Annotated in this window: 55 protein-coding genes (2 of these 55 running past the window's edge); 22 read left to right on the top strand and 33 right to left on the bottom strand. The window is 68.2% G+C overall.

Features of this window, described 5'->3' with window-relative positions:
• Both pncB and C0481_RS07230 read left to right on the top strand, forming a co-directional pair.
• Positions 1 to 958, top strand: the 3' portion of a protein-coding gene (gene pncB, locus C0481_RS07235; protein WP_293402129.1) for a nicotinate phosphoribosyltransferase. Its footprint begins 347 nt before the window's first position; the window shows 958 of its 1,305 coding nt (coding positions 348-1,305); the start codon falls outside the window, past its left edge; its stop codon occupies positions 956 to 958.
• Positions 959 to 1,275: 317 nt separating this feature from the next.
• Positions 1,276 to 1,611, top strand: a complete 336-nt coding sequence (locus C0481_RS07230; protein WP_293402127.1) for a hypothetical protein — start codon at positions 1,276 to 1,278, stop codon at positions 1,609 to 1,611.
• 124 nt (positions 1,612 to 1,735) lie between these two features.
• Here the strand turns inward: C0481_RS07230 and C0481_RS07225 are convergent, their stop codons facing one another.
• The gene (locus C0481_RS07225; RefSeq protein ID WP_293402125.1) at positions 1,736 to 2,011 is read right to left on the bottom strand and encodes a hypothetical protein; all 276 of its coding nucleotides are present in this window, start codon (positions 2,009 to 2,011) and stop codon (positions 1,736 to 1,738) included.
• A gap of 363 nt (positions 2,012 to 2,374) precedes the next feature.
• On the opposite strand from C0481_RS07225, the gene C0481_RS07220 reads away from it, so the two are divergent.
• On the top strand, positions 2,375 to 2,599 hold the full coding sequence (locus C0481_RS07220) for an excalibur calcium-binding domain-containing protein (protein ID WP_293402123.1): 225 nt from the start codon (positions 2,375 to 2,377) through the stop codon (positions 2,597 to 2,599).
• 3 nt (positions 2,600 to 2,602) lie between these two features.
• On the opposite strand, the gene gmk is transcribed toward C0481_RS07220, so the two are convergent.
• A complete protein-coding gene (gene gmk / locus C0481_RS07215) occupies positions 2,603 to 3,259 on the bottom strand; it encodes a guanylate kinase (protein ID WP_293402121.1) in 657 nt (218 codons plus the stop codon).
• Positions 3,260 to 3,371: 112 nt separating this feature from the next.
• Complete coding sequence (locus tag C0481_RS07210) at positions 3,372 to 4,253, bottom strand: YicC/YloC family endoribonuclease (protein WP_293402119.1); 882 nt, start codon at positions 4,251 to 4,253, stop codon at positions 3,372 to 3,374.
• A gap of 158 nt (positions 4,254 to 4,411) precedes the next feature.
• On the opposite strand from C0481_RS07210, the gene C0481_RS07205 reads away from it, so the two are divergent.
• The gene (locus tag C0481_RS07205; RefSeq protein WP_293402117.1) at positions 4,412 to 4,825 is read left to right on the top strand and encodes a hypothetical protein; all 414 of its coding nucleotides are present in this window, start codon (positions 4,412 to 4,414) and stop codon (positions 4,823 to 4,825) included.
• Between the two features lie 23 nt (positions 4,826 to 4,848).
• Here the strand turns inward: C0481_RS07205 and C0481_RS07200 are convergent, their stop codons facing one another.
• The 6 genes from C0481_RS07200 to fabD form a co-directional block, all read right to left on the bottom strand.
• Positions 4,849 to 5,895: a DUF2853 family protein gene (locus C0481_RS07200; RefSeq protein WP_293402115.1), complete on the bottom strand. Its 1,047-nt coding sequence runs from the start codon at positions 5,893 to 5,895 to the stop codon at positions 4,849 to 4,851.
• A 211-nt stretch (positions 5,896 to 6,106) separates the two neighbouring features.
• Complete coding sequence (gene mltG / locus C0481_RS07195) at positions 6,107 to 7,162, bottom strand: endolytic transglycosylase MltG (RefSeq protein WP_293402313.1); 1,056 nt, start codon at positions 7,160 to 7,162, stop codon at positions 6,107 to 6,109.
• 53 nt (positions 7,163 to 7,215) lie between these two features.
• Entirely contained in the window at positions 7,216 to 8,499 is a 1,284-nt protein-coding gene (gene fabF, locus C0481_RS07190; protein ID WP_293402113.1) for a beta-ketoacyl-ACP synthase II, read from the bottom strand.
• A gap of 83 nt (positions 8,500 to 8,582) precedes the next feature.
• Positions 8,583 to 8,822 (bottom strand): acyl carrier protein, encoded by a 240-nt coding sequence (locus tag C0481_RS07185; protein WP_056019455.1) that lies wholly within the window; start codon positions 8,820 to 8,822, stop codon positions 8,583 to 8,585.
• 141 nt (positions 8,823 to 8,963) lie between these two features.
• The gene (gene fabG, locus C0481_RS07180; RefSeq protein WP_293402104.1) at positions 8,964 to 9,704 is read right to left on the bottom strand and encodes a 3-oxoacyl-[acyl-carrier-protein] reductase; all 741 of its coding nucleotides are present in this window, start codon (positions 9,702 to 9,704) and stop codon (positions 8,964 to 8,966) included.
• A 1-nt stretch (position 9,705) separates the two neighbouring features.
• Complete coding sequence (gene fabD / locus C0481_RS07175) at positions 9,706 to 10,650, bottom strand: ACP S-malonyltransferase (protein WP_293402102.1); 945 nt, start codon at positions 10,648 to 10,650, stop codon at positions 9,706 to 9,708.
• 93 nt (positions 10,651 to 10,743) lie between these two features.
• Between fabD and C0481_RS07170 the strand changes: the two genes are divergently transcribed.
• Positions 10,744 to 11,820, top strand: a complete 1,077-nt coding sequence (locus C0481_RS07170; protein WP_293402100.1) for a zinc-binding dehydrogenase — start codon at positions 10,744 to 10,746, stop codon at positions 11,818 to 11,820.
• Here C0481_RS07170 and C0481_RS07165 read toward each other — a convergent pair.
• Genes C0481_RS07165 through C0481_RS07150 form a run of 4 tightly spaced genes read right to left on the bottom strand, consistent with a single transcriptional unit; the run spans position 11,817 to position 16,945 of the window.
• Positions 11,817 to 12,890 (bottom strand): carotenoid 1,2-hydratase, encoded by a 1,074-nt coding sequence (locus tag C0481_RS07165; RefSeq protein ID WP_293402098.1) that lies wholly within the window; start codon positions 12,888 to 12,890, stop codon positions 11,817 to 11,819. The two genes, C0481_RS07170 and C0481_RS07165, sit on opposite strands and share 4 nt — an antisense overlap.
• On the bottom strand, positions 12,890 to 15,457 hold the full coding sequence (locus C0481_RS07160) for an ABC transporter permease (RefSeq protein WP_293402096.1): 2,568 nt from the start codon (positions 15,455 to 15,457) through the stop codon (positions 12,890 to 12,892). The genes C0481_RS07165 and C0481_RS07160 overlap by 1 nt, the downstream gene beginning before the upstream one ends.
• Positions 15,435 to 16,115: an ABC transporter ATP-binding protein gene (locus C0481_RS07155; RefSeq protein ID WP_293402094.1), complete on the bottom strand. Its 681-nt coding sequence runs from the start codon at positions 16,113 to 16,115 to the stop codon at positions 15,435 to 15,437. The genes C0481_RS07160 and C0481_RS07155 overlap by 23 nt, the downstream gene beginning before the upstream one ends.
• A 35-nt stretch (positions 16,116 to 16,150) precedes the next feature.
• Positions 16,151 to 16,945 carry an acyl-CoA thioesterase domain-containing protein gene (locus C0481_RS07150; protein ID WP_293402092.1) on the bottom strand — a complete coding sequence of 265 codons (795 nt, stop codon included), beginning with the start codon at positions 16,943 to 16,945 and terminating at the stop codon, positions 16,151 to 16,153.
• Between the two features lie 228 nt (positions 16,946 to 17,173).
• Between C0481_RS07150 and C0481_RS07145 the strand changes: the two genes are divergently transcribed.
• Positions 17,174 to 19,234 (top strand): prolyl oligopeptidase family serine peptidase, encoded by a 2,061-nt coding sequence (locus C0481_RS07145; RefSeq protein WP_293402311.1) that lies wholly within the window; start codon positions 17,174 to 17,176, stop codon positions 19,232 to 19,234.
• On the opposite strand, the gene C0481_RS07140 is transcribed toward C0481_RS07145, so the two are convergent.
• On the bottom strand, positions 19,212 to 19,679 hold the full coding sequence (locus tag C0481_RS07140) for a helix-turn-helix domain-containing protein (RefSeq protein ID WP_293402090.1): 468 nt from the start codon (positions 19,677 to 19,679) through the stop codon (positions 19,212 to 19,214). The two genes, C0481_RS07145 and C0481_RS07140, sit on opposite strands and share 23 nt — an antisense overlap.
• 80 nt (positions 19,680 to 19,759) lie before the next feature.
• Here C0481_RS07140 and C0481_RS07135 point away from each other — a divergent pair, with 80 nt between their 5' ends.
• Genes C0481_RS07135 through C0481_RS07125 form a run of 3 tightly spaced genes read left to right on the top strand, consistent with a single transcriptional unit; the run spans position 19,760 to position 22,288 of the window.
• Positions 19,760 to 20,485 carry an SDR family NAD(P)-dependent oxidoreductase gene (locus C0481_RS07135; RefSeq protein ID WP_293402088.1) on the top strand — a complete coding sequence of 242 codons (726 nt, stop codon included), beginning with the start codon at positions 19,760 to 19,762 and terminating at the stop codon, positions 20,483 to 20,485.
• A 9-nt stretch (positions 20,486 to 20,494) separates the two neighbouring features.
• Positions 20,495 to 21,097 (top strand): 2-hydroxychromene-2-carboxylate isomerase, encoded by a 603-nt coding sequence (locus C0481_RS07130; protein WP_293402086.1) that lies wholly within the window; start codon positions 20,495 to 20,497, stop codon positions 21,095 to 21,097.
• A gap of 54 nt (positions 21,098 to 21,151) precedes the next feature.
• The gene (locus C0481_RS07125; RefSeq protein WP_293402084.1) at positions 21,152 to 22,288 is read left to right on the top strand and encodes a DUF3667 domain-containing protein; all 1,137 of its coding nucleotides are present in this window, start codon (positions 21,152 to 21,154) and stop codon (positions 22,286 to 22,288) included.
• A gap of 3 nt (positions 22,289 to 22,291) precedes the next feature.
• Here the strand turns inward: C0481_RS07125 and C0481_RS07120 are convergent, their stop codons facing one another.
• Genes C0481_RS07120 through cpaB form a run of 7 tightly spaced genes read right to left on the bottom strand, consistent with a single transcriptional unit; the run spans position 22,292 to position 30,022 of the window.
• The gene (locus tag C0481_RS07120) at positions 22,292 to 23,263 is read right to left on the bottom strand and encodes a phosphoribosylaminoimidazolesuccinocarboxamide synthase (RefSeq protein WP_293402082.1); all 972 of its coding nucleotides are present in this window, start codon (positions 23,261 to 23,263) and stop codon (positions 22,292 to 22,294) included.
• A gap of 58 nt (positions 23,264 to 23,321) precedes the next feature.
• The gene (locus C0481_RS07115; protein WP_293402080.1) at positions 23,322 to 24,278 is read right to left on the bottom strand and encodes a type II secretion system F family protein; all 957 of its coding nucleotides are present in this window, start codon (positions 24,276 to 24,278) and stop codon (positions 23,322 to 23,324) included.
• 2 nt (positions 24,279 to 24,280) lie between these two features.
• Positions 24,281 to 25,243 (bottom strand): type II secretion system F family protein, encoded by a 963-nt coding sequence (locus C0481_RS07110; RefSeq protein ID WP_293402078.1) that lies wholly within the window; start codon positions 25,241 to 25,243, stop codon positions 24,281 to 24,283.
• Complete coding sequence (locus tag C0481_RS07105) at positions 25,243 to 26,607, bottom strand: CpaF family protein (RefSeq protein ID WP_293402076.1); 1,365 nt, start codon at positions 26,605 to 26,607, stop codon at positions 25,243 to 25,245. Before C0481_RS07105 ends, C0481_RS07110 begins: the two co-directional genes overlap by 1 nt.
• Positions 26,607 to 27,794, bottom strand: a complete 1,188-nt coding sequence (locus tag C0481_RS07100) for a hypothetical protein (protein ID WP_293402074.1) — start codon at positions 27,792 to 27,794, stop codon at positions 26,607 to 26,609. The genes C0481_RS07105 and C0481_RS07100 overlap by 1 nt, the downstream gene beginning before the upstream one ends.
• A 23-nt stretch (positions 27,795 to 27,817) precedes the next feature.
• On the bottom strand, positions 27,818 to 29,131 hold the full coding sequence (locus C0481_RS07095) for a type II and III secretion system protein family protein (protein ID WP_293402072.1): 1,314 nt from the start codon (positions 29,129 to 29,131) through the stop codon (positions 27,818 to 27,820).
• A gap of 24 nt (positions 29,132 to 29,155) precedes the next feature.
• The gene (gene cpaB / locus C0481_RS07090) at positions 29,156 to 30,022 is read right to left on the bottom strand and encodes a Flp pilus assembly protein CpaB (protein ID WP_293402070.1); all 867 of its coding nucleotides are present in this window, start codon (positions 30,020 to 30,022) and stop codon (positions 29,156 to 29,158) included.
• Between the two features lie 199 nt (positions 30,023 to 30,221).
• Here cpaB and C0481_RS07085 point away from each other — a divergent pair, with 199 nt between their 5' ends.
• Positions 30,222 to 30,767 carry a peroxiredoxin gene (locus tag C0481_RS07085; RefSeq protein WP_293402068.1) on the top strand — a complete coding sequence of 182 codons (546 nt, stop codon included), beginning with the start codon at positions 30,222 to 30,224 and terminating at the stop codon, positions 30,765 to 30,767.
• Positions 30,768 to 30,770: 3 nt separating this feature from the next.
• On the opposite strand, the gene C0481_RS07080 is transcribed toward C0481_RS07085, so the two are convergent.
• Positions 30,771 to 31,280 carry a DUF2059 domain-containing protein gene (locus C0481_RS07080; RefSeq protein WP_293402066.1) on the bottom strand — a complete coding sequence of 170 codons (510 nt, stop codon included), beginning with the start codon at positions 31,278 to 31,280 and terminating at the stop codon, positions 30,771 to 30,773.
• Between the two features lie 238 nt (positions 31,281 to 31,518).
• Here C0481_RS07080 and rpsF point away from each other — a divergent pair, with 238 nt between their 5' ends.
• From rpsF to C0481_RS07060, 4 genes are all read left to right on the top strand, one after another.
• On the top strand, positions 31,519 to 31,881 hold the full coding sequence (gene rpsF, locus C0481_RS07075) for a 30S ribosomal protein S6 (protein WP_183769815.1): 363 nt from the start codon (positions 31,519 to 31,521) through the stop codon (positions 31,879 to 31,881).
• 17 nt (positions 31,882 to 31,898) lie between these two features.
• The gene (rpsR, locus tag C0481_RS07070) at positions 31,899 to 32,171 is read left to right on the top strand and encodes a 30S ribosomal protein S18 (protein WP_293402063.1); all 273 of its coding nucleotides are present in this window, start codon (positions 31,899 to 31,901) and stop codon (positions 32,169 to 32,171) included.
• Positions 32,172 to 32,184: 13 nt separating this feature from the next.
• The gene (gene rplI / locus C0481_RS07065) at positions 32,185 to 32,769 is read left to right on the top strand and encodes a 50S ribosomal protein L9 (protein WP_293402061.1); all 585 of its coding nucleotides are present in this window, start codon (positions 32,185 to 32,187) and stop codon (positions 32,767 to 32,769) included.
• Between the two features lie 143 nt (positions 32,770 to 32,912).
• Positions 32,913 to 33,698, top strand: coding sequence for a hypothetical protein (locus C0481_RS07060; protein ID WP_293402059.1), 786 nt, complete (start codon positions 32,913 to 32,915; stop codon positions 33,696 to 33,698).
• Between the two features lie 4 nt (positions 33,699 to 33,702).
• Here the strand turns inward: C0481_RS07060 and C0481_RS07055 are convergent, their stop codons facing one another.
• From C0481_RS07055 to C0481_RS07030, 6 genes are all read right to left on the bottom strand, one after another.
• Entirely contained in the window at positions 33,703 to 34,563 is an 861-nt protein-coding gene (locus C0481_RS07055) for an RDD family protein (protein WP_293402056.1), read from the bottom strand.
• Positions 34,560 to 35,555 (bottom strand): stage II sporulation protein M, encoded by a 996-nt coding sequence (locus tag C0481_RS07050; RefSeq protein ID WP_293402054.1) that lies wholly within the window; start codon positions 35,553 to 35,555, stop codon positions 34,560 to 34,562. Before C0481_RS07050 ends, C0481_RS07055 begins: the two co-directional genes overlap by 4 nt.
• On the bottom strand, positions 35,552 to 36,790 hold the full coding sequence (locus C0481_RS07045) for a DUF58 domain-containing protein (protein WP_293402052.1): 1,239 nt from the start codon (positions 36,788 to 36,790) through the stop codon (positions 35,552 to 35,554). Before C0481_RS07045 ends, C0481_RS07050 begins: the two co-directional genes overlap by 4 nt.
• A gap of 68 nt (positions 36,791 to 36,858) precedes the next feature.
• On the bottom strand, positions 36,859 to 37,815 hold the full coding sequence (locus C0481_RS07040; protein WP_293402050.1) for a MoxR family ATPase: 957 nt from the start codon (positions 37,813 to 37,815) through the stop codon (positions 36,859 to 36,861).
• On the bottom strand, positions 37,802 to 39,019 hold the full coding sequence (locus C0481_RS07035) for a hypothetical protein (protein WP_293402048.1): 1,218 nt from the start codon (positions 39,017 to 39,019) through the stop codon (positions 37,802 to 37,804). The genes C0481_RS07040 and C0481_RS07035 overlap by 14 nt, the downstream gene beginning before the upstream one ends.
• Complete coding sequence (locus C0481_RS07030) at positions 39,016 to 39,645, bottom strand: DUF4129 domain-containing protein (protein WP_293402046.1); 630 nt, start codon at positions 39,643 to 39,645, stop codon at positions 39,016 to 39,018. Before C0481_RS07030 ends, C0481_RS07035 begins: the two co-directional genes overlap by 4 nt.
• A 274-nt stretch (positions 39,646 to 39,919) precedes the next feature.
• Here C0481_RS07030 and C0481_RS07025 point away from each other — a divergent pair, with 274 nt between their 5' ends.
• The 3 genes from C0481_RS07025 to alr all read left to right on the top strand — a co-directional run bounded on the left by C0481_RS07025 (position 39,920) and on the right by alr (position 45,102).
• Positions 39,920 to 42,286: a TonB-dependent receptor gene (locus tag C0481_RS07025; RefSeq protein ID WP_363223266.1), complete on the top strand. Its 2,367-nt coding sequence runs from the start codon at positions 39,920 to 39,922 to the stop codon at positions 42,284 to 42,286.
• 154 nt (positions 42,287 to 42,440) lie between these two features.
• A complete protein-coding gene (locus tag C0481_RS07020) occupies positions 42,441 to 43,931 on the top strand; it encodes a replicative DNA helicase (RefSeq protein WP_293402042.1) in 1,491 nt (496 codons plus the stop codon).
• 79 nt (positions 43,932 to 44,010) lie between these two features.
• Positions 44,011 to 45,102: an alanine racemase gene (gene alr / locus C0481_RS07015; RefSeq protein ID WP_293402040.1), complete on the top strand. Its 1,092-nt coding sequence runs from the start codon at positions 44,011 to 44,013 to the stop codon at positions 45,100 to 45,102.
• On the opposite strand, the gene C0481_RS07010 is transcribed toward alr, so the two are convergent.
• Entirely contained in the window at positions 45,099 to 46,271 is a 1,173-nt protein-coding gene (locus C0481_RS07010; RefSeq protein WP_293402038.1) for a Yip1 family protein, read from the bottom strand. The genes alr and C0481_RS07010 overlap by 4 nt on opposite strands.
• A gap of 146 nt (positions 46,272 to 46,417) precedes the next feature.
• Here C0481_RS07010 and radA point away from each other — a divergent pair, with 146 nt between their 5' ends.
• From radA to C0481_RS06985, 5 genes are read left to right on the top strand one after another with little or no spacing between them, the layout of a single operon-like run.
• A complete protein-coding gene (gene radA / locus C0481_RS07005) occupies positions 46,418 to 47,785 on the top strand; it encodes a DNA repair protein RadA (protein WP_293402036.1) in 1,368 nt (455 codons plus the stop codon).
• 5 nt (positions 47,786 to 47,790) lie between these two features.
• Entirely contained in the window at positions 47,791 to 48,414 is a 624-nt protein-coding gene (locus C0481_RS07000; protein ID WP_293402034.1) for a CvpA family protein, read from the top strand.
• Positions 48,411 to 49,904, top strand: a complete 1,494-nt coding sequence (purF, locus tag C0481_RS06995) for an amidophosphoribosyltransferase (RefSeq protein WP_293402032.1) — start codon at positions 48,411 to 48,413, stop codon at positions 49,902 to 49,904. The genes C0481_RS07000 and purF overlap by 4 nt, the downstream gene beginning before the upstream one ends.
• Complete coding sequence (locus tag C0481_RS06990) at positions 49,901 to 50,899, top strand: bile acid:sodium symporter family protein (protein ID WP_293402030.1); 999 nt, start codon at positions 49,901 to 49,903, stop codon at positions 50,897 to 50,899. Before purF ends, C0481_RS06990 begins: the two co-directional genes overlap by 4 nt.
• Positions 50,892 to 51,641, top strand: coding sequence for an SDR family NAD(P)-dependent oxidoreductase (locus C0481_RS06985; protein WP_293402028.1), 750 nt, complete (start codon positions 50,892 to 50,894; stop codon positions 51,639 to 51,641). Before C0481_RS06990 ends, C0481_RS06985 begins: the two co-directional genes overlap by 8 nt.
• On the opposite strand, the gene der is transcribed toward C0481_RS06985, so the two are convergent.
• The 4 genes from der to C0481_RS06965 form a co-directional block, all read right to left on the bottom strand.
• A complete protein-coding gene (gene der / locus C0481_RS06980; RefSeq protein ID WP_293402026.1) occupies positions 51,589 to 53,226 on the bottom strand; it encodes a ribosome biogenesis GTPase Der in 1,638 nt (545 codons plus the stop codon). The genes C0481_RS06985 and der overlap by 53 nt on opposite strands.
• Before the next feature lie 15 nt (positions 53,227 to 53,241).
• Positions 53,242 to 54,633, bottom strand: a complete 1,392-nt coding sequence (locus C0481_RS06975; protein ID WP_293402024.1) for a PQQ-like beta-propeller repeat protein — start codon at positions 54,631 to 54,633, stop codon at positions 53,242 to 53,244.
• Positions 54,630 to 55,406, bottom strand: coding sequence for a tetratricopeptide repeat protein (locus C0481_RS06970; RefSeq protein ID WP_293402022.1), 777 nt, complete (start codon positions 55,404 to 55,406; stop codon positions 54,630 to 54,632). The genes C0481_RS06975 and C0481_RS06970 overlap by 4 nt, the downstream gene beginning before the upstream one ends.
• Before the next feature lie 99 nt (positions 55,407 to 55,505).
• Positions 55,506 to 55,677, bottom strand: partial view of a TetR/AcrR family transcriptional regulator gene (locus C0481_RS06965; protein WP_293402020.1) — the end only. Its footprint extends 518 nt past the window's final position; only the last 172 of its 690 coding nucleotides appear in the window; the start codon falls outside the window, past its right edge; it ends in the stop codon at positions 55,506 to 55,508.

The raw sequence follows: 55,677 nt of genomic DNA, 5'->3' as shown, positions 1-55,677 counted from the left end.
CTACGAATTGACCAAGCGCGACGGCCAGTATGAGCTCAGCTTTCACGGCCCCTGGACCCACACCAGCATGTGGGAGATCCCGGCCCTGGCCATCATCAACGAACTGCGCACCCGCACCGTGCTGCGCGGCCAGGGGCGCTTCGCGCTCGACATCACCTACGCCCGCGCCAAGGCCAAGTTATGGGAGAAGGTCGAGCGCCTCCGAAAGCTGGACGGCCTGCTGATCTCCGACTTCGGCACCCGCCGGCGCCACTCATTTCTCTGGCAGCGCTGGTGCGTCGAGGCGCTCAAGGAGGGCCTAGGCGAGGCCGTGCTCGGCACCTCAAACGTCCTCTTGGCGATGGACGGCGACCTTGAGGCGATCGGGACCAACGCCCATGAACTGCCGATGGTCGCCGCAGCCCTGGCCGACACTGATGAAGCGCTGCGCGCCGCACCCTATCGCGTGCTTGACGAATGGCGGCGCACCTATGGCGGCAACCTCCTGGTCGCCCTGCCCGACGCCTTCGGCACCCGCGCCTTCCTGGCCGACGCGCCCGACTGGGTCGCTGACTGGACCGGCTTTCGCCCCGACAGCGCGCCGCCGATCGAGGGCGGCGAGGAGATTATCGCCTGGTGGAAGGCCAAGGGCCGCGACCCGCGCGACAAGCTGCTGGTGTTCTCCGACGGCATGGACATCGACTCGATCGAGGAAGCCCACCGCCACTTCACCGGCCGCGTGCGCATGAGCTTTGGTTGGGGCACTAATCTGACCAACGACTTCAAGGGCTGCTTGCCCGGCGGCGGCGACGCCCTCGACCCGATCTCGCTGGTCTGCAAGGTCACGCAGGCTAACGGCCGCCCGGCCGTGAAGCTCTCCGACAATCCCGAAAAGGCCACCGGCGACCCGGCCGAAATCGTCCGCTATCTGCGTGTCTTCGGCGAGGCTGGACGCCACGCCCATCCGGTCAGCGTCTAAGCCCTGCACCAAAACTCTCACCTGCCTCTGCAACCAAAACGGGCCGGATGCGCTTCCTTGCACTGCCTCCGGGGTTGCGCATCGACTGCGGGTGGAGGCTGCAAGTTCAAGCGAAGCGTCGATCCGGCCGCCTCCTCGTGGAGCGCGGGCCATGAGGCGTACCCAGTGATATAATTTTTGGAACAACCCCTTATATTTGCGTGATCAGCGGCATACCATTGTCACGATTATGCCTTATCACGGTCTTTTGGTCGCCGAATTGCCCGGTCAGCTTGGGGATGCCTCGGGGGAGGCCTCACAGATGTACGGGAGACCTCATGCGTTCCATCTTCACCTACGGGGCTGCGGCCCTCGCCCTCGCCATCGCCGCTCCGGCCTTCGCTCAAGACGCTTCTGAGCCGACCGCCCCGCCGGCGAAGGACGCCAGCGCCACCGCCGCCACCCTGGCCGTCGGGGCCACCGTGAAGGATAAGACCGGCGCCAGTATCGGCACGGTCACCGAAGTGAAGCCCGACGCCGCCGGCCAGCAGGTCGCGACGATCAAGATGGGCTCGGACACCTTCGCGGTCGAAACCAACAAGCTGGCGATCGCCGACGGCTCGGCGACGATCAACGCCACAGCCGCCGAACTGAAGACGATGCTGAAGAAGTAGGTCACTTCAGAAGAAGTAATCGCTTCGGGCGCGCTCCGGTCCAGCCGGGCGCGCCTTTCTGCGCCGGAACCTGTCCGGTCACGGCAGGTCTCGTCCGACCCAGCCGCCGCGCACCCGTCGCGGTTTAACGGAAAACGTAGACCTCGCCGCCAGCGCGCTCCGGCAACGGCCCAGCCGCCACCGACAGTTCCGCCCGCCGCCCGCCGCACACGCAGCGCATACGGTCGGTGAACGCCCGCAATGGCAAGCCGCCCAAGCCCTGCGCCACCCAATGGCTCGGGTCGCACGGGGCCGCCCGCTCGCAACCTGGCGAGGCGCAGCGCGCCACCAGATGCCTGTCGATTCCAACGCACGCCAGCAGCGGCTCACGTTGCATGTCACCCCAGCTCTTCTCGTTCATGTCCGCCTCCAGGGTCGGAACAAAAGCAGAACGCAAAGACATGCGCGACTCCGTCTGGGTTGTGCGTCGAAATCATCCCCAACTTCTGAGGACGCCGACCAAGCAGCACCATCCGAAGAGTCGCGGCCACGCCAAACAGCCGGCGGGCGCGCTGCCTACGAATTCCTGTGAGCGCCTTGGCTTCAAGCTGAGATAAAATTCGCTAGCGCCCCCGCCGGCCTCCGATGCAAGCTTGGCTGAACACGAGGCTGACGCATGCGAACGCTCGAGGGGCCTGGCAGCGAACAACGTCTTCACCGCCTACAGGCAAGGTTTCGGCGCGCTTCGCCCGGCCGCCGGAACCGCATTCTCACGTGGGACCGCTTGTGGTTCCTGGTCGGCTGCGGCCTGTTGTTCGCCGCGAGCTACACCTTCACCTCGACCAGCCTCGATTTCGGTTCGCCGCTCGTCGCCGTCCGGCACTTCGTCGCGATCGGCAACTGCCAAACCGCATCGTATGTCGGCTTGGCGCCTGCTCGCCGAAGCGAACCTGGCTATTGGGCGACCAACGATCGAGACAAGGACGGCGTCGCCTGCGAATGGGGCTGACGACTATTCCTCCAGCAGCCCCTCGACGAACGCCGGCAGCCACGGATTACGGCCGGGCTTCATCCGCTCCGATCGGTAGATGTGGCCGAGATCGGCATAGGCCCGATCGAAATTCTTGTTGACGATGACGTAGTCATAGAGCCGCCAGTGCTCGATCTCGTCCTTGCCCTTCACCAGCCGCTTCTGGATCACCTCTTCGCTGTCCTGGGCGCGCGCATGCAGCCGCCGCGACAGGTCCTCCCAGGACGGCGGCAGGATGAACACCCGCACGCTGTCCTCGGGCGCGGCGTCGGCCACCTGCTTGGCGCCTTGCCAGTCGATGTCGAACAGTACGTCCTTGCCGGCCTCCAGGGCCGCCATCACCGGCGCCTTGGGCGTGCCATAACGATTGTCGTGGACGTCGGCCCATTCGAGGAACTCCCCGCGGGCGATCATCGCGTCGAAGGTCGGGCGATCGACGAAGTAGTACTCCCGGCCCTCCTCCTCGCCCGGGCGGGGCGGGCGCGTGGTGCACGAGATCGAGAGCATCAGGTCGCTGTGGTCGGCCACCAGCCGCCGCGACAGCGAGGTCTTGCCCGCGCCCGACGGCGAGGACACCAGCAGCATCATCCCGCGGCGGGTGGTTTCCCAGGGCCTGGGATGGTCGTGTCCGTCAGTCATTCGTCACTCTCGCACGTTCGGAGCGCCGCTTAACAGATACCGGCCTTGCGGCGGAAGTGACTCGATGCACCACTTCGAGGCCGCAGCGCCCTCTGCGACGAACAGTCCTGACCTACTCGACGTTCTGAACTTGCTCGCGGAACTGCTCGATCGTCGCCTTGAGCTCCAGCCCGACCGTGGTCAGCGCGCCCAGCGCCGACTTCGAACACAGGGTGTTGGCCTCGCGCATGAATTCCTGGGTCAGGAAGTCCAGCCGCCGCCCCTGCGGCCCCTCGGCGGCGATGTGGGTCCGGGCCGCCTCTACGTGCGCCCCCAGCCGGTCCAGCTCCTCGCGCACATCGGCCTTCACGGCCATGGCCGCGGCCTCGGTGACGATCTTGTCCTCGCCGGCCGCCTCGCCGACCAGTTCGGCCATCCGTCGAGCGAAGCGCTCCTTGATCGCTGCAGGTTGCCCCTCGGCCAGGCCCTGGGCGTCGCCCACCAGGGCCTCGATCTTGTCGACCAAGCCGATCAGCACGGCGGTGAGCGCCAAGCCCTCCTCACGGCGCGAGGCGGCCAGCGCGTCGAGCGCCGCGCCGACCGACAGCGCGATCGCCGCCTGCAGCGTGGCCTGGGCCTCCGGATCGTCGTCGCCCTCGGCGGCCTCGATGACCCCACGCAGCGCAAAAAGCCCATCCACGCTCGGCGGTCCGGCCTTGCCGGCCGCGATCAGCCCCTCGCCCATCGTCAGATAGCGGGCCAGAACCTCTTCGTTGATCCGCACTTCGACGCTGCTGTCGGCGCACTTGGCCTGGACACCGACGTTGACCTGCCCGCGCGCAAAGCGCGCCTGAGCCCCGTCGCGGGCGGCCCGGTCCAGTTGATCGAAGCCTGGAGGGCCGCGGAAGCGAACCTCCAGATTGCGCCCGTTGACCGAGCGCGCCTCGACCGCCCAGCTCCAATCCCCCGCCGCGCCCTCGGCACGGCCGAACCCCGTCATCCCAGATAGCGGCATGGATAAGCCGGTCCCTCGAAGCTGCACAATCGTCATCAGTCTACACGGCGCGCCGACCGCGAAGCCAACTCAAACCCGCAAACCCACCATCGATATCCATGGTCGACTCCTCATCAGCTTCAGCGTCAAGTTGCAGTTGGAACAGGACGGAGATCGCCATGGCCGTGGTCAGAAGTATCGCCGGCGCCGCCGCGATCTATTTCTGCGCATTGTTCACGGCGCTCGGCGTGTCGCGGCTGGTTCGGGATCTAGTGGATCTCGTCGGCGTCGAGCCGGTGTTCGGCCACATCGCCGGGGCGCTGATTGTCGCCTTCGCCCTGTTGCCCTGGGCGGGGTTTGCGGTGCGGACCTTCGCCATCCCGCCGTCCATTCCCCAGCGGCTCGCAGTCGGCGTGGGCGCGGTGGTCATGCTGTTCGTGTTGGCCGCGCTCGAACTGACCTTCTTCCGCCGCTTCCTCGAGGCCGAACTGAACCAGCCCGGCGACCGCACGTCGGCGTGGATCACTCTGGCTCTATTGCTGTACGCGGCGATCCTGCCGGCGTTTCGCGCACGCCGCGACCCGCGCGATTAGCGCGGGTCGCAAGCCGCTCGTCCTTAGCGGCGGACGATCTCCACGCGCCGCGCCTCGACGTCGGGCGTTGCGGCTGGCCCGTTCTCGACCGCGGTCGGCGCCACCATCTCGATGTTGGCGGCGGGAACCCCAGCCGTAACCAGCCGGTCGCGAACCGCTTCGGCCCGTTGCATCGCCAGGCGTTCGTTGAGCGGCAAGTTGCCGGTGCGATCGGTGTAGCCGGTGATGCCGACCCGCAGGTTGTCCTGCTTGATCGCCGCGGCCGCTTCCTCGATCAACCGCGCGTCGTCCGCGCCGATCGCCGCCGAGCCCAAAGCGAAGTGGACGGCGGCTGGCAAGCCGACGATCGCTGCAGGCGCTGGCGCAGGGGTGACTGGAACCGGAGCGACGACTTCGGCCCGCGGGGCGACCACGGCGGGAGCCGCAGGCCTCACCTCGGCGACGGGAGCGGTAGGCGCTGTCGATTGACGCCCGAGAAAGAACCAGGCCAGCAACGCCAGAGCCGCCAGGCCCAGCAGCCAGGGCAACCAAGCGCCCATACCCGAGCGACGCGCCGGCGCCGCCGCGGGCCCGCGGGCATAGACCGGCGCCGCAGGCGGCGGTCGATCTTCGACCCTGTGAACCCGGTCGCCGAAGTCGGCGACAGTCGCCGATGCGTCGGTCGCCGCGCTGGCCACTGACGCCGCTGCGCCGGCTCCGAGGGCGCCGGCCGCCAGCCCAGCCTTGCCGATGCCGCCGGCGATGTCCGTGCCGCCGAAGACCGACAGCTTCCGAAAATGCTCGGCTAGCAGATAGTAGACGGTCACTCGGTTCTTGGTGCGATCGGCGTGCATCCGGTCGCCGACGCCCATAATCGCGTCGTCCAGTTCGGCGTCGCTGTGCGCGAGGCCGAGCTTCTTCTTGAGGAAATTCTCGCGAACCCGCCGAAGTTCCTCGGGTTCGGTGAAGGAAACGAGCGACGAGTCACGGTTGTGCAGGGCGATCCCGCAATACCGCACGATCGCATCGATCACCTTGGAATCGGCGTTGGGAACATACTTCCTGACGTCGATGGCCCAGTCTTCCGCCATGGCCTGTCCTCCGATCCGTTTGACGGGCGTCGAACGGGGCGCGAGGGATCGCGTCCGGGATCGACCTCTCACCGATAGGACCATGGCGCGACGCGGGCGCTAGGGCCGTTTGCGGAGTGGGTCGAGGGATTTACCTTAGGAAATTGCGGCGCCGCTTACCGTTGCTTCACGGCGACGCTGATGCGTCCGCCCCGGGAATTGTCCGGCGTGGCTAGCGGCCGGACTGCTCTGCAGCCTTCTCCTGCAAGGCGCCGGCCTTTTCCTGAAGCGCGGCCGCAGCGCGCTGCTTCTCGACGACCCGCCATTTGGCGACATTCTTGAGATGCTCGTCGTAGGTGGTCGCGAAGACATGCCCTCCGGAGCCATCAGCCACGAAGAACAGATCATCGCTGGCCGGGGGATCAAGCACCGCAGCCAGCGCGGCGCGGCCTGGATTGGCGATCGGCGTCGGCGGCAGGCCGTCGATCTGATAGGTGTTGTAAGGGTTCGGCTGGGCCATTTCCGAGGCCCGCAGTCCGCGGCCCAGCGGCTTGCCGCCGTTCAGGCCGTAGATGATCGTCGGGTCGCTCTCCAGCCGCATCCCCTTGCGCAGGCGGTTGATGAACACCGCGGCGACCTGCGGACGCTCGCTGGCGATGCCGGTCTCCTTCTCGACGATCGAGGCCAAGGTCACCGCCTCGTCCGGCGTCTTGACCGGCAGGCCTGGCTGACGCTTCTCCCAAAGCAGCACCAGCAATTCGTCGCGCGCGTCCATCATCCGCTTCAGTACGGCCGAGCGATCCTCGCCGCGCTCGTACTGGTACGTCTCAGGCAGGATGGAGCCTTCCGGCGGCGCGGCGACCACACCGCTTAAATCCGGCCGCGCCATGAGGGCGGCGACCGCGGCCTCGGAGGTCATGCCCTCGGGGATGGTCACCTGATGGATGATGATCTTGCCGTCGCGGATGTCGCGCAGGATCGACGCTAGCGAAGCGCGGCTCTTGAACTCGTACTCGCCGGCCTTCAGCGACTTCGCCGCGCCGGTGAACTGGGCGGCGGCGGCGAACAGCGACTTCGATCGGATGGCCCCGGCCCCCTCAAGGGTGGAAGCGATTTCCGTCAGGCCGGCGCCCTTGCGCAGCATGACCACGCGGGTCTCGCCCCCATCGGTGGCCGGCCCTGGTCCCTGGTAGGACCACAGCGCCCAGACCAGGACCAGCGCCGCGACAACGCCCAGAGTCGCGGCTGCGCTGCCCAGGATAATCCTGAACCTGCGCGCAGGCGGCAGGGCGCCCGACGGCTTGCGCCGTCCGCGGGCGGCAGACTTACGCGGCTTGCGGCTCACGTGACCTTCTTGAACACCACGGACGCGTTGGTGCCGCCGAAGCCGAAGCTGTTGGACAGCGCCACGTCGATCTTCATCGGCTTGGCCTTGTGCGGAACCAGGTCGATCTGCGTCTCCACCGACGGATTGTCGAGGTTGATGGTCGGCGGCGCGATCTGATCGCGGATCGCCAGCACCGTGAACGCCGACTCGATGGCGCCGGCCGCGCCGAGCAGGTGTCCGGTCGCCGACTTGGTCGACGACATGGTCAGGTTTTTCGCCGCATTGCCCAGCAACCTGGTGACGGCGCCCAGTTCGATCTCGTCGCCGAGCGGCGTCGAAGTGCCGTGGGCGTTCACATAGTCGATTTCGGAGACGTCGATGCCGGCGTCCTTGATCGCCGCGCGCATGGCGCGGAAGCCGCCGTCGCCGTCCTCGGCCGGGGCGGTGATGTGATAGGCGTCGCCGGCCAGGCCGTAACCGGCCACTTCGGCGTAGATCTTCGCGCCGCGGGCCTTAGCATGTTCGTACTCTTCCAGCACCAGCACGCCGGCGCCCTCACCCATCACGAAGCCGTCGCGGCCCTTGTCATAGGGGCGGCTGGCCTTCTGCGGCTCATCGTTGAAGCCGGTCGACATGGCGCGGCAGGCAATGAAGCCCGCGACGCCGACCGGGCAGATGGCCGCTTCGGCCCCGCCGGCGATCATCACGTCGGCGTCGCCGTACTTGATCAGACGGGCGGCGTCGCCGATTGCGTGCGCGCCGGTGGCGCAGGCGGTGACGACCGAGTGGTTCGGGCCCTTGAAACCGTGACGGATCGAGACCTGGCCCGACGCCAGGTTGATCAGGGCCGAGGGGATGAAGAACGGGCTGACGCGGCGCGGGCCCTTCTCGAACAGCTCGACGCTGGTCTTCTCGATGGTGGCGAGGCCGCCGATCCCAGAGCCAATGATGACCCCGGTGCGTTCCTTGTCCTCCTCGCTTTCCGGGACCCAGCCCGAATCCTTCACGGCTTCGTCGGCCGCGGCGATCGCATAGAGGATGAAGTCGTCGACCCGACGCTGATCTTTCGGCGCCAGGGTGTCGTCCGGGTTGAACGAGCCAGGCACGCCTTCGCCGCCGCCGCCGCGTCCGTCGACCCGCGGCACTTCGCAGGCGACCTGACAGGCATAGTCGGTGGGATCGAAGGTGGTGATGCGCCCCGCCCCGGACTTGCCTTCAAGAATGGCTTTCCAGGTGAGCTCGGCGCCTTGGCCGAGGGGGGTCAGCAAACCAATGCCGGTGACGACGACACGACGCATGCGCGGGCCTCCAAACGCAGACCGCCGCGAACTCCGAAGAGCTTCGCGGCGGCCGAATATTCAATGAATTCCGTGGATTCGCCTTAGGCGCCCAGGCGCTCACCGATGAACTTCACCGCATCGCCGACGGTCTGGATGTGCTCGGCGGCGTCATCCGGGATCTCGATGTCGAACTCTTCTTCGAAGGCCATGACCAGCTCGACGTTGTCGAGGCTGTCAGCGCCCAGGTCGTCGATGAAGCTCGCCTTTTCGGTGACCTTCTCGGGGTCGGCGTCCAGATGTTCGATGACGATCTTACGCACGCGCTCGAGGATGTCGGACATTCGCTTAAGTCCCTTGTGTTTGTCTAAATCCATCTGCGACGGTCGACGGGATGTCAACCGTTGCAAACATACAGGTTGAGACCTTCGCCTCGCCGGTTCGGGCGGCGACGTAGCATGTTCGCCACGGCCACGCCAGCGGGCTCAGATCATGGCCATGCCGCCGTTCACATGCAGGGTTTGGCCCGTCATGTAAGCGGCCTCATCGCTGGCCAGATAGACGCAGGCGGCGGCCACTTCACTGCCCGTTCCCAGCCGTCCGGCGGGGATCGTACCCATGATCTGGGCCTTCTGCTGCTCGTTCAGGGCGTCGGTCATCGGGCTTTCGATGAACCCCGGCGCCACGCAATTCACCGTGATCCCGCGGGTCGCGACCTCTTGGGCCAGCGCCTTCGAGAAGCCGATCATACCGGCCTTGGAGGCAGCGTAGTTGGCTTGGCCCGGATTCCCCATCACGCCCACGACGGAAGTGATGCCGATGATTCGCCCATGGCGCCGCTTCATCATGCCGCGCATCGCCGCCCGGCTGAGCCGGAAGTAGCTCTCGAGATTGACCTTCAGGACCGCGTCCCAGTCCTCGTCCTTCATCCGCATCAGCAGGCCGTCGCGGGTGATTCCCGCGTTGGCGACCAGGACGTCGATCCCGCTCCCCGTCACCTCTTCGGCGCGGCTGATCAGCGTGTCGACCGATGCTGGGTCAGACAGGTTGGCGGGCACGGCCGAGGTGCGCTCGCCCAGTTGCTGGGCCAAATCCTGCAACACGGCTTCGCGGGTGCCTGACAGCACCACATGCGCACCGGCGGCGTGCAGCGCCTTGGCGATCTCACCGCCGATGCCGCCGGTCGCCCCGGTGACCAGGGCGGTCTTTCCTGTCAGGTCGAACATCTCAGAGTCCCTTCGCGAAGGCTTCAAGGTCGGCAGGCGCGTTGAGCGGCGTCGCCTCGGCGTCCGGGGCGATGCGCTTGGCCATGCCCGACAGCACCTTGCCGGCGCCGGCCTCGGCGAAGCGGGTGACGCCGCCCTCGCCGGCCAGCCAGATCATGCTCTCGCGCCAGCGCACGCGGCCGGTGACTTGTTCCACCAGCAGGCGGCGAATCTCTTCCGGGTCGAGCGTCGGGCGCGCCGTGACGTTGGCCACGACCGGCGCGCGCGGCGCCAGGATCGTGGCGCTCGCCAGGGCCTGCGCCATCTCGTCGGCGGCGGGCTGCATCAGCGGACAGTGGAAGGGCGCCGAGACGTTCAGCGGAATCGCTCGCGCACCTAGCTCCTTGGCCTTCTCGATGGCCACGTCGACCGCGGCCTTATCGCCCGAGATCACCACGTTGCCGTTATTGTTGTCGTTGGCGACGACGCAGACACCAACCTTCGAACCGGCTTCGGCGGCGGCCTCGGCCAGCGCGACATCGGTCTTCGGTCCGATCAGCGACGCCATGGCGCCGGCGCCAACCGGCACCGCACGCTGCATGGCCTGGCCGCGCAACTTCAGCAGCCTCGCCGTGTCGGCGAGGCTGATCGCGCCAGCGGCCGCCAGGGCCGAGTATTCGCCCAGCGAGTGACCGGCGACGAAGGCGGCCTTCTCGATGCCGACGCCGAACTCCTTCTCCAGGGTCCGGGTCACGGCCAGCGACACGGCCATCAGCGCCGGTTGGGCGTTCTCGGTCAGGGTCAGGTCGCCTTCCGGGCCCTCGCGCATCAGCGCGAACAGCTTCTGGCCCAGGGCGTCGTCGACTTCCTGGAAGACCTCACGAGCAGAGGCGAAGGCCTCGGCGAGGTCCGCGCCCATCCCGACAGCTTGGCTGCCCTGGCCAGGAAAAATGAAGGCGAGGCTCATTGCGCGTCTCCCACGCACTTACGATTCCGAGCCGGGAGGGTTAGTGGAGAAGCCAAGCCCCGGCAAGGCGGCGATCGAGAACGGGAGGACGTCATGCGCGCGGTGATCCGGCGAAACAAGCAATTGGTCTGCGACGAGATCGCCGAGTTGAAGCCCGATCAGGGGCAGGTGCTGGTCCGCACGCTCGCCTGCGGAATCTGCGGCTCGGACCTGCACGCGTTGCACCACATGGAACACATGATCGACCTCACCCGCCGCGCCGGCGGCATGGGCGACGGCTTCGATCCGACCGCCGACACTGTCTTCGGCCACGAGTTCTGCGCTGAGATCCTCGAGCACGGGCCCGGCACGACCGGCGCGCTCAAGGCCGGCACGCGAGTCGTTTCGATTCCGGCCACGCTGACCCCGGTCGGCGGCGTCGAGATGCTGGGCTTCTCGAACAACCTGCCCGGCGGTTTTTCCGAACGCATGATCCTCTCCGAGGCGCTGCTTCTGCCGGTGCCCAACGGTCTGCCCACTGACAAGGCCGCCCTCACCGAGCCGTTCGCCGTCGGCGCCCACGCCGTGGCCAAGGCGCGGCTCGATCCCAACAGCGTCGCCCTGGTGGTGGGCTGCGGCCCCGTCGGCCTGGCGGTGATCGCCGGCCTCAAGGCCCGCGGTCACGGCCCGGTCATCGCCGCCGACTTCTCGCCCCGCCGCCGCGCCGCGGCCGAGATGCTGGGCGCGGACGTAGTGATCGACCCGGCCGTCGAGAGCCCGCACGCCCGCTGGGAAGGCTTTGGCGTGCCCACGGCCCGGGCGGCCCAGAACATGGTCCGGATGATGGGCGGCAGCTTCGGCCGTCCCGTGGTGTTCGAATGCGTCGGCTCGCCCGGGGTCGTGCAAAGCCTGATCGAGGCCTCCCCTGCCGGATCTCAGATCGTCGTCGCCGGCGTCTGCATGGAGACCGATCGCATCGAGCCGGCGATCGCCATCACCAAGGAGATCGAGCTGACGTTCGTGTTCGGCTACACGCCCGAAGAGTTCGCCGCGACCCTGCACGATATCGCCGAGGGCAAGATCGACGTCAGCAACGTGGTCACCGGCACCGTCGGACTCGACGGCGTCGCCCAGGCCTTCAAGGATCTTGGCGATCCTGAGGCGCACGTGAAGATCCTCGTCCAGCCCTAGAGCTTCATGGGGCTGGCGTAACCCGTCAGCTCCAGATAGCCGCGCCCGCCCTCGCTGCGCACCGCCCCTTCCCAATAGACGGGGCCGCCGGAGGCGCGGCTGTCGAGCTCTTGGTCGTCGAACAGCGGCTTCAGGCTCCAGCGCCGGGCGCCGCCAGGCGCCTGCACGGTCACCGTCCGCTCGACCGGATAGACCGCGCCCGTCCGCCGCGAGCGCCAGTTCCGTTGCGACGTGAAGCGCACCTGAGAGGGGCCGAACCGGACGGCGCGGCCATCCGGGCCCCGGAGCGATCCGCCGGCCCACAACGCCTTGCCGCTCGCGTCTCGCACCTGGAATGCCATCAGCGCTCCGCCGTCGTCGAGATTGAGACCAACCCAGTCCCAGCCGACCGCCGCCGGATCCAGCAGGGTCGAGGACCACTCGCGATCCAGCCACGCCGTACCCGCCACCTTGACCGCTTTCCCGCCGCGTTGAACCGTTCCGGCGACCTTCAGCTGCGGCAGGCTGTAGTAGTAGCTGGCCTGCGTCGCCAGTGGGCCCTTACGGCTGAACCCGCTCTCCCCCTGCAGCAGCACCGGCTGGGTCGGGGTGAAGGCCAAATCGAGGTCAAAGCCCTCGCCGGCGACCTTGGTGGTGAAACGTCCGTCTGCGCCGCGCCGCAGTCGCCAGTCGTCGATCACCAGATCGGCGTCGCCGACCGCCGCCTGCGCCAGCCCGAACCCCGCCCGCGCAATCCGCTGCCCGTGCATCAGCTTACCGACCATCGGATCGGAAATCGCAGCGTGGGCGAACAGGACCTGACGCGGCGCGAAGGCGCTGGGATTGTCGCTCGCGGCCGGAGGTCGCGAACGGAAGAACGTCACCTGGAATCCAAGATCCTTGGCGTCCTCGGTGCGCAGCCAGCCGGTCACGTACCACCACTCGGTCCTGAAATCGGGGTGCGCACCATGATCGGCGGGGAACCGTAGCGCCACGCCGGGCAGCACGAGGGGATAGCGCGGCGCCTGGGCCTGCGCGGGCACGGTCCAGCCGACGAGCAGCGCCAGAAACGCCAGCATCCAGCGCCGCATCACCAATCCTCCCGCACGGAGCGTACGGCGTCCGCCGACACCGCGCGCCGTCCGGCCAACAGCGCCGTACCGGCGGCGGACAGGACGAGCGCGAGGCCCACGCAGGCCAGCAACCCCCAGGGCAGCCGCGTCTCCATCGTCCAGTGAAACGATTGTGGGTTCACCACATGGATCAGCACCTGGCTCATGATCAGCCCCAACCCGATCCCGGCCAGGCCGCCCACCGCGCCCAGCAAGGCGCCCTCGGTCGCCAGCATCGCGACGATCTGGCGGCGAGTGACGCCCAGGTGCCGCAGCATCCCGAACTCCTTGGTCCGCGCCAGGGTCTGGGCCGAGATCGTCGCCGCCACCCCCGCCAGCCCGACCACGATGGCGATGGCCTCCAGGCCGTAGGTCACCGCAAAGCTCCGGTCGAACAGGCGGAGCGCCATGTCGCGGATCACTCTCGGCTCGGCGACGGTCACCCGTCCGGCCAGTCGCGATGGGACGTTGGCTTCGATCGCTTCAGCCACCGCGCGATGGTCCGCTCCAGGCGCAAGGGTGATGGACGCCTCGCTGCGGGACCGGTCACCGGTCAGCGCCGTGTAGTCGTGGCTCTCCAGCGTCACCGCTCCATGTTGCCGGGCATAGTCGCGCCAGATTCCGGTCACGAAGAACCCCTGCGGCTGCGCCCCGCCGATCGGCAGGTCGATCCGCTGTCCGACCTTCCAGCCGTAAAGCCATGCGGCGGGCTCAGACACATAGATCGGGATCGTCCCGGCCGGCGCTTCCGCGGTCCGGCCGATCATCGGCGGCGCACCGGCGTCCAGTCCGCCTTCGGGGCGCGCGATCAGCGCCAAAGGCGGCGCGTCCGCGCTCATCCGCAGCGTCGTGGTGCGCATGAAGGCCATACGCGCGACGCCCGGCGTCGCCGCCAGCCTCGCCTGCTCGTCAGGATCAAATCCGCCGCCCGTCCCCGCCGCTTCGATCCGCAGGTAGAGATCAGCCGGCAGCACCTGCGCCAGCCAGTCCTCGACCGAGCCTCGGAAGCTGGAGACCATCACGGCCATCGCCACCATCAGGCTGGTGCTGGCCACCACGCCGCAGAGCGCCACCGCCGCCTGGGTCGGCGCGCCCCAAAGCCGCTTGATCGCCAGGTCCGGAGCGATGCTCGCGAACCAGCGGTCTTTCAGTCCTGATAGCAGTACTCGCGCCAGCCGCGGCATCGCCGCCACCCCGCCCGCCAGCAGCAAGGCCATCGCGGCATAGCCGAGCAACGGCACGCCACCGATCGCCGGCCCGAAGGCCGCCGCGGTCCCCGCGGCCAGCAACAGGACCGAAGGCCAAATCGCCGGCGTCGCGCGCGGGTCGACGGCGTCGCCGGCGTTCTTCAGCGCCACGGCCGGCTGGGCGCGGGCGGCCTCGCGCGCCGGAGCCAGACTACCGACGACCGCAGTCGCCAAACCGAGCGCCAGGAACAGCAGGGCCGGGCCCGGGGCGAGGACCAGTTGCGGTTTGGAAGCGCCGAAATACCCGCCGCCAAGGTCACCGCCGAGCAGTGTCAGGGCGCCGTCGGCGAGCGCGAAGCCGAGACCGATCCCGACGATGCCGCCGGCCAGCCCGACGCCGACTCCCTCGGCCATCACCTGGGCGAGCAGCACTCGACGGCGCACGCCCAACACTCTCAAAAGCGCGAATTGCGGACGCCGCCGGGCGACGGAAAGCGACTGCGCCGAATAGACGAGGAAGCCGCCGGTCAGCAGCGCCATCAACGCCAGCATGTCGAGATTGACCCGATAGGCGCGGCTGAGGCTGTCGCTACGCCTCGCCTCGCTCTCCTGACTGACCAGTTGGGCGTCGTTCGGCAGCGCCGCCCGCAGCTGATCGGCCACCTGCGCGACATCCGTTCCTTTGACGAGCTTGAGGTCCAGCCGTTGCAGCCGGCCAAGCGTGCCGAGCCGCCACTGCGCCGCGGCGATGTCGAGCACCGCCAGCCGCCGCTCGTCACCGACCCCTGGCAGTACGCCCGCAATCCGGAAGGCGGCGCGCCGACCGCCGGCGCTCAGTTCGATCTCCTGGCCGATCGCGCGCCCTTGCAGCGCCGCCGGCGAGAGGAAGACGGCGCGCTCATCGAAGGCCGCCTCCATCGTCGGGCCTCTCGCGTCGTCGCCCTCGGCCGCCAACGGCCGGCCGATCAGGCTCGGGGTCACGTACGCTGCGCGCAGGACGTCGAGGCCAAGCACGGTGAGGGTCTCGCCCGGCCGCTCTGTCCCCGCCTCCAGCTCGACGACCGGACTGACAGCGGCGACCTCGGCCTTCCGGGCGAGTTCAGGATAGAGGCCTTCGGCGAAGCCGCGCGCCGTTGTCGAGCGCACCTGCAGCTCGGCCTCGCCATTGACCGCGCTGACGGCCTTGGAAAATTCGCTAAGCGCCGAGGCGTTTACCAGGTGCACGGCCAAGCCGAGCGCGACGCCGACCGCGATGGCCGCCGCGGCGGTGATCACCCGCATCGGATGAGCCCGCCACTCGCCGAGGATCATCCAGCGGGCGGCCAGGCCGCGCTGCTCAGGCGCGCGGGCGTTCGACAAGGCCGTTCCGTCCCAGGATGAGCACGCGGTCGGCCGCGGCGGCCGCGACCTCGGAGTGGGTGACCAGCACCACAGCGGCGCCAGACCGGCGCACTTCCTCTGCGAACACCTGCAGCACGCGGTTGGCGGTTTCGGGGTCGAGGTTGCCGGTCGGCTCATCGGCCAGCAACAGGTCCGGCTGGTGGATCAAGGCTCGGGCGATCGCCACCCGCTGCATCTCGCCGCCCGACAGCTGCCGCGGATAGTCGCCGGCGCGGCCGGCCAGGCCGACCGCCCCCAGCATCTGTTCGGCGCGCTCCAAAGCGCGGGCGCCTCGCTGGCCTTGCAGCGCCAACGGCAGGGCGACGTTCTGGCCGAGGGTCAGGTGCGGCAGGATGTGGAACGCCTGGAAGACGAAGCCGACCCGGTCGCGCCGCAGCAGCGTGCGGGCGTCGTCGTCCAGTCCGGCTAGGTCGACGCCGTCGATGGCGATGGCCCCATTGTCGGCCTGATCCAGCCCCGCGATCAGGTTCAGCAGGGTCGACTTGCCGACGCCGGACTCGCCCATGATCGCCACGAACTCACCTGCCCCTAGGCGCAGGTCCAGCCGTTCGAACAGCACACGCCCGCCGGGAACCGACTTGGTGAGGTCTGAAATCTGCAGAACGGGCGCGGTCATCGGCGACATCCTAGCCTGAACCGCGCCCTTCCAAGCTAGGACGGTTTGGGCGGCGGCGGCGCCAGGCGGCGCTGGGCCAGGGCCGTGCAGGAGGCGATGCCGATCGGACCGCTCTCGTCGTAGACGCGGGCGTCGCCCACGGCCACGCCGTCGTCAGCGCCGTGATAGACGCTTTCGAAGCCGACCCATTCGGTGTCGGGCAGCTTGTGCAGATAGAGTGTCACGTCCGAGTTGATGTAGCCGAGACCCTGGTCGCCGACGTGGGTCAGAGGGCTGACGAAGTCGCAGGCCACCGCCACACGCTGGAACGGGGTCAGCGGCTCGCCCTCGACGACGTCGCGCACCTCGCTCATCCAGGTTCGGCGCTGCTCGGCCGTGGCGAAGCCGCCGCTGATGGGGCGTGAGGCCCACATGCCGCCCATGCCGCCGCGGTTCTCCGGTTCAGGGATGTCCAGCGGCGACGGGACGCTCCACGTGCCCGGCTTCCAGACGTTGCCTTCCGAGTTCTCGGTGCGCTTGAGGAACTGGCAGGAGGCGCGCGCCATGCTGACGCCGCCCGAAATGAACTCGGCGTCGACCACGCGGATACGGCCGCCCTCGCGGACGACCGTGGTCGTCACCTCGATCGGATCGAAGCCGGGCAGCTTGTACATGTCGACGGTCAGGCGCGCAGGGATGAATTCCGCGTCGCCGTGCTTCTGCTCGAGCACGAAGCCGAGAAGACCAATGATGACCCGTCCATGGAGAGAATTGGGATTCCAGGGACCGCGGCCGGCGGGAGTTGGGACGTAAAATTGACCGTCCCGTTTGAAAAAGGGTTCGTTCGTCATGGCGCGGGACCATGACGGATTCCAACGGCAGAGCCTAGTTTACGGGCGAGATCGGAAGGCCTTTCCCTCTGCGCCGCCGGACGACGAATTTCCTTTCGCCGCCGCGCATTTGCGCGCCGTGAACGGACTGCCTTAAGCTCCAGCTTAAGCAAGATCACTCCGAGAGGCAGTTCCCAGATGCGTTTCCAGTTCCTTGGAAAATTTGCGGCCGGCGCCACCTTGTGCGGCATGACCGCATTTCCCGCCGCCGCCCTGCCCGATCCGAACGACCCGTACGTCTACATGGAGGAGATCGAGGGCGCCCGCGCCATGGCGTTCGCCAAGGCCGAGAACGAACGCTCGCTGCCGCAGCTGCAGAACGATCCCCGCTACTCAAAGCTCTATGACGACGCCCTGGCCATCGCCACGGCCAAGGACCGGATCACGGTCGTGGGCTTCGCCGGCGACGGCGCGCTGCGCAACTTCTGGCAGGACGCAGATCACGTCCGCGGCCTGCTGCGCTCGACCACGCTCGACAGCTACCGGACCGGCAAGCCGGAATGGCGCACCATCCTGGACGTCGACGCCTTGGCCAAGGCCGAGGGCAAGAACTGGGTCTACAGCGGGTCGACCTGCCTGCCTCCCGACGACCGTCTGTGTCTGATCTCGCTGTCGAACGGCGGCAAGGACGCCGTCGAGGTCCGCGAGTTCGACGTCCAGACCGGCCAGTTCGTGACCGGCGGTTTCCTGCTGCCCGAGGGCAAGCACCGGGTGACCTGGGTCGACGCCGACACCTTGGCCGTCGCCACCGAATGGACCAAGGGCGAAGTCACGACCTCCGGCTATCCCTATGTGATCAAGCTGCTGAAGCGCGGTCAGCCGCTGGCCGACGCCCGCGAAGTGTTCCGCGGCAAGGCTGACGACGGCGGCTACGGCGTCAGTCCGGTGGCCCTGCGCGACGCCGACGGCAAGCTGCAGGCGCTGCTGGCGGCCCGCCCGCTCGACACGTTCAACGCCGAATTCCACCTGCTGGACGAGCGCGGCGCCCGCAAACTGGGCGTCCCGCTCCGGTCCTCACCCGAGGGCCTCATCGACGGCCAGTTGCTGCTCACCCTTGAACAGGACTGGGAGGGCCATGGCCAAAGCGGCGACCTGCTCGCCATCGACCTCGCCGCCCTCAAGGCCGCGCCCGACGCACCGAAAACGACGCCGATCTTCCGCCCCACGACCAGTCAGGCGATCCAGCAGGTGGCGACCACCCGCAACCGACTGGTCGTCGCTCTGTTCGACAACGTGAAGGGTGAGGTCCTCAGCTTCAGCCATGGTCCGGCCGGCTGGAGCTCGACCAAGCTCGACCTGCCGAAGGACTCGACCATCGCCATCGCCTCGGCCTCCGACCGCGACGACCGGATGATCCTGCAGGTGTCCAGCTTCCTCACGCCCTCGACCCAGGTGATGGCCGACGCGGGCTCGGGCGCCCACGAGACGCTGCGCACCCTGCCCGCCCGGTTCGACGCCTCCAACCAGATGGTCGAGCAGCATTGGGCGATCTCGAGGGACGGGACCAAGATCCCTTACTTCCTGATCCGCTCGAAGAGCCTGAAGTTCGACGGCCAGGCCCCGACCCTGCTCTACGCCTATGGCGGTTTCCAGGTCTCACAGGCCCCGGGCTACGCCGCCACGGTCGGCAAGCTTTGGCTGGAGCGTGGCGGCGCCTATGCGATCGCCAACATCCGCGGCGGCGGCGAGTTCGGCCCGCGCTGGCACGAGGCCGGCCTGAAACTGAACCGCCAGCGGGTCTACGACGACTTCTTCGCGGTTTCCGAGGACCTGATCGCCCGCAAGATCACCAGCCCCGCCAAGCTGGGCATCATGGGCGGCTCCAACGGCGGCCTGCTGATGGGCGTGGCCCTGACCCAGCGGCCCGAGCTCTACAAGGCCGTGGTCATCCAGGTGCCGCTGTTCGACATGATCGGCTACACCCACATCGGGGCCGGTGCCTCGTGGGTCGGCGAGTACGGCGATCCGGCCAATCCGGAAGAGCGCAAGGTCATCGACACCTACTCGCCCTACCAGAAGCTGGCCAAGGGCCAGCCCTATCCGCGCGTCTTCCTGGAGACCTCGACCAAGGACGACCGCGTCCATCCGGCCCATGCGCGCAAGGCCGCGGCCCGGCTCAAGGAGCTCGGCTACGACTACCTCTATTACGAGAACATCGACGGCGGTCACGCCGCCGCCGCGAACCTCAACGAAACCGCCAAGCGCCAGGCGCTCGAATACACCTATCTCAGCCAGCAGCTGATGGACTGAAGGCGGAGCCCGGGCGAGCCTCCACCGCCCGGGCCTCCACCTCGTCACCGCACTCCGAGCAGGTCATCACCGGCTGGAAGTCGCAGCCGCAGGCCTTGTGCCGCCGCAGGATCGGCGGACCGCGCCCGTCGTCGTAGTGCCGGTCGCCCCAGCTGACGATCGCCAGGACCACCGGATAGAGATCCAGGCCCTTCTCGGTCAGCCGGTACTCGTGTCGGACTGGACGGTCCTGATAGGCGACCTTGGCCAGCACCCCCTCGTCGGTCAGCACCTTCAGCCGGTCGGCGATGATCGTGCGTGAAATGCCCAGGCGCTCCTGGAACGCCTCGAACCGCCGCACGCCGAGAAAGCAGTCGCGCAGGATCAGCAGCGTCCAGCGGTCGCCTATAACCGCCACCGACCGCGCCAGGGAACACGGCTCACGGCTCAGATCATCCCATTTCATCGCCGGCTCCATCCGCCATTGACCAAGTCCAGATTCGATACCATGGTCCGTCCAGAAAATAAACTTATTGGAGACGAGCCATGGCGGCCTGTCTTGTGGTCGGCGCCGGCGACGGCGTCGGCGGAGCGATAGCACGTGCCTTCGCCGCCGAGGGCATGGAGGTCTGCATCACGCGGCGGGCCCGAAATCTCGAGCAGTTGGAAGAGCTGGCCCAGTCGATCCGCGACGGCGGAGGCAAGGCCCGCGCCTACGGTGTCGACGCCCGCTCCGAGGACGAGATGATCGCCCTCGTCGACAAGATCGAGGCCGAGGTCGGTCCGCTGGAAGTGGTCGTCTTCAACATCGGCGCGAACGTCCGCTTCAGCCTGACCGACACCACGAGCCGCGTGTTCCATAAGGTCTGGGAGATGGCCTGCTTCGCCGGCTTCCTGACCGGGCGCGAGGCGGCCCGGGTGATGATTCCACGCGGCCGCGGCACGATCCTCTTCACCGGCGCTTCGGCCTCGCTGCGCGGACGTCAAGGCTTCTCGGCCTTCGCCGCGGCCAAACATGGGCTGCGCGCCCTGGCCCAATCGGCCGCCCGCGAACTCGGCCCCCAGGGGATCCACATCGCGCACGTGGTGGTCGACGGCTCCATCGACGGGGTCTTCTCACGCGCCAACATCCCCGACCTGGATGCGCGGCTGGAGGGCGACAGCATCCTCAAGCCGGACGAGATCGCCGCCAACTATGTCTGGCTGCACAAACAACAACGCTCGGCCTGGACGCACGAACTAGATCTGCGCCCCTGGACCGAGACCTGGTGAGGACCGCCCATGACCAAGACCGTCGAGTTCATCTTCGACTTCGGCAGCCCCAACGCCTACCTGGCCTACGGGGTGTTGAAGGACATCGCCGCCCGCACCGGCGCGCATGTCGTGCTGACGCCCTGCCTGCTGGGCGGCCTCTTTAAGATCACCGGCAACCAGGCCCCGATGACCGCCTTCGGCGGGATCCAGGGCAAGCTCGCCTACGAGGCGCTGGAGACCAAGCGCTTCGTCGCCAAGCACGAGCTCGACCGCTACCAGTTCAACCCGCATTTCCCGGTCAACACCCTGCTGATCATGCGCGGTCTCGTCGCCGCGCGGCGCCAGGGCGTCGAGCGGGCCTATCTCGATGTGGTCATGGCCGGCATGTGGGAACGCGGGCTGAAGATGGACGACCCCCAGGTGGTCGCCGTCGCGCTAAGCGAGGCCGGCCTCGACGCCAAGGCGATCCTCGAGGCGACGCAGGACCCTGAAGTGAAGGCCGAACTGCTGGCCAACACCGAGCGCGCGGCCGCCCGCGGCGCCTTTGGAATTCCCACCTTCTTCGTCGGCGACGAGATGTTCTTCGGCAAGGAACGGCTGGGTCAGGTCGAGGAAGAACTGGCGGCCTAGCGCCGCCGGCTCGAACCGGTCTAACTCTCGCTCCTGGGGGAGCTGGAGCCGGCTATGGACGTGGATTCGACGGGCGGGGCGGTGACGGGCGCGATGATGGGCGCCGCCGTCGAGAAACCGACGGGCAAGGCTGGCGCGCATAGCGGCCATTGCGACGACTGCGGCGCCGAGGTCACGGGGCGGTTTTGCGCCAACTGCGGCCAGCCGGCCCACACCCACCGCACGCTGTTGCACCTGGGCGAAGAGATCCTGCACGGGGTCATGCACTTCGACAGCCGGATCTGGCGCACCCTGCCGCTGCTGGTCGCCAATCCCGGCCGGCTGACCCGCGAGTGGGTGCTGGGCAAGCGGACGCGCTACGTCTCGCCGCTGGCCATGTACCTGTTCACTGTCTTCGTGATGTTCATGATCCTGAGCTTCATGCCGGTGAAAACTCAGATTCAGGCGGCGGAGACCGCGGTGCGCGACGCCGCCAGCGGACCAGCCTCCACCGGCACGACATACATGATAGCCACCAACGAGGTGGTGCAGGCCGAGACGGCGCTGGAGAACGCCCCCAAAGGCGACGACCCGGCCTCAGTCGCCAAACGGGCGGAACTGATGACGCGACTGGCGGCCGCGCGCGAGGCCGAAAGGGCCGCCGATGCGGCGATGGCGGAGTCCCCCAGCGCCCCTAACGTCGCGGTGATGGGCGCCAATTTGGCCGACAACCTGCGCACCGCCGCCGCCAACGGCGACCTCAAGGTCAACACCGGCGACAAGGCGCTGGACAAGAAGCTGCTGAAAAAGCTGCAAAACCCGGAGCTCACGCTCTACAAGCTGCAACAGACCTTCTACAAATTCTCGTTCCTGCTTATCCCCATATCGATCCCGTTCGTGGCCTTGCTGTTCCTCTGGAAGCGCGGCTTCACGCTCTACGACCACGGGGTCTTCGTGCTCTATTCGCTGACCTTCATGGCCATGCTGATCATGGTAACCGCGGGGCTCATGCGCTTTGGCGGCGTGATGGCCGTCATCGCCCTGCTCGCCGCGACGGCCATCGTGCCGGCGCACATGTTCGCCCAGGTGAAAGGCGCCTACGGCCTATCGACGTTCGCGGCGCTCTGGCGGACGGGCATGCTGCTGCTGTTCTGCAGCCTGGCGCTCTCGCTGTTCCTCACCGCGGTCGTGGTGCTCGGGGTCGCGGGCTAACCGCTAGAAGAACTGCGCCAGGTTGCGGCGGACCCGCTCCAAAACGGGTTCGTCGTTCTCGTCGATCTCGAACGTCTGACCGGTGATGGTCTCGAAGGCCTGGATATAGACGCCCGCCGTATCGACCAGCATCTGCGCCGGGATCTCCGGGATCGGATCCTTGTAGGGATCACAGCGCTCGGCGACCCAGGCCCGGACGAAGTCCTTGTCGAAGCTATCGGGACGCTGCCCAGCGGCAAAGCGCTGCGGATAGCTCTCGGCGAACCAGTAGCGGCTTGAATCAGGCGTGTGGATCTCGTCGGCCAGGATGATCTGACCGTCGGCGTCGACGCCGAACTCGTACTTGGTGTCGACCAGGATCAGACCGCGCTCGGCGGCGATCTCCTGCCCGCGGGCGAACAGGGCCAGGGCGTACTTCGACAGCGTCTCCCACTGGTCGGCGGTCAGCAGACCCTGCTCGACGATCTGCGCCGGCGTCAGCGGCTCATCGTGGCCGCCGTCGAACGCCTTGGAGGTCGGGGTGATGATCGGGTGCGGCAGCTTCTGATTGTCGGCCATGCCGTCCGGCAGGCGATGGCCGTACATCTCCCGCTCGCCCTTCTTGTAGAGCGTCAGGATCGAAGTGCCCGTCGTCCCGGCCAGATAGCCGCGCACCACGATCTCGACCGGCAAGATGTCCAGGCGACGCCCGATCACCACGTTGGGATCAGGATAGGCCAGCACGTGATTGGGGCAGATGTCGCCGGTCTTCTCGAACCAGAAGCGCGCGGTCTGGGTCAGGACCTGGCCCTTGAACGGAATCGCCGCCAGGATGCGGTCAAAGGCGCTGATCCGGTCGCTGGCGATGATGATCCGCCGGCCGTCCGGCAGGTCGTAATTGTCCCGCACCTTGCCGTAGTAGGGGTTCGGCAGTTCGGGAATGATCGCGTCGCGCAGAACGCGGTGAGCGTTGCGAGCCAGGGCCGTCTTGTCCATGGGGGTATCCGCGCCGGAGACTTGAAACGGCTCTCTAGCCTATTGCGCGCCCGGAACGCTACTGGCCGGCGCCCATCGTCTGCATGATCCGCGCGATCGCCGGCAGCATCAGCACCCCGATCAGGCATGGGAAAATGAACAGGATCAGCGGGACGGTCAGCTTCACCGGCAGCGCCAGCGCCTTCTCCTCGGCCCGCAGCATGCGCTTGGCCCGCATGTCGAGAGAGAACACCGACAGGGTCTCGCCCAGGCTGGTCCCCATCTCCTCGGCCTGACGCAGCATGGTCGCCAGCGCGCGGGCGTCGTCGATCCCGAGCCGTTCGGCGAACGACGACCAGGCGTCCTTGCGCGCCTTGCCGGCCCGCAGCTCCAGGGTCAGCATTCGCAGGTGGATGGTCAGCCGCGGATAGCGTCGCACCAGTTCGTCGGCGACCCGCGAGACGGCGGCGTCCAGGCTGAGCCCAGCCTCCACCGACGCCACCAGCAGGTCGAGCAGATCGGGAAAGCCGTCGGCGTACTCCAGCTCCCGGCTTTTCTGGCGCGCCTTCAACACCTGGTCGGGGCCGAGCAGCGCCGCACCGGCGAACACGCAGGCCACCGCGACCGCGGCGAAGCCCCCGCCCTTCAGGGCGAACGGCAGCACGATGATCACTGCCAGCGTGGCGGCCGCGAGCGCGGCGGCGCGAGCGCCCAGATAGTAGATCGCGGCCTCGCGGTTGAAGAAGCCCGCCCGGGTCAGCCGCATGCGCAGCTCTGAAATCTGCGAGGGGTCGCGGATCGCCGCCTGCTGGCCGAGCCGACGCACGCCATTGGCCACGCGACCGAGCAGCGGCGCCTGTCCGAGTGAATGCCCACCGGCCGCTGAGGTCGCCGCGCCCGGCGACTGGAAGCGCGCGCGGCGTTGCGCTCGTAGCCGCATCTCCCCCGCCATCACCGCAGCCCCGCCAAGCGCGGCGACGGCCAGCAGCGCGAACGCCGCCAAGGTCATCAAGTTCTGGATCTGCGCGATGTCCATGGTCAGATCCGCATGTCGATCATTTTGCGCATGACTAGGTTGCCGATGAGCATCCATGCGCCGATCACGATGAGCCCGATCCGCACCATCGGCAGATGGATGACGTCGCCATAGAAGTCAGGCGACAGCAGGACGATCGCCCCTGCCGCCAGGAACGGCGCGGCGGTCAGGATCAGCGCCGAGGCGCGGCCTTCAGCGGTGGCGGCCTTGATCTTCAAGCGCATCCGCAGCCGGTCGCGAACGGTCGCGGCATTGAGCTTGAGCAGGCCCGTCAGGTTTCCGCCCGCCCGTTCCTGCAACCGGACGGTGGCGGCGAACAGATCGACATCGGGATGTTGGCACCGGACCGACATCCGGTTGATGGCCTGCTCCAGCGTCGCGCCGTAGGCGATCTCATCGGCGGCCATGCCGAATTCCGAGCCGATCGGATCGGGCATTTCGCGACCGACAAGGTTCACGGCCGTCGGCACCGGATGCCCAGCCTCGAGACTGCGGACGATGATCTCCAGCGCTTGCGGCAGCTGCTGTCCTAGCGCCACGGCTCGCCGGCCGGCCTTGACCTTCAGGAAGCCGATCGGGCCGACGACTCCCAGCAGCACTGCGCCCAGCGGGATCATCAGCAACTCGCGCGTTCCGGCGAACGCGAGGATCGCGCCAGTCAGCGCCAAGCCGGCGACAATCGCCAGCCAACGCCGTCCGTTGTACGGCACGCCTGAGCGGACGATCAGGTCGCTCAGCCAAGCCCAGCCGCCACGCGCGTCGCCAGCGGCGTTGAGCCCGCGCTGCTTGCGCAGTTCGATCACCAGTTCGGCGATGGAGCCGCCGGTCCGCTCGGCGACCAGCAGCCGGCGATTGACCTGTTGCTTGACCTTCGCGGTCCGCAGCAGCCCAACCAAGGCCTGCACCGCCGCGAACACGGCGGCGAACACCAGCACCAGATAGACGGACGTCGCATCGAACGACATCAGCCGAGCACCCGGTTCGGGTCGAAATAGGCCGTGTCGTAGGCGATGCCCCGGCGCATCATCTCGTCGAGGCAACGCGGACGCAGGCCTGAGGCCCGGAACTCGCCGTGCACCACGCCGTCGGCGGTCGTGTGGCTGCGGTGGAAGGCGAAGATCTCCTGCATCTGGACCACCTGGCCCTCCATGCCGACGATCTCGCTGACGCTCATCATCTTCCGCTTGCCGTCCGACATCCGCATGATCTGGATGATCATCCCGACGGCCGAGGCGATCTGGCCTCGCACCGCCTCCGGCGACAGCTTCATTCCCGACATCGCCACCATCTGCTCAAGGCGGGTGATCGCATCGCGCGGGGTGTTGGCGTGGATCGTGGCCATCGAGCCTTCGTGGCCGGTGTTCATGGCCTGCAGCATGTCGAAGGCTTCCTCGCCCCGAACTTCCCCCAGGATCACCCGGTCCGGGCGCATCCGCAGAGCGTTCTTGACCAGCTCGCGCTGACGGATTTCGCCCTTGCCTTCGATGTTCGGCGGCCGGGTCTCCATCCGCACCACATGCGGCTGCTGCAACTGCAGTTCGGCGGCGTCCTCAATGGTGATCAGCCGCTCCTTGGTGCTGATGGCTGAGGACAGGGCGTTGAGCAGCGTCGTCTTGCCCGAGCCGGTGCCCCCGGAGATCACCGTCGAGACCCGCGCCTTGACCGCCCCATGCAGGAACTCGGCGACGCAAGCCGGCATTGCGCCGACCTCGACAAGCTTCTCCAGCGTGTAGGGCTTCTTCGAGAACTTCCGGATCGACACGCACGCGCCGTCGATGGCGATCGGCGCAATGGCGGCGTTCACGCGGCTGCCGTCCGACAGACGCGCGTCCACCATGGGCTGGCTCTCGTCGATCCGCCGACCGACGCCCGCCACGATCCGATTGACGATCCGCAGCAGGTGGTCGTTGTCGCGGAACCGGACCGGCGTCGGCTCCAGCTCGCCGCGCCGCTCGACATAGACCTGGAACGGGCCGTTGATCAGGATGTCGTTGATGCTGTCGTCCTTGAGCAGCGGCTCGATCGGACCCAGGCCCACCATCTCGTCGTGGACCGAGGCGCCCAGTTCCTCCAGTTCAGTGGTGTTCAGCACCAGGCGTTCGGCGCGGGCGAAGTCGGCGACCAGCGCCAGGACCTGGCGCCGCAACTCGCCCTCGGCCAGGCTTTCCAGCTTGGAAAGATCCAGTTCGTCGATCAGCCGCGCGTGCAGCTTGAGCTTGATGTCCAGCAGGTGATCGGTCGGCGCCGGCGGCGGCGGGGCCGCCGCTTCGACCGACCGAACCTCCGGAGCCGCCGGCTCGGGCCGGGGAGCGAGCGTGAAACGTCCCATCAGGCGGCCCTCCGCGGACGCCAGCCGCTACGGCGCGCAGCCGGCGTCTGCACGCCCAGCAACCGGTCAACGACCGCCGCTACATCGCGGACGATCTTCGATTTCGGGCGGTGCTGGCTGATCGGTCCACCCAGGTTGACCGACGCGGCCGCGGCCTCCCAATCCGAACTGATCCCGGCCTCGGCCTTGCGCTCCAACGCGCGTTCGGCTTCTGCGACCGAGGGTGCGGGGCCGAACATCCGGCTGGCCAACCGGTTGAGCACGATCCGGGTGCGCACGCCGACCGGCAGGCCGGCCTCGATCTCGCTGGCCAGGGCCCGCGCCGCCAGCAGCGCCGGCACCGTCAATTCCGAGACCACAAAGATCTCGTCGGATCCGGCCAGCACCTCGAGCGTCCACGGCCGGCGATGCCGAGGCATGTCGATGACCACGAACTCGTAGGCCTCGCAGGCGATTTCCAGGATCCGCAACACCGCGTCCTTGGAAATCTGCTCAAAGGCGAGCGGATCACGCGGGCACGCCAGCAGGTCAAATCCCTTTGCGACCGGCGTCGTGAACGCCGCCAGCAACGCCGCGTCCATGCGTTCGGCGGCTGGCCCGAACTCGGCCAGACCCATCGCAGGCGTCGCCCCGAGATAGGCCGCAGCGGCCCCGTCGGCGAGATGCAGATCAATCAAGCAGACCGCGTGGTCGCGATTGGCGCGCGCCGCCAGCATCGCGGCGAACTCAATCGCCAGGGTCGTGGCGCCCGCCCCGCCGACCGCCCCGACGATCGACCAGCAGCGTGACGTGCTGTCCGCCGCGGCCGGGGCCTGCGCGCCGGCCGCATCCAGCAGGCCGAACACCGCCTCGCGCACCTGGTCGTCGCTGTAGGGCGGCTCCACGACGTCCGACTGGGGCAACCGCATCGCCACCCGCACCAAACCCGCCGGCAGTCTCGTCCCGACCAGCAGCACCGGCGGCGCCTGGCCCGAGGCCGCCAGGGTTTCGAGCGCCGCTGTCAGCGCTTGCGGGTCAAGGCTGTCGACGTCCACCAGCGCCAGGTCGACCGACGCGCTCCGAGCCTCGGCCAGGCGCTCCAGCCCGGCGGTCTCCATCGCCGCGCCGAACAGGGGCCCCCGCGCCAGCGGCGAGAGACTGGGCCCCACCGCCAGGACGCGTCGGCCAAGAATGCTCCAGTGGGTCATGACTGCGACCTCGTACTCACGCGCTACTGTCCTGCCGGGCCGGTCCCGACCGGCGCCGACAACGGCTTGTCGAGCGACATGCCCATCAGGATCAGGTCGATCGGATTGGTTTCCCGCCCGGCCATGATCCGGGTCTCGCCGGTCAAGTCGTCGGCGGTGGCCAGGCGCGGCGTGACGATGATCACCAGCTCCGACTCCTGGCGCTTCCAGCGCGCCGAACGGAACAGCGAGCCGAGCACCGGCACCTGTCCGATGCCTGGCAGCTGCCGGATCGCGTTGGCGTAGTCCTGCTGGAAGAGGCCGGCCACCGCGAAGCTCTCGCCGGACTTCAGCTCAACCGTGGTCGCGGCGCGCCGCACGGTCAGCGAGGGGACCTCCATGCCGTTGAGGCGCAGATTGGCGCGGGTGTCGAGGGCGCTGACCTCCGGCGCCACCAGAAGGCGGATCAGGCCGTTGTCCTGGACCACGGGCTCGAAATCGAGCTTCACCCCGAACTCGCGGAATTCGATCGTCACGGTGTCGCGCCCGTTCGGCACCGGGAACGGGAACTCGCCGCCGGCCAGGAAACTGGCCTTCTGGCCCGACAGCGCGACCAGGTTCGGCCGCGCGAGGGTCCGGACGACGCCCTTCTCCTCCAGCGCCTGCAGCACCAGGTCGATGTCGACGGACCCGATCGAGCCGCTGACCTGCAGAACGCCCTGCGGCGTGCTTGGCCCGATCAGGCCCGAGCCGGTGGCCAGCGCGAAATTGACGCCGTCGGTGGCGGCCAGGTTGAACCCGACGTCCTTCAGGTCCGAACGCCCGGCCTCCAGCACGCGGACCTCCAGGATCACCTGCTGGGAGGCGCGGACGGTCAGGGCGCTGGTCACGCTCTCGGGTGCGAACTTGTCGGCCAGGGTCTTGGCTCTGCTGGCGACCGCGGTCGTCGAGACCTCGCCGGTCAACAGCAAGCCTTCGCCCAGGTTGCGAACCTTGATGAGCTCGCCGGGGATGGCCGCCGCCAGATCCGATTGCAGGGCTTCGGCGTCATAGCCGACCCGCACGTCGACGACCTCCTGCAGCGCACCGCCGTGGCCGTAGATCAGCAGGTTCGTGGCGCCCAACGCCTTGCCGCGCACATAGAAGCTGCGGTCCGTGGTGGCCACGATCTGCGCAGTGTCGGGCTGGGCGACCACGATCTTGGAGGCTGGACCGTCCAGCCGGAATGAAAGCGACTTGTTCTTCGGCACGTTGATCGTGCGGCTGCGCACGGCCTCGCTGACGAAAGATTCGGCCTGGGCCGGAACGTGGGCCAGGCCGAGGGCGCAGGCCAGAGCGGCCATGGCGATACGCGACATCGGTTTGACGCTTTGCATTGGGGGTTACTCGCCGGGGTGCTTGGCCCCGCCCTCCCCCTCGACAATGGTGATCAGCGAGCGGCTGCTCCCGCTGGACTGCGGCGCCCGCCAGGGACGAACGGTTGCGGCCGCCGCAGCGCGCGGCGCGCCGACGACGACTTCCCGCGCCCCAATCGGGGCGGCCGGCTCGACCTCGGCTTGGCCCAACGCCCGCAGCGCCAGCGACAGCGAGCCGAGGTTGGCCGCGACCGCCAGCTTCTGCGCGTCGCGCACGCTGACCTCCAGGGTCGCGGTGCTCGGCGCCTCGGGCTTGTTGGACGTCGGATCGGCGTTGAGGTCGACGCCCAGCACGCGAACGTTCTGGATCACCACCTCGGCCTGAAGGATCTTGTGGGTGTTGTCGTCCGACAGGTTGCGCATCAGCACCACATCGACGCGATCGCCCGGCAGGGCGTGCCCGCCGACGCCGGAGACGTCCGAAACCCCGATCGTATAGGCGCGCATCCCCGGTCCGATCTCGGCGGCCACGGACGGCCGCGCGCCAGGCCCGCTCAGCTTGGTCGGCAACAGCGGCTCGCGCGCCAGAATTGGCGACAGCGCGACCGGGGCCCCGCCGTCGTCCTGGGCCAGGACCTGGTCGATGGTCGTGAAGGCGCCGGCAGGCGCTGCGTCACGCGGGATCTGCACGAGCTTGAGATGGTCGGCGGCGAGGCGCTCGCCGTACTTGATGTCTTTGGCGGCGACCACGACCGGGACGCCGCTGACGACCGGGGCGGGCGTCGCCGCGACCGCGACATTGCTGTGCGCCGGCAGGGCGACCTTGGCGACAAACAACGCACCCAGGCCAAGGGCGGCGGACGCGCCCAAGCTCACCATAGTCCCAACCCGCATCGCCCCACCCCTGGATGCTACGCAACATCAATGAGTTAACGATGACGCTGTTGCGATAACCGTAACAAAGAAGGTCAACGCGGCGTCAACTAAGGCCAAGCTTGGGACGACGAGCGTTCGCTGACCGTGGAGCTCCATTCGGCGCGCAGACAAGCCGCCGCTGGGCGCCTATAGTGCAAGGGATTCCGGAGGATCCCACATGCGCCGTCTCGCCCTCGCCGCCGCCGTCGCGGCGCTCGCCGCCACCCCCGCGTTCGCTGCACTCAAGGAGGGCGCCAAGGCCCCGGACTTCACCGCCCAGGGGTTCCAGGCCGGCAAGCCGATAACCTTTTCGATGGCCCAGGCCCGCAAGAGCGGCCCGGTGGTGCTGTACTTCTTCCCGGCCGCCGAGACCGCCGGCTGCAACCTCGAGGCGCGCCTGTTCGCGGAGTCGATCGACCAGTTCAAGGCTCAGGGCGCGACGGTGATCGGCGTCACCGCCGGCAACCTCGACAAGCTCGCCTCGTTTTCGGCCGACACCGAGAAGTGCTCGGGCAAGTTCCCGGTCGCCGCCGACCCCAGCGCCAAGATCGCCGCCACCTACGACGCCAGCCTGGCGGTGAAGCCGGGCTGGTCGAACCGAACCTCATACGTGATCTCGCCCTCCGGCGAGGTGATCCACGCCTATTCCGACCTGAAGGCCAACGACCACGTCACCGAGACCCTCACGGCGGTGAAGGCCTGGCGCGCCAAGCATCCGAAGTAGCGGTCACGAGGCCGTCGACCTCGGAACCTTCTGATCGCAATCGAGCACCTCGCACATTCCAGCGAGCATCTCGGTCTGCATCTCGGGCATGAGGTCGTTCATCAGCGGGGCCATCTTGGCGCTGAGCTGCGGGGACTTCTCGATCAAGGCCTGGCCGCTCGGCCCTTCGTAGAAGGCCACCACGTCCTCCAGTTCTTTCTCGGTGAACACCTCGGCCAGCATGGGCGCCATCTGCGTGCTCATCTTGGCCATCATCTTCCGCGAGACCTCGCGGACCACGCCCATGACCGCCTCGCGCTTCTCCGGGGGCAGACTGTCGAGGCTTCCGCCCATGACCGTTGGCCCCAACTGGTTCACCACGCTGGTGACAGTCGTCTCCAGCTTCATCGCCTTGACGTAGCGCTGGGCCAGATCCAACTGACGGGCCGTTGGCGCGGTCTGGGCGCTCGCCGCGCCCGCCAGGAGCATCGCCGCAAGTCCCGCGGCCAAGCTCGTTCCGATCCGCACCCGCATGTGTCCAACTCCCGATTGCAAGAGATCCGAAGCTGCACCGCGCGCCCAGGCGTAGCAACGGCGGAAAAGCCTTGCCCTACAACCGCTTTTCCCGTACTAGCCCGCCTCTTCACGGAAGGCGGTCTTGGGCCGGAACGCGAAAGGATCGGGAAACTCCCGATCGCCGCGCCACAAGAGCCATCGTTTCCGACACTTACCCGGTGTCGGGCGCGCCGCCTTCCAAATGGGAAAAGGAAACATGGCGCTCTACGAGCACGTTGTTATTTCGCGGCAGGATATCTCGCCGCAACAGGCTGAAGCCCTGAACGACCAAATCAAGGCTCTGATCGAAGAAGGCGGCGGGTCCGTCGCGAAGATCGAGTACTGGGGTCTTCGGAACCTCACCTACCGCATCAAGAAGAACCGCAAGGGGCACTACTCCCTGCTCGCCATCGACGCCCCCCCGGCGGCGGTGAAGGAGATGGAGCGTCAGCTGGGCCTGAACGAAGACGTTCTGCGCACCCTGACCGTCCGCGTCGAGGAACTCGATCTCGAGCTCTCCCCGGTTCTGGCTCGCCGCGATCGCGAACGCGAACCGCGCCGTGAAGAATTCCAAAGCTAAGAAAGGGAGGGATCACCATGACTGACGAAACCTCCGCGGCTCCGGCTGCTCCCGCCGCTGGCGGCGCCCGCCGCCCGTTCTTCCGCCGCCGCAAGGTGTGCCCGTTCTCCGGCGCCAACGCTCCGAAGATCGACTACAAGGACGTGAAGCTGCTGCAGCGCTACGTCTCCGAGCGCGGCAAGATCGTGCCGTCGCGCATCACTGCGGTGTCGGCCAAGAAGCAACGCGAACTGGCTCGCGCCATCAAGCGCGCTCGCTTCCTCGCCCTCCTGCCCTACGTCGTGAAGTAAGGGGGACCGACACATGAAAGTTGTTCTGCTCGAACGCGTCGAAGGCCGTGGCGGCCTGGGCGACGTGGTCACCGTCAAAGACGGCTACGCCCGCAACTACCTTCTGCCCCGCCAGAAGGCCCTGCGCGCGACCGCCGCGAACCTGAAGGTCTTCGACGCCCAGCGCGCCGAGATCGAAGCCCGCAACCAGAAGACCAAGGACGCCGCCGGCAAGGCTGGCGAAGCCCTGGACGGCACCTCGTACATCCTGATCCGTCAGGCTGGCGAAACCGGCCAACTCTACGGTTCGGTGACGGGTCGCGACGTGGCCGACATGGTCAATGCCGAAGGCGGCAAGATCGACCGCGCCATGGTCATTCTCGACAAGCCGATCAAGACGCTCGGCGTTCACCCCGTGAAGGTTCGCCTGCACGCGGAAGTGACCGTCAACGTCAACATCAACATCGCCCGCAGCCAGGACGAGGCCGAGCGCCAAGCCCGCGGTGAAAACGTGATCGCCTCGCAATTCGAGGAAGATCGCGCGGCCGATGAGCAAGCCGCCCAGGACATGCTGGAAGGCGGCGCTGGCCAACAGGACGGCGACTACGGCGACCACTAACGCCGGACGCAGTCCAAAGACTTCAGGAGCGGCGCGGGTCCTCGGATCCGCGCCGCTTTCATTTTGACTGCACTCAAGATTGCAGTTTCAAGCCGCCACGCCCCATGATGATCTGACCCCGCGTCCAAGATGGGGATACGGGGATGACGACAGCACCGACTGCCAGCGCGAGCTTCGATTTCGGCCGGGTGGTGTCGAACACCTTCCAAGTCGTCATGGCCAACTTCCGTGAACTGGCGATTCTGGCCGTGCTGCTGGCGGGCCTCCCAGCCGCGCTCCTGGGATGGGGCCAGGTCGCGTTGACCACGCCTATAGAAGGCGGCGCCGCATCCGTCGGTTCAGGTCTGCTCCTGCTGATCGCCGGCTACATATTCAGCCTGATCGGCTCGGTCCTGCTGCAGGCGACGACCGTCCGCGCCACCGTCGCGACCCTCAACGGCGATCCAACCTCCGCATTCAGCGAACTGGGCCGGTCCATGTCGTCGATCCTTCCGCTTATCGGACTGGCGATCGTCATCGGGCTGTCGGTCGCGATCGGGTTCCTGTTCCTGATCGTGCCCGGAGTCATTCTCGCCGTGGTCTGGATCGTCGCCACCCCAGCCTACGTGATCGAGCGGCCAGGAGTGTTTGGCAGCCTGGGGCGCAGTCGCAGGCTGACAAGCGGCCATCGCTGGCCGATCTTTGGCCTGCTGGTCGTCTACATCGTCGCCTACATCGTCATCTCGACGGTTGTCAGCGGAATCTTCGGCGTCGCTGCGGCGATTGGCGGCGGCTTCAGCGGCATGGCGATCGCCGCCACCGCCTCCAACGCGATTCTGGGCGCCGCTAGCGGCGTGCTCCTGTCGGCCGGCGTCGCCGCCATCTACTACGAACTGCGGATGATCAAGGAGGGCGTCGGCCCCGCGCAGCTGGCCGCCGTGTTCGACTGATCCGTCAGGCGGCGTGCTTGTCGCGCCGCCGCCGGCCCATCAGCATCCGTCCCTCCAGGCGGCCGCGCAGCGCGGCGTAGTAAGCGCTGAGAAAGTCGTAGTCGTCCTGATCCGGCGACGCGCTCCAGGCGATCTTGGCGCTGATCCTTTCGGCCACCGCGCGCACAGTGCGGCGATCACGACGCCGGATCACCTCCTCCAGGACGTGCAGTTCCTTCTCCCCGTACGCGTCGAGCTGTGTGGGCGTGAACGGGTAGCGCACCAGCCGCTCGGAGCCCTCGACCGCCATGTCTCGGGTCAGGCGCTGGCTCGGCGTGCGCACGACCCAAGTGCCGCCGACCAGGTCGCCGATCCGCAATCGGTCGCGGTTGAACAGCGGGAACAGCGCGAAGATCCCCACCCAGATCACGGCCAGCAGGTACATCCACGCCTGCCCGCCGCCTTCCTGAGTCCGGATCATGATCACCGACAGCGGCATGAACACTTCCAGCTCGCGCATGGCGTTGCGGACCAACACGCCCTCCGCCCGCAGCCGCCCGCCATCGCGCGCCGCCACGCGCAGGCCCACAAGCCGCTTGCCGGGCGTCGCCGCCGCCGCGCCCAGTTCGAAGGCGGTGAAGTAGAAGTTGCGGAGCAGAAAGGCGACCAGCAGCCAGATGATCGCGGCGATCTCCGTCCCCGCCTGCCCGCCGGTGGTCAGCCCCGCCGCAAAGGCCAGCATGGTCAGCGCAATCAGCGCCGCAACAATGATCACCGTGTCGATGAAGAAGGCCGCCGCGCGCTGACCGCCGTCGCCGATCTGCAACCGCAGATCGACGCCCTCGGGCGTTACGAAGACGCGCGTGGCCTTGTCACCGGCGCTCACGAGCGGGCCTCGCGGCGCGGGCCGTAGAAGTACACCGCCCATAGCAGAGCCGTGGTCGCGGCGACCGCATAGCGGATCAGGTCGTTGTTGATCAGCTGCCGGCCGAAGCCTTCCAGCAGGCCGGCGAAGAACAGCATCACCACCACCCCGCCCATCACGGCGCCGGCGGTCCGCCCCGCAGCCGTCAGGGCGTCAAGTCGCGACAGCACGCCCGGGAAGGCCAGCGACCAGCCGACCCTGATCCCGGCAGCCCCCGCCAGCATGACGGCGAACAGTTCGGTGACTCCATGGATCAGCAGCCAGCCGCCGAGCTCGAAGCCCAGTCCGCGGCTGAAGTAGAGCGTGAGAAAGGCGCCCAGCGTCGCGCCGTTGTAGATCAGCAGCATCAGGCTCGGGACGCAGAACGCAAACCCTAGCGCGAACGCCAACAGAGCCACCTGGGCGTTGTGGGTGAACAGGAAGGTGGCGAACACCGACAAGCCGTCGCCCGAGCCCCCGCCGTCATAGAGCATCTCGCGCAGCGCCTCGGTGCTGGCCGCCGGATCACGCCCGCCAGCCAGGGCTTCGGGCACGAACACGTGGTACCACTGCGCATCGTGGGCGATCAGCAGCGCCGCTGCGACCGCGCCCAGCGCCGTCAGCAGCGCCGCCACGACGGTCTCGCGCCAGACGCCGCGCACCGCCGCCGGCCAGTCCTTGCGGAAGAACCCGCCCAGCCGATCCAGCAGTGTCGAGCGCGAGCCATAGACGAAGAAATAGGCGCGCGCCGACAGCACCTCGAGGTAGTCGATCAAGCCGCGGTCCAGCGAGGTCTCGCGCGCCACGCTCAGGGCCGACAGCGTCGAGCGGTACAGCACAGGGATCGCCAGGATTTCATCGTCTGACAGGCTGGCGACCGAGCGCTTCTCGGCGCGGTCCATCAGCCGCTCCAGACGCTTCCAGTCGGCCTCTCGCTCCTCGCGGAAGCGCTGGCTCTTGAGCGCAGCGGTCACAACAGGTCCTTCCGCTTGAGGTCCAGATAGGCGTTGATCACCGACGGGCCGATCCGTTCGGCCGGCGTCTCGACGATGTGCACGCCCAGCCGGCGCAGCCGCGAGATCACCAGTTCCCGCTCACGCCGCAGACTGCCGGCGAACACGGCCCGGGCGACGTCCTCCGGCTCCCTCGGCTCCGCGGCGATCATCTCTCCCAGCTCCTTGTCCTGCAGGACGACGAACATGATCAGGTGCCGGCCAACCAGGCGACCAACCGACTCGATCATCAACTGGGCCGCGGTCTGGTCGGTGAAGTCGGTGAACACCACGATCAGCGAGCGCCGCTGCAACTCGCCGGCCAGCACCGAAAGCCCCAACGTGTAGTTGGTCTCCTCGGTCGAATAGTCGATGCGGTCGGCCATCTGCTGCAGCACCCCGAAGGCGCTGGGTCCGCCCACTGCGCCGGTCGACAGCCGCGGCGCCGCATCGAACGCGAACAGGCCGGCCCGGTCGCCCGAGCGCAGGCAGGCGTGGGCGAGCAGCAGCGCGCCATTGATCGCGCGATCGATCCGCGGCGCGCCGTCGATGGGCTCGCTCATCGCGCGGCCGCAGTCCATCGCCATGACGACGTTGTGGTTGCGCTCGGTCCGGAACTCCTTGGCCAGCAGCAGCGCGTGACGCGCCGACTGCTTCCAGTCCACCGCCCGCCGATCCATCCCCGGCTGGAAATCACGCAGCGCGTGGAACTCCGATCCCTCCCCGATCTCGATCTGCGCCTTGGCGCCAAACAGCGCGTTGCGGGCGAACAGGCGCACGGCCTCGTCACGGACCCATTGCAGGTCGGTGGTGACTGCCAGGTTGTAGTCGAGCGCGAAGGTCTTCTGCTTCCAGACCAGGCCCAACGGACCCCGCCAGCGGATCCAGAGCGCCTCAAGGGCCACCAGGCCGCGACGCTGCGGCGTGAAGGCCATGCAGATCTCGGCCGCGCCGTCCTCGATCTCGGCGGTCACGCCCCGCGTCGCCAGGCCCAGGCGCTCGCCCGCCGCCAGCGCCGCCTCCAACGAGCGCGGCGCCGTTCCGGCGAACCGCGCAACGAACCGCGCCTCGCCCGGCCGCGCGACCGCGGCGCTCAGCGGCGGAACGGCGTCCAGCGTCACCCCATCGCGCGCCGCCGACTGCATCGCGTCGACGAACATCAGCAACAGCAGCACCGCAGCCCAGGCCAGGCCGACCGCCCACAATGGTTCGGCCACGCTCCCCGCGATCAGCGCGAGGGGCGCTCCAGCCGCGACGGCCAAGGCAGCGCGTCGCGTCGGATAGATCACCGCGGGGCCGCCACCTGGTCGATCAGCGCTGCCAGCACCTGGTCGACGCGACGCCCCTCGATCTCGGCCGCCGGCGACAGGATCACCCGGTGACGGAGGGCCGGCGGCGCCAGCGTCTTGACGTCATCGGGGATCACATAGTCGCGTCCGTCCAGCGCGGCGTGCGCGCGCGCCGCCAGCGCCAGCATGGCGCCGGCCCGCGGCGAGGCCCCGGTCTCGATGTCGGCCGATTCACGCGTGGCCCGGATCAGATCGACGATGTAGGCCGCGACCTCGTCGGTCAGTCGCACCTGGGCGACCGCCGCCACCGCCGCCTCCACGCCCGCCCGGTCGAGCACTGTGCGTACGCCAAGCTCGGCCGGGCTCGGCAGCCCTGCGCGCGAGCCATGCGCGCTCACGATCGCCAGTTCGTCGGTACGGCCCGGATAGTCCAGCACGTGCTTGAACAGGAACCGGTCCAGCTGCGCCTCCGGCAGCGGATAGGTGCCCTGCTGCTCGATCGGGTTCTGGGTCGCGACGACCGTGAACCGCGCGCTCAGTTCATGCGATTGCCCGTCGATGGTGATGCGCCGCTCCTGCATGGCCTCCAGCAGCGCCGCCTGCGTCTTGGGCGGGGTTCGGTTGATCTCGTCGGCCAGCAGCAGTTCACAGAACACCGGCCCGCGAGTCAGCGTGAAGGTGCTGGTCTGGAAGTTGAACAGGTTGGCGCCGATGATGTCGCCCGGCATCAGGTCCGGCGTGAACTGGATGCGGCCGTAGTCCAGGCCCAGGCTGGCGGCGAAGGTCTGGGCCAGCAGGGTCTTGGCCGTGCCCGGAGGACCTTCGAGCAGTACGTGGCCGCCCGCAAACAGCGCGGTCAGCAGCAGGCCCACCGCCGTCTCCTGGCCGATGACCGCCTTGCCGATCTCGCCGCGAATACCCTCGGCCAGCGCCTTCACCTCAGCGACGTTCACGCATCATCTCCAGTCTCCAACGATAGAGGTCTCGGGCGACCTCCATCAGATCCGCCTTGGTGCGCGCCGCCCGGGCGCGTTCGATCAGGTTCGAAATTCGGTGCGAGGCTCCGCTGGCGGCGCCAAGGCGATCCAGCACGGCGTCCAGTTCGTCGCCCTCGAGCCCCCGCGGCGCCCCGACCGCACGCGCGGCCTCGGCCCGCACCATCTCTGCGTAGGGCGCGGCCATTCGGTGCTCGCGCCGCGCCATGCGGACCAGGCCGGCGGTGTTGTCCGCTAGCGCCCGCTTGCCCAGCGCCACGGCGCGCGCCTGCCCCTGCGCCGGTCCGAACCGCACCGCCGCCTGCACGCCGACCAGGATCAGCGCCGCCAGCAGGCAGAGCGTCGCGCCCAGCAGCGGCGGCTCCAGCATCAGGCGCAGCGGATTGAGCGAGCGCTCGAAGCCGTGCAGCGTCAGGTCGAAGACAACCGGAACGCCCTGGGCGCGGATCACCGACAGCAGTTCGATCGCCGCCCTCGCGCCGGCCAGCGTCTTCATCCCCGCCGTATCGAGAAAATCCGGATCGGCCAGCACATAGACGCCAGTCTTCTGGTTCATCACCAGCACGCCGCGGCCGGCGTCATCGACGACGACCGGGATCCAACCCGGCCCGGACAGGGTCGCCAGGTTCTCGATGCGCGGCTGCACCCCGACGGGTCGCCCATCCGGCCGCGCCAGACGCACCGACGCGCTCCCAGGCCGCCGCTGCAGGGTCAGCCCTTGTCGCCACGGCTCGGGCAGCACCTTCAGCACCGCGACGTCCGGCGCCTCGCCAACCGCGCGGACCCAACTGCGGCGCGCCGGGTGCGGGATCGTCACCCACTTGGGCAGCACGACCAGCACCGGGCCGGCATGCTCGATGTCGCTGAGCCGCGTGGGGCTTGTGCCCAAGGCTGGCGTCAGCACCAGCAGGCCCTCCCCCGCCGTGGCCGACAGCGCGCCGCGCCGCATGACGACCGGGGTTCCCGACTCTTCCAGCAGACGCGCCACGGCGGCGAAGCCGACCGCCGAGCGCGACAGTGCGTGGCCCTGGCCGTTGTCGCCCGAACGCAGCTCCGGTTCATAGGCCGCCAGCAGTCCGAGACCAGCCAGCGACACGCAGCCGACCAGCACCAGCACCAACATCACCATGGGCGAAAACGCCCGGCTGCGATCAGTGGTCATGACCACCCCGCCGGCAGTGCGAAGGCCTCATAGTCCCGACGGCATTCGGCATAGTCGGCCGCCACGACCGGCGCGCCCCCGAACAGGCTCGCCTCGACCACGCTTCCGATCTTGGCGAAGGCCGGTCGCGCGACCGGCGGCAAGGCCGTCAGCCCCGCGATCTCGCGCGTGGTCAAGGCCGGACGCACCGATCGCGGCCGACGTCGCTCAATGTCCTCGACGCTGCGCAGCAGGATCAGGTGCGCGGCCTCGGCATAGCGCCCCTCGGCCGCCAACGCGTCGGCCGCGGTCAGCAGATCGCGCGCCGCGGCCGCGTCGGGGCGCCACTCGGGAACGGCTTCGGCCAGCGCGGTCTTGGCCCTCGCCGCCGGCATCCGCAGGCGCAGGACCTCGCGCACCAGCGCGTACAGCACCAGGGCGGCGATCAGCGCCACCCCGATCCAGAAGACGTACTTCAGCAGGGGCGCGATCGCCTCGAACGCCTCGGCGATCCACTTCAGCCACTCGGGAATCTCCGGCGGCTTGAATTCGGTGCGGTCGAACTGGAATCCGCGATCGCGCAGCAACTCGGCGTGCGCCGCCGCAAGCGGATCGCCCGCCTTGCCGACAGGGGCGCCTGCTTCCACGCCTCGTTGCATCGCCACCCCGGAACAACCGATCCTTGATTAGTACGGCCCCGATCCGGCGGCGTCGACTCCAAGCTTGCGCGGCCGCCGACGGGCGCCGCGCAACCGCCACTACCCTGCGTTTTCTGCAAAGCGTTGCAATTATGTGCTTCCGCAAGCCGCGATCAATTCCTACCATTTCAGTAGGGCCATAATCCGCCCGCCGCGTGGCGGGAAAAATAATCTGGGGATATCAATGACGTATCGCGTACTGTTGCTCGCGGCGACTTCCGCCGTGAGTCTGTTTTCTGGCGTGGCTTACGCTCAATCGGGCGCTGGTGAAGTCGAAGAACTGGTCGTCACCGGCACCCGCACCGAGGGCCGCTCCCGGCTCGAAACTCTCGCCCCCGTGGATGTGATCAGCGCCGACGCGCTGCAGCAGCGCGGCACGACCGAACTGGCGACCGCGCTGGCGACTGCGGTCCCGTCCATCACCTTCCCGCGCCCCTCGAACACCGACGGCACCGACGCCATCCGCCCGGCCACCCTGCGCGGCCAGGGCCCGGACCAGACCCTAGTGCTGGTCAACGGCACGCGCCGTCACGCCACCGCGCTCGTCAACACCAACGGCTCGGTGGGCCGCGGCTCGGCCGCCGTCGACCTCAACGCCATTCCGTCGAGCGCCATCGACCGCATCGAGGTGCTGCGTGACGGCGCCTCGGCCCAGTACGGCTCCGACGCTATCGCCGGCGTCATCAACATGCGCCTGCGCGAAGCCGCCAGCGGCGGCGGCCTGTCGGTGACCTACGGCTCGTACCTCACCAGCTTCGACGGCTACTACGGCCGCAAGGACGACATCAGCGACGGCGCCACCACCACGGTGTCCGGCTGGCAGGGCCTGAGCTTCCTCGGCGACGGCTTCCTGACGCTCTCGGCCGAGTACCGCTCGCGCGAGAACACCAACCGCAGCGACATCGACATGCGCGTCACTCCCAACCGTATCACCTCGCGGTTCGGCGACGCCGACGTCGACGACATCTCGTTCTACGCCAACGCCGGCAAGTCGCTGAACGACATCTGGGACCTCTACGGCTGGTACGGCTACCAGCACCGCGACGCCTCCAGCGCCGCGACCTATCGCCTGCCGACCGACACCCAGCAGAACATCCTGTCGGTCTATCCGAACGGCTACCTGCCCTATCTGACGACCGACACCGAGGATAACAGCGCCGGCCTCGGCGTCCGCGGCCAGATCGCCGGGTTCAACGCCGACTTCAACATCGTCTACGGCAAGAACGATATCGACTTCGGCGTCCAGAACACCATCAACCCGTCGTATGGCCCGACCTCGCCGACCTCGTTCCAGGCCGGCGGCCTGACCTACGACCAACTGGTCTTCGGCGCCGACTTCAGCCGTGAGTTCGACGTCGGCCTGGCTGGCCCGCTGAACGTCGCCTTCGGCCTCGAGGCGCGCAAAGAGACTTACAAGATCAACCAGGGCGAAGTCGCTTCGTACGCCCGCGGCCCGGTCACCGGCGTGGCCTTCGGCTCGCGCGGCTTCGCCGGCTTCACCCCGTCCAATGAGGTGGATGTCGATCGCGACAACGTCGGCGTCTATGTCGACCTGGAAGGCAAGGTCACCGAACAACTGACCCTGTCGGCCGCCGTCCGCTACGAGGACTATTCCGACTTCGGGGACACCACGACCGGCAAGTTCGCCGCCCGCTACGAGTTCTCGCCGGAGTTCGCCGTCCGCGGCGCGATCTCCAGCGGCTTCCGCGCCCCGGCGCTGCAACAACAGTACTTCACCTCGACCTCGATCCTCTACATCGACAACGTCCCCTACGAGACCGGCACCTACCCGGCCACCAGTCCGGTCGCCCGGGCCCTAGGCGCCGAGCCGCTGAAGGCCGAGACCTCCGACAACTACGCGCTTGGCTTCGTCTTCCGCCGCGGGGCCTTCGAACTCACGGTCGACGGCTACAAGATCGACGTGAAGGACCGCATCGTCCTCTCGGAAACCCTGACCGGCAGCCCGACGGCAGCCCCGGGGACCAACGCCCGGGTGATCTACGACCTGCTTTCGCCGCTCGGCGCGACTGCAGCCCGCTTCTTCATCAACGGCGTCGACACCGAGACCGTCGGCGTCGATGTGGTGGCGCGCTATCGCATCGTCGACGAGCAGGCCGGGACCTTCGACCTGACCGCGGCGGCCAACTACAACGACGTCGACGTCACCAAGACCCCGGTGACCAAGACCTCGATCCTGCCGACCCCGACCTCGCTCTTCGCCCGCCAGGCGACGCTGCGCTTCGAAGACGGCACGCCCAAGCACAAGCTGGCCCTGCAGGGCGACTGGAACCGCGAGGCCTGGGGCGCCACCGTGCGCACCACGATCTATGGCGACGTCCTTTCGCCGGGCGCAGCCCTGGACGGCAGCGGCGACAACCGCACCGGCACGCGCGGCCTCGTCGACCTGGAAGCCCGCTACACCTTCCCGATCGGCCTGACCGCCTCCGTGGGCGCCGACAACGTCTTCGACGTCTATCCGCGCCAGATTACGCCGAACCAGAACACGACCTCGGCGTCGCCGTTCTCGTCGTTCTCGCCGTTCGGGTTCAACGGCCGCTTCGTCTACGGCCGCCTGGCCTACAAGTGGTAGCCTAGGCGCTACGACCGGAACTGACGCGGCGCAGGGCTATCTCGGCCCTGCGCCGCTGTCGTTTCACAGCTATCCACAGGGGCGACATTTCTCCTGTGGGTTCCGCTGACATCGGCGCAGACCGCCCCCCTCTGGGTTAGGTATCTGTAAAGCGATGTCCATCGTTCCCGCCCTCGATCTCCGCCCCGCCCAGAACGACGCCGCGATCCCGCATGCGCCGGCGAACATCGAGGCCGAACAGGCCCTGCTGGGCGCCCTGCTGTACGATAACGCCGCCTTCGAACGGCTCGGCGACTTCCTGCAGGCCCGCCATTTCTACGAACCGTTCCACCAGCGGCTGTTCACCGCGCTCGAATCCGCCGTCCGCAAGGGCCAGCTCGCCGAGCCGATCCTGTTGGCCGAGCAGTTCAACCGCGATCCGGCGTTCGAGGAACTGGGCGGCATTCGCTACCTGGCCGACCTTGTCGACCGCGCGCCCCCGGCCGCCAACGCGCCGGACTATTCACGCGCCATCTACGACCTAGCGCTACGCCGCGACTTGATCCGGATCGGCGGCGAAATCGCCCTGACCGCCCAGCAGGGCGACGCCGAACGTTCGGCCCGGGACCAGATCGAGGCCGCCGAAGCCCAGCTGTTCACCCTAGCCGAGGCCGGCGGCACCAATCAGGGTTTCGTGCCGTTCGCCGAGGCCGTGCACGGCGCCGTGACCCTGGCGGCGGAGGCGCACGCCCGTGACGGGGGTCTGGCCGGCATCTCGACCGGCCTGCTCGACCTTGACCGCAAGATCGGCGGCCTGCACCCGTCCGACCTGCTGATCCTCGCCGCCCGTCCGTCGATGGGAAAGACCTCGCTGGCCTGTAACATCGCCTTCGACGTCGCGCGCCACTACGCGTGGGAGCCGCAGCCCGACGGCACTAAGAAGACCGTCTCCGGCGGCGTCGTCGCGTTCTTCTCGCTCGAAATGTCCGCCGACCAGCTGGCCATGCGTCTGCTGGCCGAGAGTTCCGGGGTTTCCGGCGACAAGCTGCGGAAGGGCGAAATCGACGCCCTGGAGTTCAGCCGTATCCGCGACGCCGCCCTGGAGATCCAGGACGCGCCGCTGTTCATCGACGCCACCGGCGGCATCACCATCGCCAAGCTCGCCGCCCGGGCCCGTCGCCTGAAGCGGACCCATGGCCTCGACCTGATCGTCATCGACTACCTCCAGCTCGTCACCGGCGGCGATGGCAAGAGCGACAACCGGGTGCAGGAAGTCTCCATGATCACCCAGTCGATGAAGGCCTTGGCCAAGGAGCTGGCGGTGCCGGTCATCGCCCTGTCGCAGCTCTCCCGTCAGGTGGAAAACCGCGAGGACAAGCGGCCCCAGCTCTCCGACCTGCGGGAATCCGGCTCGATCGAACAGGACGCCGACATGGTCATGTTCATCTACCGCGAGAGCTACTACCTCGGCCGAGCCGAGCCCCGCGAAGGCACCCCAGAACACCTGACCTGGCAGGAGGAGATGGACCGCTGCCAGGGCACGGCCGACGTGATCATCGCCAAGCAGCGTCACGGTCCCATCGGCACGGTGAAACTGTCCTTCGACTCGGACATCACCAAGTTCGGCAACCTGGCGCACAGCCACTTCTACACGTCAGACGACTAAGCCGTCGGGCAAGCCCTCTTCAGCGATCGGAATAGGCCCGGCCTCGCGCCGCCCGCCGGGCTCGGCTATGGGACAGGCGATGTCTTCCTCCTCCCCTGCGCGCCTGACCATCGATCTCGACGCGCTCGCGCACAACTTCGCCGTCCTGCGCGCCGCCGCTCCAGGCGCCGACGCCGCTCCGGTGATCAAGGCCGACGGTTATGGTCTGGGCGCCGGTCCAGTCGGGCGCCGGCTGTGGGCGGAGGGCGCGCGCGCCTTTTACGTCGCACGACTGTCAGAAGGCGTGGCGCTGCGCGCGGAACTCTGCCCCGAGCGTCCGGCCGCTATCTACGTGCTGGACGGCTTCCTGCCCGCCGATGGGCCGCGCCTGGCCGGGTCCGGACTGACGCCCGTGCTGGAGAGCCTGCCTCAGATCGAAGCTGCGAACGCCTACGCGGCCTCGGCTGGCCCGCTGCCCATCGTCCTCCAGGTGGACACCGGCATGAACCGCCAGGGTGTCACGCTCGAAGAGGCCCGGGCGCTCGCCGCGGCCCCTGACCGGTTGCGTCACCTCGAGGTCCAGGTGTTGATGAGCCACCTCGGCTCGGCCACCGATCCGGCCGATGCGCGCAACGCGCTGCAACTTGAGCGCTTCAACCAGGTGCGCCCGTTGTTTCCGAACGCCCGGGCCAGCTTCGCAGCGTCGGCCGGCATCATGCTGGGCGAAGACTACCGCGCCGACATCATCCGTCCCGGCATCAGCCTCTACGGGGGCGGCCCGGAAGAACGGCCCGATCCGCGGCTCAAGGCCGTGGCCAAGCTTGAGGCCAAGATCCTCTACATCCGCAACGTCCAGCCCGGCGAAACCATCGGCTACGGCTCGCGGGTCGTCGCCGACCGTCCGATCCGCATGGCCGTGGTCGGGGCCGGCTACGCTGACGGCGTCATCCGCGCCTCGCAACGCGGCGGCTACGCCTGGTACGCAGGCGCGCGCCGCCAGGTGCTGATCGTGACCATGGACCTGATCGGCGTCGACCTGGGCCAAACTCCAGCCGCCATCGGCGACTATGTGGAACTGCTGGGGCCAAACGTGCTGATCGACGACATCGCCACGGCCGCCGGCACCGTGGCGCACGAGTGCCTCGTGCGCCTGGGCGGACGGCCTGAGCGGGTCTACATCGGCGAGGCCTAGCCTTTCGACAGCGCTTCCAGCTTGGCCGGCCCGATCGCCGCCACCGCCAACTTCAGCTCGTCGATGCTCGCGCCCTCGCCCTCGGCCGCGACCATGAAACGGTCGCCGACCAGCACGCTATACTGACCATGGCGCGTGGCGCTGTCGTAGGACTCCTGCGTCATCCGCCCGTCGACCTTGCCGACCTTCTCGTATTTGCCGTTCGACTCGCTCGACGACTGCATGTTGAACGCGCTGGCCATACCGGCCAGGGCCCCGGCCGCGCCCAGGTCGGTGACGCTGAGCCGGATCTTGGCGTCGCCCTTGGTGTAGACCCCCTCGGCCTGCGAGCCGGACATCCCGGCCGCTCCGCCCGAGCCGGTGGTCAGATCGGTGCGAGCGTAGCCGGCGATCGCTTCGGGCAAGTAGGCCTTCAGGACGTCGGGCTGGATCGCCTCGGGGCCCTCGCCGCTTTCCATTTGCTTGGCCGCGGCCTCCATCTGCTTGGAGGCCTCCTCCAGTTTGCCCAGATCGACCGACTTGTCGCCGATCTGCACGGTGTTGGAGCTCAAGGCGCCGGCCGCGCCCATACCCGCCAGGCCCAGGCCGCCGACCAGCGTCGTCGCCGCCGTGATCAGGAAGGACAGGATGATCGCCACGATCACGGTGACCGCCGTGTAGCCGAACGCCTTCTCCGGCGGCGACTTCATGAGCTTCGGCAAGCCGAGATAGAGCAGATAGATCCCGTAGAGGGACGCCAGGATCGCCAGCACGCCGATGATCGGCAGCAGCGCGAACACCCCCGCGATCCAGCCGGCCGTGCTCGAATAGACGGCCAGCTTCATCGCCTGGACCTGGTTCTTCTGGCCGTCGAACGACGGCGCCAGGCCATCGATGATCAGGCCCAGCACGAACACCATCACCAGGTTCAGCACGTAGCCCATGACCGCGCTGACCAGCCCGAAGAGGATGGGCATCTTGATCCCGAACGCGCCGCCGATCAGCGATCCGCCGATCAGGCCGCAGATGGCGGGGATCAGGGCCAGTATGGCCGCGTAGTTCTTGAAGAGCCCGGCCGTGGTCGCCGGCTCAGCCTCGATCTGGTCCCACGTCGGGGACGGCTTCAACAGGATCGACTTAACACGCTCAACCAGCCCCGACGTCGCGGCCCCCGGTTCCACTGCGCTCATTCACGCCTCCACCCTTGGAAAACCCATCGCCCTACTCGCGTAACGTGAATCTATCTCATGGCATTCGACGGACGCCAACTTCGGCGCGACGGACTTGCGCCGCGACCGCCGCTAGACTGCGCATTTGTACGAATCACGGAGTTCGCATGGCCCGCGACGGCGCTGTCTATGTCTGCCAGTCCTGCGGCGCGGTGCAGAACAAGTGGGCCGGACAGTGCCCGGCCTGCAGCGCCTGGAACACCCTGGTCGAAGAGGTCCAGAGCCGCCCCCCCGGCGCCCTGGCCCCCACGAAGGCCAGCCGCGCGCGCGGCGTCAACTTCCAGGGCCTGGAGGACGAGGTTCCCGCCCCGCCGCGGATCTCGACCGGCGTCGACGAATTCGACCGCGTCTGCGGCGGTGGCGTGGTGCCGGGCTCGGCCATCCTGCTAGGCGGCGATCCGGGGGTCGGCAAGTCGACCCTGCTGCTGCAGGTGGCCGCCAACGCCGCACGTCGCGGCGTGCGTTGCGCCTACATCTCCGGCGAAGAGGCTATCGAACAGGTCCGCGGCCGCGCGCAGCGCATGGGCCTGGCCGACGCGCCGGTGCGCCTGGCCGCTGAAACCTCGCTGCGCGACATCCTCGACAGCCTCAAGCGCGAGAAGTTCGACCTCGTCGTCATCGACTCCATCCAGACCATGTGGAGCGACGCGCACGAGGCCGCGCCCGGTTCGGTCACCCAGGTCCGCGCCGCCGCCGGCGAGTTGGTGAGGCTGGCCAAGAAGCAATCGGTGGCCATGATCCTGGTCGGCCACGTCACCAAAGACGGCGCCATCGCCGGTCCGCGCGTGGTCGAACACATGGTCGACGCCGTCCTGACCTTCGAGGGCGAGCGCGGCTATCCGTTCCGTATCCTGCGCGGCACCAAGAACCGCTTCGGCGCCACCGACGAGATCGGGGTCTTCGAAATGGGCGACGCCGGCCTCGGCGAAGTCCGCAATCCGTCGGCCCTGTTCCTCGACACCTCGGGCGAGCGGGCCGCCGGCGCAGCGGTGTTCGCCGGCATCGAGGGCTCGCGCCCGGTTTTGGTCGAGTTCCAGGCCCTGGTCGCGCCGTCGGCCTACGGCACGCCGCGGCGCGCCGTCGTCGGCTGGGATTCCGGACGCCTGGCCATGGTGCTGGCGGTGCTGGAGGCCCGCTGCGGCCTCTCGCTCGGCGACCGCGACGTCTATCTGAACGTCGCCGGCGGCCTGCGGGTCACCGAGCCCGCCGCCGACCTGGCCGCCGCAGCCGCCCTCGCCTCCTCGGCCCTCGATGAGGCGTTGCCTCAGGACTGCGTGGTGTTCGGAGAGATCGGGCTGTCGGGCGACATCCGTTCGGTCAGCCGTATGGACTCGCGCATGAAGGAGGCCGCCAAGCTCGGCTTCAAGCGCGTGCTGGGGCCACAGGGGCTCGATGACGGCGGGGCCATGAAGGTCACCGGTGCGCCGCGGCTGGCGGACGCCATCCGCCGCATCGGTGAATGCCAGTGGGAGTAGCTGGCTTGCCCTGGTTCGACATCATCGTCCTGGCCGTGCTGCTGATCTCGGCCGCCGTCGGGTTCTTCAGCGGCGCGACCCGCGAGATGGTCCGGGCGCTCTCCTTCGTGTTGGCGGCCGTCGTCGCGGTGTTCGGCCTGCGCTGGACCGCCCCCATCGGCCGCAGCCTGGTGGACACGCCGCCCTGGGCCGGCGCGGTCGTGGCCGGGCTCGCCGCCTTCATCATCGTCTATGCGACATTGCGCGTCACCGGCGGGGCCATGGTGCGCGGCGTGCACAGCACCCATGTACTCGGCGTTCTGGACCGTACCGTCGGTCTCGGATTCGGCCTCGTGCGCGCGCTCGTGGTCCTGGGCGCCCTCCATCTGGCGTTCCAGGCGGCGACTCCGCCCGACCGGGTTCCGCGGTGGATGACGGGTGCGGCGTTTTATCCTCTGACCGGCGCGGCGGCCAAATCGCTAAAAGCCTTCGCGCCCAAGGGCTTAGACATGGCAGGTAAACTCGCGCCCACAATCGGGGACGCAGTTCGTGAAGGTTCGGCGACGGACCGGGGTGACTCTGAAGACGCCCAAGGCTATGACCCCGGCGAACGACGCAGGCTGGACGATCTGGTGGAGAAATCCCGATGACTCAGGATCAAGATCGATGGCGCCAGCCGACCTTCCGCGATCCTGACGACGATACTCCCCGGCTCGAATGCGGGGTCTTCGGCGTCTACGACACCGCCGCTGCGGCGGCGGTCACCGCGCTGGGTCTGCACGCCCTCCAACACCGCGGCCAGGAGGCCTGCGGCATCGCGGTCTTCGACGGCCAGCGCTTCCATACCGAGCGCCACATGGGCCATGTCGGCGACGCATTCGCCGGTCACGACCTGGTGGATCGCCTTCCGGGTCACTCGGCCATCGGCCACACCCGCTACTCGACGGCCGGCGGCAGCTTCATCCGCAACGTCCAGCCGATGTTCGCCGACCTCGAGGCCGGCGGCGTGGCCCTGGCCCACAACGGCAACCTCACCAACTTCCTGACCCTGCGCGAGCAGCTCGTCGCTGAAGGCGCGATCTTCCAGTCGACCTCGGACTCCGAGGTGATCCTTCACCTGCTGGCCCGTTCGCGGAAAGCCAAGTTCGTCGAGCGCTTCGTCGACGCCCTCTCCAAGATCGAAGGCGGCTACGCCCTCGTCGCCCTGACCAACAAGAAGCTGATCGGCGTCCGTGACCCGCTGGGCATCCGCCCGCTGGTGCTCGGCGACCTCGACGGCAAGCCGGTCCTGGCGTCGGAGACCTGCGCCCTCGACATGATCGGCGCCAAGTTCGTTCGCGACGTCGAGCACGGCGAGATGGTGGTCATCGACCACAAGGGCATCCGCAGCATGAAGCCGTTCCCGGCGGCCCGCGCGCGTCCCTGCATCTTCGAGTACGTCTACTTCGCCCGCCCGGACTCGGTCGTGAACGGCCGCTCGGTCTATGACGTGCGCAAGCGCATGGGCCGGCGCCTGGCCCAGGAAAGCCACGTGCCGGTCGACGTCGTCGTGCCAGTGCCCGACTCCGGCGTCCCCGCCGCCCTCGGCTATTCGCAGGAAACCGGCGTGCCCTTCGAGATGGGCATCATCCGCAACCACTATGTCGGCCGGACCTTCATCCAGCCGACCCAGGGCGCCCGCGAGCTGGGCGTTCGCATGAAGCTCTCGCCGAACCGCAACGTCCTGGCCGGCAAGCGCGTGATGCTGATCGACGACTCCATCGTCCGCGGCACCAACTCGGTCCGCGTCGTGCGCATGGTTCGCGAGGCCGGCGCCGCCGAGGTCCACCTGCGCTCGGCCTCGCCGCCGATCATGTGGCCCGACTACTACGGCATCGACATGCCCGACCGCGAGCACCTGCTGGCGGCCAACAAGTCGGTCGAGGAGATCGCCAAGATCCTCGACGTCGACTCGATGGGCTACCTCTCGGTCGAAGGCCTCTACGAAGCCATGCAGGCCGCCCCGCGCGACCCGGTCAATCCGCAGTTCACCGACCACTACTTCACCGGCGACTACCCGACCCGTCTGCTGGACCGGGAAATCGCCGAGGGACGTAACGACGGCGCCGACCGTCAGCTGTCGTTCCTGGTCGACGCGTGAGGCCAGGCCCGCGGGCCTGGCTCAAGACGCTAGGCCTGGATTGGTACATCGCCGCGATCGTCGGAATGGTGGTGCTCGCCTCCATCCTGCCGGCGCGCGGCGCCGCCGCCCCGATTGTCTCCGACCTGACCAAGGCCGGGATCGCGCTCGTCTTCTTCTTGCACGGCGCCAAGCTCAGCCAGGAGGCCGTGATCAAGGGCCTGCTGCACTGGCGGCTGCACGGCCTGGTGCTGGGCGCCACCTTCATCCTCTGGCCGCTCCTCGGCCTCGGGGCCTCGGCGCTGCCGGGCTGGATCGTGCCGGCCGTGCTGGCGCCGGGCCTTGTCTACCTCGCCTGCCTGCCCTCGACGATCCAGTCGGCCATCGGCTTCACCGCCATCGGCAAGGGCAACGTCGCGGCGGCGGTCTGCGGGGCGTCGGTCTCCAATCTACTGGGCATGTTCATCACTCCGCTGCTGGTCGGCATGCTGCTCGGGGCCGAGGGCGGCGGTCTCTCGTTCTCGTCGTTCGAAGCCATCCTGCTGCAGCTGCTGGCGCCGTTCCTGGCCGGCCAAATGCTGCGCCGCTGGATCGGCGGTTGGATCACGCGCCATGCCAAGCCGCTCGGCCTGGTCGACAAGTTCTCAATCCTGCTGGTGGTCTACAACGCCTTCTCCGGCGCGGTCGTCGCCGGCATCTGGTCCAAGGTCTCGGCCCTCGATCTCATCCGCATCATCCTGGTCTGCCTGGTGCTGCTGGCGATCTCGCTGGGCTTCATGATCTGGGTCGCCCGCGTCCGCGGCTTCCCGAAGGAAGACGAAATCGCCATCGCCTTCGCCGGCTGCAACAAGAGCCTGGCGGCCGGCGTGCCCATGGCCGGCGTGCTGTTCCCGGCCGCGACGGTAGGGTTCGTGCTTCTGCCGGTGATGCTGTACCACCAGTTCCAACTCATGCTCTGCGCCGTCCTGGCGCAGCGCTACGCCCAACGTCCGCTTCAAGAGCCAAGTCATGACTGAGTCCCTTCCCCTCGACGGCCGCATCGCCCTGGTCACCGGCGCCACGCGCGGCATCGGCCGCGAATGCGCTCTGGCCCTCGCCAAGGCGGGCGCGCACGTCATCGCCGTGGGCCGCAATCAGGGCGCGCTGGAATCCCTCGACGACGAGATCAAGGAAGCGACCGGCAAGTCGGCCACCCTGGTGCCGCTGGACCTGATGAAGGGCGAAGACATCGACGGCCTCGGCCTGGCGATCCACCAGCGCTTCCAGCGCCTCGACATCCTGGTGCACGCTGCGGCGATCCTCGGCGGCCTGACCCCGGTGTCGCACATCGATCCGCCGATCTGGGACCGGGTGGTCAGCGCCAACCTGACCGCCACCTATCGCTTGATCCGCTCCACCGAACGGCTGCTGCGCGAGTCCGACGCCGGCCGCGGCCTGTTCTTCACCTCCGGTCGTGTCGAGCGTCCGAAGGCCTTCTGGGGCGCCTATGGAGCCACCAAGGCCGCCGTCGAGCACCTGGTCCGCACCTGGGCAGACGAGCTGGAAAACACGACCGTGCGCGCCGCGCTGATCGATCCGGGCGCCATGCGCACCAAGATGCGCGCCGAAGCCATGCCCGGCGAGGATCCGATGGACCTGCCGCACCCGTCGGAGATCGGCCCGCTGATCGTGGAACTGGCCCAGGCTGACCTGGGCCTGCCGAAGACTACCGTCCGCTTTTCCGATTGGCAGTCGGCCGGGACGCCCGCTTCGGCTTGACGCCGGGGCGGTTCAGCTTGGCGGCGCGGCCCTTCGGGGTGGGGCCCGCGCCGACCTTCGCCTTGCCGGGCGCGACCTGCTTGGTCTTCGGCTTCACCTTGGGCTTCGGCTTGGCGGCGACCTCGGCGGCGACGGCTCCAGCCTCAGCCTTGGCGCGCACCGCCGCCACGCCCTTCGGCGTCACAACCTTCTTGCCCAGCTTCGGCGCGAACGTCGGCACGGACGAGCGCGGCGCCGGTCCGCCCTTTTCCTCGCCCTCGGCGTAGGGGTTCTTGTTCGACTTGACGGTCAGCCGCATCGGCACGCCGGGCATGTCGAAGCTCTCGCGCAGCGAGTTGATAAGATACCGGCGATAGTGGTCCGGCAGCTGGTCGGCCCGGCTCGCGAACAGCACGAAGGTCGGCGGGCGCGCCTTGATCTGCGCCATATACTTCGGCTTCACGCGGCGGCCGCCGACGGCGGGCGGCGGGTGCCGTTCCAACGCCATCTTCAGCCAGTCGTTGAGGTCGCGGGTCTTTACCTTGGTCGACCAGTCGCCATGCACCTTGAACACCGACGGCATCAGCCGGTCCAGGTGCCGGCCGGTTTCCGCCGACAGCGCCACGACCGGAGAGCCGCGCAGCTGCGGCAGCAGCCGGCCGGCTTCCTCGGTGATTTCCTTCAGGGTCGCGCCCTGGTTCTCGATCAGGTCCCACTTGGCTAGGCAGAACACCAGGCCGCGGCCTTCGCGCTCGACCAGGTCGGCGATCTGCAGGTCCTGGATCTCGAACGGATGGGTGGCGTCCATCACCAGGATCACCACCTCGGCGAAGGTGATCGCCCTGATGGTGTCGCTGGTCGAGAGCTTCTCGAGCTTTTCCTGCACCTTGGCCTTGCGGCGCAGACCGGCCGTATCGACCAGCCGCACCGGACGGCCTTCCCAGGTCCAGTCGACCGGGATGGCGTCGCGGGTGATGCCGGCCTCGGGGCCGGTCAGCAGCCGGTCCTCGCCGATCAGCTTGTTGACCAGAGTCGACTTGCCGGCGTTCGGACGACCGACGATGGCGATGCGGATCGGCTTCTCGCCCTCGTCCTCATCCTCATCCTCGATCTCGGGCCAGGCCACGAGCAGGGCCTGGTAGAGATCGGCCATGCCCTCGCCGTGCTCGGCCGAGATCGCCACCGGCTCGCCCAGGCCCAGGCCGAAGGCCTCGTTGACTCCGGCGTCGCTGGCTTTGCCCTCAGCCTTGTTGGCGGCCAGGATCACCGGCTTGTCATGACGACGCAGGATCTCGGCGAACACCTCGTCCATCGGCGTCACGCCCTCGCGGGCGTCGACCACAAACAGGGCGACGTCGGCCTCCTCGATGGCCAGCACCGTTTGCTGGCGCATGCGCGATTCCAGGCTGTCGTCGGTGACATCCTCGAAGCCGGCGGTGTCGATCAGTTCCAGGTCGAGGTCGCCGATCCGGCCGGAGCCGAAGCGCCGGTCACGGGTGACGCCGGGCTGGTCGTCGACGATCGCGAGCTTCTTGCCCGCCAGCCGGTTAAACAATGTCGACTTGCCGACATTGGGCCGTCCGACGATAGCGAGCCGCATAGGCATAAAATCAGCTTCCGCTTAGCGCAGCGCGATCAGTTGCGCCTTGTCGGTCGCAACATACACCGTACCAGCGACGGCGATCGGGCTGATCAGGGTCGGCGAACCAAGGTTCACCGTTTTCTCGACGACACCGGTCTTGGCGTTCAGGGCGACCAACTCGCCGGTCGAGCCGGCCAGGATCAACTTGTTAGAGGCCAGCAGCGGGCTCGACCAGATCGGACGCGTGGTGAACTTCTTCTTGCCGATGCCCATGAAGCCGCCGCCGTTCGACTCGCGGTCCTTGCCCAGGTCGGTGATCCAGTAGATCTGGCCGCTCTCGCGAGCCACGCAGATCACTTCGCCAGCCTTGGAGACCACATAGACCACATCGCCCGCCGGCCACGGCGAGGTGATGCCGGTCACCGGCAGGCTCCAGCGCGCCTGGCCGGTGCGCAGGTCGGTCGCAGCGAACACGCCCGAGTGGCTGACCGCGAAGACGTCGCCCTGATAGATCACCGGACGGCCCGGAATGTCGCGGATTTCCGACAGCGCGTTGTTGCGGTTAGCGCGGCTCAGCGCCTCGTTCCACAGGTCGTTGCCATTGGCCGCGCGCAGCGCGACCAGTTCGCCCGAGCCGAACGAGGCCACGACCGTGTCGCCCGACACCGCCGGGCTGGACGCGGCCAGGATGCGCGCCGATTCGGACAGCGCCTGATAGGTCCAGCCGGTCGCGCCGGTTGCGGCGTCAAAGGTCAGCAGGGTGTTGTCCACCGCCACCGCGAACACCCGACCGCCCGACACCGTCGGGGCCGCGTGAATCGGCTGCTCGGTGCTCGTGCGCCAAGTCACCGCGCCAGTGTCGGCGTTGAGCTGGGCGGCGAAGCGGTAGCCGGAGGTGACGTAGAGCTTGCCGTCGGCCAGGGCCAGGCCGCCGCCGAAGGCTTCCTTGTCGCGCTTGGACTCAGGGCGCAGGTTGGTGCGCCACAGTTGCGCGCCCGACTGGGCGTCGAACGCCGAGACCGAGGCCTCGCCGTCCATCACATAGATTTTGCCGTTGGCCGCAACCGGGGTCGCGGTCACGTGCGCGCCGCGGTCCGACCCGGCGCCGAAGCCGCGCTTCCAGGCGATCGACAGACTGCCGCCGGCCTCGACATGGCCCATCGACTGCTCAGGCGAACCGCCCGGCAGCGACCAGCTGGCGTTGACTTCCGGGGTCGGCAGGAAGAAGTCCGCGCCCTTCAGGGCTTCGGCCACTTCCAGGGTCTGGTCGGCCGCGACGATGGCGATGCGTTCGCCTTCCGAAGCGACTTCCTGCGGGCCCTCATCGCCCTTGTTGAACGGATTGAGCCGATTGACGGTCGAGCAGCCGGTCACGGCGACGCTCGCCGCCAGGAACAGAGCAAGGAGGCTGGTACGGCGCATGGACGTCATTGGGCTCCGGGGGCGGACTGTTGCGGGGCGGCCTGGGGAGCGAGGCCCGGGGGGACGGCGCCGGGCGGCAGTTGCACCGGCGGCGGCAGGGCGATGGCGGCCTTCACGATCGCCGGCAGGGCCTTGGCCGAGCCGGAGTCGATCAGGGCCTTGGCCGCTTCCGCGCGCTGGCGCGAGCCCTCGCCGGCGTCGGCCATCAGCCCGATCACCGTGAAGTCGCTACGCGCGCCGGCCAGGTCTCCGGCCATCAGCTTGGAAAAGGCCAGGGCCTCACGCGCCTCGGCGCGGTAGGGGCGGCCTTCTTCGGTGAGCGGCGTCAGGCGCGCCTCCATGTCCTTGTAGGGAGCCGTGTCCAGCAAGGCGAAGGCGGATTTGAGGCGGGCGGCGTCGCCGATGATGTTGTTCGGCGCAGCTTCGGCGGCTTCGTCGAACAGCTTCACCGCCTCGGCGGTCTTGTTGTCGGCGATCTTCAGGCCGCCCAGGTGCTGCAGCGCCAGCGACTTGTAGGCCTTGGAGGAGCCCTGCCCCACCTCGCCCCACAGACGGATCGCATCGTCGCGGCGGCCGGCGTTGAACGCCTCGATCGCCTGCGCGTACTTTTCCGAGGCCTCGGCCGCAGCCTGGCTGCGGAAGTGCTGATAGCCCCAGACCGCCAGGGCGGCGACCAGCGCCACCACCAGCACGCCGCCGAGAATCGGCAGCACCCTCAGCGCAATCGACTTGTAGCGCTCGGAGCGAAGCTGCTCCTCGACTTCATCAAAGACATCGACCACGTCGGGGGACTCCGCGCGAATAGGCGTTAGTGTTCAGAGCGGCGGAACCTATAGCGGTGGGCGCGCGGCTGCAACGCCGGACCGTCGCTCCGTCCCCGCTCAAACCCTTGGCGCGACGATCGCCTCAAAGCCGGCGGCGCAGTAGTCGAACAGCCGCGCCCGTACGGCCGCCAGATCGGTCGACCGGCACAGCCCCTCCGACAGCTGATCGATCCGGCCGGTCTCCGACAGCGCCAGCATCATCGAGCCGGTCAGGAACTGGTAGCCCCAG

Origin of the sequence: Phenylobacterium sp. (assembly GCF_013822795.1) — a bacterium.
GTDB lineage: Bacteria > Pseudomonadota > Alphaproteobacteria > Caulobacterales > Caulobacteraceae > Phenylobacterium.
The sequence above is the reverse complement of the archived record's forward strand: the minus strand, read 5'-3'. Positions and strand labels throughout refer to the sequence as shown.

Bases quoted from the DNA above. Each gene is read 5' to 3' on its own strand.
- alr (WP_293402040.1), top strand. From the start codon at position 44,011: ATGTCTTCCTCCTCCCCTGCGCGCCTGACCATCGATCTCGACGCGCTC.
- fabF (WP_293402113.1), bottom strand. From the start codon at position 8,499: ATGCGTCGTGTCGTCGTCACCGGCATTGGTTTGCTGACCCCCCTCGGC.
- C0481_RS07145 (WP_293402311.1), top strand. From the start codon at position 17,174: ATGACCGCATTTCCCGCCGCCGCCCTGCCCGATCCGAACGACCCGTAC.
- C0481_RS07230 (WP_293402127.1), top strand. From the start codon at position 1,276: ATGCGTTCCATCTTCACCTACGGGGCTGCGGCCCTCGCCCTCGCCATC.
- C0481_RS07155 (WP_293402094.1), bottom strand. From the start codon at position 16,115: ATGACCGCGCCCGTTCTGCAGATTTCAGACCTCACCAAGTCGGTTCCC.
- rplI (WP_293402061.1), top strand. From the start codon at position 32,185: ATGAAAGTTGTTCTGCTCGAACGCGTCGAAGGCCGTGGCGGCCTGGGC.
- C0481_RS07135 (WP_293402088.1), top strand. From the start codon at position 19,760: ATGGCGGCCTGTCTTGTGGTCGGCGCCGGCGACGGCGTCGGCGGAGCG.
- C0481_RS07170 (WP_293402100.1), top strand. From the start codon at position 10,744: ATGCGCGCGGTGATCCGGCGAAACAAGCAATTGGTCTGCGACGAGATC.
- C0481_RS07150 (WP_293402092.1), bottom strand. From the start codon at position 16,945: ATGACGAACGAACCCTTTTTCAAACGGGACGGTCAATTTTACGTCCCA.
- C0481_RS07100 (WP_293402074.1), bottom strand. From the start codon at position 27,794: ATGACCCACTGGAGCATTCTTGGCCGACGCGTCCTGGCGGTGGGGCCC.
- C0481_RS07185 (WP_056019455.1), bottom strand. From the start codon at position 8,822: ATGTCCGACATCCTCGAGCGCGTGCGTAAGATCGTCATCGAACATCTG.
- C0481_RS07115 (WP_293402080.1), bottom strand. From the start codon at position 24,278: ATGGACATCGCGCAGATCCAGAACTTGATGACCTTGGCGGCGTTCGCG.
- C0481_RS07085 (WP_293402068.1), top strand. From the start codon at position 30,222: ATGCGCCGTCTCGCCCTCGCCGCCGCCGTCGCGGCGCTCGCCGCCACC.
- purF (WP_293402032.1), top strand. From the start codon at position 48,411: ATGACTCAGGATCAAGATCGATGGCGCCAGCCGACCTTCCGCGATCCT.
- C0481_RS07080 (WP_293402066.1), bottom strand. From the start codon at position 31,280: ATGCGGGTGCGGATCGGAACGAGCTTGGCCGCGGGACTTGCGGCGATG.
- C0481_RS07125 (WP_293402084.1), top strand. From the start codon at position 21,152: ATGGACGTGGATTCGACGGGCGGGGCGGTGACGGGCGCGATGATGGGC.
- C0481_RS07095 (WP_293402072.1), bottom strand. From the start codon at position 29,131: ATGTCGCGTATCGCCATGGCCGCTCTGGCCTGCGCCCTCGGCCTGGCC.
- rpsR (WP_293402063.1), top strand. From the start codon at position 31,899: ATGACTGACGAAACCTCCGCGGCTCCGGCTGCTCCCGCCGCTGGCGGC.
- C0481_RS06985 (WP_293402028.1), top strand. From the start codon at position 50,892: ATGACTGAGTCCCTTCCCCTCGACGGCCGCATCGCCCTGGTCACCGGC.
- rpsF (WP_183769815.1), top strand. From the start codon at position 31,519: ATGGCGCTCTACGAGCACGTTGTTATTTCGCGGCAGGATATCTCGCCG.
- C0481_RS07130 (WP_293402086.1), top strand. From the start codon at position 20,495: ATGACCAAGACCGTCGAGTTCATCTTCGACTTCGGCAGCCCCAACGCC.
- gmk (WP_293402121.1), bottom strand. From the start codon at position 3,259: ATGACTGACGGACACGACCATCCCAGGCCCTGGGAAACCACCCGCCGC.
- C0481_RS07010 (WP_293402038.1), bottom strand. From the start codon at position 46,271: ATGAGCGCAGTGGAACCGGGGGCCGCGACGTCGGGGCTGGTTGAGCGT.
- fabD (WP_293402102.1), bottom strand. From the start codon at position 10,650: ATGAGCCTCGCCTTCATTTTTCCTGGCCAGGGCAGCCAAGCTGTCGGG.
- C0481_RS07200 (WP_293402115.1), bottom strand. From the start codon at position 5,895: ATGGCGGAAGACTGGGCCATCGACGTCAGGAAGTATGTTCCCAACGCC.
- C0481_RS07165 (WP_293402098.1), bottom strand. From the start codon at position 12,890: ATGCGGCGCTGGATGCTGGCGTTTCTGGCGCTGCTCGTCGGCTGGACC.
- radA (WP_293402036.1), top strand. From the start codon at position 46,418: ATGGCCCGCGACGGCGCTGTCTATGTCTGCCAGTCCTGCGGCGCGGTG.
- C0481_RS07140 (WP_293402090.1), bottom strand. From the start codon at position 19,679: ATGAAATGGGATGATCTGAGCCGTGAGCCGTGTTCCCTGGCGCGGTCG.
- der (WP_293402026.1), bottom strand. From the start codon at position 53,226: ATGCCTATGCGGCTCGCTATCGTCGGACGGCCCAATGTCGGCAAGTCG.
- C0481_RS07225 (WP_293402125.1), bottom strand. From the start codon at position 2,011: ATGAACGAGAAGAGCTGGGGTGACATGCAACGTGAGCCGCTGCTGGCG.
- C0481_RS07110 (WP_293402078.1), bottom strand. From the start codon at position 25,243: ATGTCGTTCGATGCGACGTCCGTCTATCTGGTGCTGGTGTTCGCCGCC.
- C0481_RS07020 (WP_293402042.1), top strand. From the start codon at position 42,441: ATGTCCATCGTTCCCGCCCTCGATCTCCGCCCCGCCCAGAACGACGCC.
- C0481_RS06975 (WP_293402024.1), bottom strand. From the start codon at position 54,633: ATGACGTCCATGCGCCGTACCAGCCTCCTTGCTCTGTTCCTGGCGGCG.
- C0481_RS07120 (WP_293402082.1), bottom strand. From the start codon at position 23,263: ATGGACAAGACGGCCCTGGCTCGCAACGCTCACCGCGTTCTGCGCGAC.
- C0481_RS07060 (WP_293402059.1), top strand. From the start codon at position 32,913: ATGACGACAGCACCGACTGCCAGCGCGAGCTTCGATTTCGGCCGGGTG.
- C0481_RS07210 (WP_293402119.1), bottom strand. From the start codon at position 4,253: ATGCCGCTATCTGGGATGACGGGGTTCGGCCGTGCCGAGGGCGCGGCG.
- cpaB (WP_293402070.1), bottom strand. From the start codon at position 30,022: ATGCGGGTTGGGACTATGGTGAGCTTGGGCGCGTCCGCCGCCCTTGGC.
- C0481_RS07105 (WP_293402076.1), bottom strand. From the start codon at position 26,607: ATGGGACGTTTCACGCTCGCTCCCCGGCCCGAGCCGGCGGCTCCGGAG.
- C0481_RS07035 (WP_293402048.1), bottom strand. From the start codon at position 39,019: ATGACCACTGATCGCAGCCGGGCGTTTTCGCCCATGGTGATGTTGGTG.
- fabG (WP_293402104.1), bottom strand. From the start codon at position 9,704: ATGTTCGACCTGACAGGAAAGACCGCCCTGGTCACCGGGGCGACCGGC.
- C0481_RS07205 (WP_293402117.1), top strand. From the start codon at position 4,412: ATGGCCGTGGTCAGAAGTATCGCCGGCGCCGCCGCGATCTATTTCTGC.